Here is a 45,763-nt window from a genome sequence, read left to right on the forward strand (position 1 = left end):
ACAATACTCAATATCTATTCCTAGTTCTGTTATTTTTCTAGTAATTTTTTTGAGCATATTATTTGTTTGCTTTCTGCTCTCGTTCTTTTTGTCGTCTTTTCAAAACTTCTCTTATTGTTTCACGGTCTGAATCAGTCATAGGTTTACCGTCAAATGACCTGAATGTATCAAGTGATTTTTCTAAGTCATCATCAAGTTTCTTTTGATTTTTAATGTCTGTTTTACCTAAAAGGTAATCAGTAGAAACGTTGAAAAAGTCTGCAAGTTGTTGTACGTTTTTAGGATTTCGTTGACCATTTTCCCAATAAGAATAAGTCATTTTAGAAACACCGAGTTTTTCAGCGATTTCTTTTTGTGTCAATTTATGTTCTAAACGCAGTGATTTCAGTCTTTCAGCTAACATGATATTTTCCTCCGAAAAATAATTTTGATTTTTTTGATAAAAACGCTTGACATGCTGTAAACATTTGTGTATCATTAAGGAGTAAACAAATGTTTACCTCGTTCTTGAAACAAAAGCCTGCTACTTTTACAAAATCTAGTTTGAGGATTAGATTAGTAGAAATAACAAGCGATTGAATCAAGAATTACAATCTAGTTTCCAAAAGTCCAAAGTTCATGATTGAACACAAAAATAAGACTTAAAGAAACAAAACGGATTGAAAAACTTTGTTCATTGAAAATCAAATACAAAATATCTGATTCGTACAATGATATGATAGTAGCTTCGTAACTCTATTATATCAAATGTTGCCATTTAGTGCAATAGGGTATGAAAAAGAGACTGTGAAAACACAGTATAATTAAATAGCTACGGTGGACTGCACAGTGACAGCACAATAGTTAAGTTCAATGTTTTATCATTGGGCGAAGAGGTGGAGTAAGGCATAAGATGTGAGGCGATTCATTGCTGACTAAAAGGCGTGTGTATTCAATTACAAATTATATCACAAACAACTTTATGTTAAAAATTCCCCTCGAAACTTCACAAGAGTGCAGTAGGCGATGATATGAGCCACAATTCTTACTTTTCCTCTTGTGTCGTATATTTACGAAGTAAATGAATAAGAAAAGCTATCGGTTTGTGGATTGATGGCTTTTTTAAATATAGAATAGCTTGGTTTGCGGATTGAGCTATTATCAAATAAAAATGCAATGGACAGGATTTGTCTGTTGTAAACTGCTTATAAGATGTGGGTCTTGTAAAATCTTCCCTTAGCCCTTATAAGTGGTTTAGAGCAGATAAAATTGAATCGAGAGGTGTAAAATATGGTATAATTAGGTAAAGAAAAAAATCAGGAGGATAAGCTAATGTCAATTTTAACGATTGAAGAAATCAAAGCAAAGGTTAAACCGATTGCAGAAAAATATGGTTTGAAAGAAGTTTATCTTTTTGGTTCGTATGCTCGTGGCGAAGCTGATGAGAAATCAGATATTGATTTGGTTTACGCAACTGATAAAAATACGTTAGAGTTTTATGTTGTGTTTGATGAATTTAAGAAAAATATTGAGATTAGTTTACAGCTTCCTGTGTCCATTATCTCAATAGATAGCATGAAAAAATCAAGATTACCAAGACTTTTAGAAGTAAAACAAAATTTTGAAAAGGAAAGAGTGGCATTAGTTTGAGAAGACATAGTGAACTTGAAGAAGATATTTTATATCTAAAAACAATGATATTCTATGCTGACGAAGTGAAAAGAAAATTTACACTTATTGATTTAGAAGATGATAGTTTAGAACAAGAAATGTTTTTAGATAGCGTTGCCTTAATGGTCGGTCAATTTGGGGAACAGTTAGATAAAGATAAATTATCTTATGGTAGTTACATCAAGTATCGTGGCAAATATCCATTACATGATATGAAACAATCTAGGCACGATATTTATCATGAGTATGGCACACTTGCTTTAGAGACATTAGTGAAGCACGTGAAAGTAGATATTCCACAATGGGTGGAAGATATTTATAGAATGATTCGAGATTTGGAACGAGATTTAGATAGAGTACATGAGAGCGATTAGAGAAATCTAGTCGTTTCATCTTTTCTAAACAGCCCATAAATTAAGTCAGTGTAAACACGAGTGACTTCGTGCTGACTGCTTTTTCCTTTATAAGTGGTTTAGAGTAGATAAATAGCTAACTTAGAAATGAGTTATTTTTTTATTTACTGAAAAAAATAAAGTTAGGAAAATAGAAAATGGAAAAACGCATTAATGAAAATAATGAAAAAATACTTTATGTCTTAGGCAAGGTTTCTCAAATGCTGAATGAACTTTTGGATAAAGAAGCAGACCGATGTAATGTACGTAGGGATGGTTTTTATATAACTTCAGACCCGGAATTATCTAAACTCATAAAACGTTATTTTGATATACTATATACTTCCGACCGTAAATTAAAAAAACTTCAAAAAGATTTAATTTATTCGCTTAAAATAGATGAAATGTGAAATGTGATTTATTGTTCAATATCATCTTCTTCAAAGAGACGTTGAGCTATTAAAATAAGTTCTTTTTGCTTATTTGGAGAGAGTTGTTCATATAAATTTTGAATAATAGATTGAGAGATTCGGTCTATATAATCTGTTTGACCTGAAAGGTAATTTATACTGACATCAAAAAAATCAGCAATTTGTTGAAGGTTTTTAGGTTTCATTTTTCCTTTTTCCCAATCTGAATAAGTTGATTGAGAAACGTTTAGTTTTTTTGAAATTTCTTTTTGTGTAAGTCCGATTTTTAAACGTAGCGTTTTCAAGCGTTCAGGCAACATTCGAAATTCTCCTTTATTGATGAATAAATTATAACATAATTTGTGGTATGTCGTTATATAAAATTAATGACACAATAGACAAAATTCGTCTGTTGTAAACTGCCTGTAAAATTTTTCCTTACTCGTTTTGTTTTATGGACACTTTAGAGCAGATATTGCTCTGTAATCGGGTAGTTCCGTTATTGACTAAAATAGTGAATCGCCTGCAAGCGATTATTCAAGTAGGAAGTCCTAATTCTTACTTGTCCGAAAGACTAATCAAACAAACCGTTTGTGTCTTTTGTTTCTCGTTGGACTTGTTTAATCAAGTCCATCTTTATGTGACCGAGAGTGTCGTAAAGCAGGTGTAACTCCTGCTGGTTGCTGAAAGATGTTAAAGGTAGTATAATAAGATAAACAGGAGGTACTGAACATGATGAATCCAAAATTTATTGAGCATGATGAAGATGTTGTCATCTTGACTAAAAGTGAATATGATGAGCTACAAAAAGAAAATAAAAATCTGCAAGCACAAGTGAAATTTTTTCAGGAAATGGAAAAATCTTCATTTCGTCAACGAAATGGTGGAAAAACTCATACAGTAGCTGACTTGAAAGAAAAGTTAGGTTGGGCTTGATTTGAAAGATGTTGTTTTTACAGATGAAGCCTCAGATGATGTGGCACGACTTGAACATTTTTTAAGAGAATATCCACAAGCATTGAGAAAGTTTAGGAATGAATTGTTAAAAGCTGTAGATATTATTTCTGTAAGTCCTGAGGGTAGTCCTAGAATTGCAGGAACAAATTACAGGAAGAAAGTTCATTATAAGTACATTTACTTTTATGTCAATTATGATAAAGTAATTGAAATTGAGAGAGTTTTTTCCGAAAAAGAAGATTGGATAAACGAGATAAATTGAAAAAAATTATCTCGTTTCATCTTTTCTAAACAGCCCATAAATTAAGTCAGTGTAAACACGAGTGACTTCGTGCTGACTGCACATGGTATAAACCTTGATGGTTTTGTCAGTGAGATATTGCTGATAAGGTCAGAAAAGTCTATCGTGAGATAGAAAGCACCTAGTAAAAGCTAGGCAAGTTAAGTGTGTAGCAATGATAATTGAAAGTAAAGCAAGGGACTTTGGGGGTCGATAATAGACAGCCACGGTGTGGTATAGAAGACAGCAGTAATTGGCAAGAGGAATCAAACCAATCAAACACTGCCAACATTCAAGTAAGACCTGTGTCGTGAAACCTGAGAAATCAGGCTATAACCGAAGCAACCTGTACGAGTAGCATAAGACAGTACTTGTAGAATTTCTAATGAATAGAGATAAAATACTGAATGTCATGTGAAAGTTGAGAGCTACCATGCTCGTCCTCGTCTTAGATACGCATAAGAAAGTCAAAGCTCATTACTTTGGCTCAGTCCTTATGAGCGAGTGGCTGAATAACTTGTAAATTATCAACGTAAGAAGAAAAATCTGATTTGTGTGTTGTTTAGAGAAGATGAAATATAGAAAATGAGCGATTAGAGAAATCTAGTCGTTTTTTTGTTTGAAAAATAGGAAGAAAATAGATGAATAAGACAGACATAAGAAGATTATATTGGTCACTTTTAGTTGCTCAGTTGGGGGCAGGAATGGCATGCTTTGTTGCTGAAGCTAATATCGCATGTCTTTTTTGGTTTATAAATGGTGTTTTGACAGTAAGAAATCTTATAGATTACTACAGGAATTGAATAGTATAGTTTGATTAGAGAAATCTAGTCTTTTTAATTTGTTGAAGTGCGAGGAGAGAAGTAGATGAAACTAAAAAAAGAGTCAAAATCAAAGGGTGGTAATTGGGTCTTACAATATACTAAAGAAGAATTACAACATAAAAGTTTTTATTTAGATAATATGATTTTTAAAAGGCAAGAAAAGCTTTCGGGTCTTGAAGTTAAACGGATAAAATTGCAAGAAAAACTTATTCTTTTAAAGCGAGGAATTACCGAAGAAATTATCAAAACTGAAAAAGAAATTCGTGATTTATCTCAGTCAATACCTAAAAAATTACAAAGAGAGATAGAGGTTCTTGTTCAGTTTAAAGAAGAGTTTGAAAAAGAGGAAAAGGAGAAATCAAAAAATGAAAAAACGAATCAATGAATTATCAAAAGAAATCAATATCTCAAACAAAATCTTACTTGAAAAGGCAAAAGAATTAGGTTTTGAAACAATTAAAACGCACTCGAACAAAATTAATTTTTCTCAAGAGTTCGCCTTACGTGCTTGTTTTGGCGATACTAAGGCATTTGGTAGAGAGAGAAAACATAATGCTCTTATGATATAATGGAGGAAAAAAGAATGGTAAAGATTATGTTGGCAATTCAAATAATAACTTTGATTTTAGTAATCGTTGTCCCTATGTTGAATTATTTATTAGGTCGTAGACAAAAAATGTCTGATGTTTTAGTGGATAAACGTGCTGATGTCTTATTAGAACTTTATTCTGTTTTTTCGCTTGTTCATAGTGAATTAGGAAATGTTCAAATTCATTTAAAGAGATTAGCTAATGCAGAACCAATACCGAAAATGGATTTAGTGATGGCACATTTTGAAAAATTACGCAAGCTAAATGCTGAATTTAATGAAATTTTCTTAAAGTCATTTATCTTTTTAGATGAAGATGTATATAATAAATTTCATCATTATGGTATCTTTTTGAACAATGAATTACAACTGATTACAAATTGTTATGAAGTATATGGTAAACTTTCAGATGGTACATATGGTGTATTTGATGAAGGATGGGTTAATCTATTTGTAAATCCTGAAAAAACAGAATGTTTCTTAGAGTTCCAAAAAGAGGTTAATCAACTAAATAGTGAAAAAATTAATCGCATGATAGATGAAATTACTTATTTGAAACAAGAAATAAAAAAACATCTCTCAAGGTCTACTTTGTGAGATGAAATAGAATATTAAAGATAGAACATCAACTTAATGAAAGGTTGGTGTTTTTTTATGGCTGTCGTCTAATGGTAGGACAAAACTAAAATAATACGCAAAATGCGTTTTTGGTTCAAAAATTTAGTTTTTGTGCAGGTTCAAGTCCTGTCGGTCATATAGGAGTATATTAAACAATACCGAGGAGGTGGCGTATAGAAAGAAGATAAGAATAATGATAACAACTAAAAAAAGATCAAAACAAATAGAAGTAGAATTTGATGTGTTCCAATTGAAAGCAATGACAGTTGAGGATATAAAAGAAAAACTTTTAGATGTTTGGAAACAAAAAGAAGAAACTAACGAAGAATGGCACTTCATTGCTGATATTATTTGGCGTTGCTTGTGCAAGGAGGATAAATAGATGAGATGTATTTATAAGGGTTATGAATTATCAACACGACCTGTATTACCACTTGAAGACTTAGAAGAACATGGTACATGTAATGGTTATATTAAAATTCCTGAATTTCAAGATATAAGTTATTGGGATATTCCCCAAGGCAATATCCATGGCGGTTGGACTTATCGTAATGATGATGTTTTTGGGTTTGATACTTTGCATTTTAATTCAAAAAAATACATGGATGAAGAATGGGTTATCAATCACTTGAAAGAATATGTTGATGAGGTCTTGAGCTTGTATGCAAAATGACTGTACTTATTTAGATGAAGTTGAGCAGAATTATGCACAATTATTTTCAAATTTTTGTTACCAATGTAGTGTTCACATGATGAATGAGCGTGCCTTAATTCAATTAAGAAAACGTACTTTACATCAAATCTGGAACTATCGGGACTGTGATTTTAATACAGGTTTTTATGTCCCTTATAGAATTAAGAAACGCTATGCTGATATGGTTAAGGATTATGTGATTTAACAAAATCGTGATCCGAACAAGTCTTTAAACTGATTCAAACATCTGTTTGCGGATAAAAATTACTAAACGATAAGGAAAACATTATGGAAAAGACAACAAAAGAAAAGAAACTTTATTTACTAGATGAAACATTTTCTCGGATACGGTATTTTGAAGGTAGGATAGAAAACTCAAAAGGATTCGGAAAAGAGGATTTTGATTTTACAGATTCGGAATTAGGAAAGCTCACACAAGAATATTTTCAAATTTTTGAAGAAGCAAAACAAAAAATGAGCGTTCTTCAAGAGAAGCTCATTCAAATGCTCCAGACGAAAGATTAATAATTTGCCGATATAAATCATTAGCAACTGATTCTATCCCTACTTCAAATATTTTATCGCTATTTTTGAGGGTGTAGCGTTTAATTTCATTCGCTAACCATATTTTCCGTTCTTCATCTAGGATAATTAAATCTTGTTTGCCTAGTTGTTGAGCGATTTTTATGAGTTTTTTTTGTTTACTAAAAGTTAAGTTGTGGAAAAGAAAATCTATTTCAGATTTCGGATTCATTTCTTCTGGATAGAATAGGGGCATTTGTAAATCTCCGTCATAATGGTAGTTTTATATCACTGATTATATCATATTGACCCAAGTAAGTCATAAAACTACTTGAACAAGCTAATCTGTTTGCGGATAGATTGCTATATTGTCATGAAAATTGTCTAAGGGCGGTTTTTTTATAAGTTGTTGAAGTTGTCATAATCAAAATAGTTGTACTTCCAACAAGGGCGATACTAAATCAGCCTGTTTGATTTTTTGATTATAAGATAAACCTAGAAGGTCAATGAACATCATACTAGATGAATGTGCTTGTTATCTGTAAATATTATTTATAAGGAGTGCCGAATGGCTCAATTAGAAAGCGCACCAGTCAAATTAGATGAACTGGTAAAAAATGGTGTTGTTAAAGTATCGCCTAATTATGTGGTGGTTGCTGAAACAAGGGATATGCTTGAACATATTGTTTTTAAAGCAGATGGAGACGGTCAGTCTAATTTTATTGTCTTGACACATGATATGAATACACCTCCAAAATCTGACTTTAACAAGGCTAAAAAAGCAGGTAAAACAGAAGTCGAGCTAATCAATCCTGTCTTTGATACCTATATCTATCCTGAAAATGGCGAGGATAAGGTACAACTGGCATTACGTGTTGATAGCATTAAGATTAAAGGAGGTAAATAAACATGGCAAAATATGGTATTGAGACATTTAAAGACGGTAAACCGTCTCGCTTTTCTGTGTCACAAGATGAAGTCTATGGTAAACTGTTTTTCTCAAAAATTGATGTGCAGGAAGTTTTCGAGTACATTGATGAAGATGGTGTCGTACATTCACGTGATGAAGAGGAACGTCATAATCGCTTGGCACGGACACAAGGTTTTGTTCGTTGGACACCTCGAAACAAACATGAGGTTGAAGGTAAATCTTTGATTGCCTATTCTGAAAAACTAGATGATTTCATGGACATCAAACTTCCAATTGATTTTGATGAGACACAGTTTGGATTTGAGGAAGAATTGAAACTCATCAATCCCACTTATACTGTCAATACAGTAGGCTATCGTTTGGAGAAAAAATTTGTTTTCCATGTAGCTGTTGATGATGTTGTGAAAGTAACTGCTAACACAACAATTCAATCAGAACCTAAACCTAAAAGCGATAAAAAATAAGAGGTAGACTATGGAATTTCTAAAAAGAATTTTTAGGTTTCGTGGTTTGAAAATTGGTAATAAAGATAAAGCAACGCTTCCGCTTGAAACGTTTTTGATATCAATGCCTTACCTTATTTTTTGGTCTTTTTTCTTTTTCAAAACAAGGCTATTTCAAAGTTTAGCTGTTTGGCTATTCTTTGGTATTTCTTTGGCGATATATGCTTTAGGTGTTTATGTTGTCTTTAATGCCCTAGAGTATTTTTCATTTTTCCGTGTTTTGAAATATAGGCGTATTTTGCGTTTTTATCTGGAAGAAAATAATTTCGTCCGAGAAATACGTGGCAAAGGAAAAGATGCGGGAGTTAAGAAAAAATACACCAAAACTCATTTTTCCTACAAGGATAGATTTTACTATGTCACGTTCATTCTAAGAGGTAATAGATTCCAACAAAGGTTGTTAAAAATTGCTGGCGACTTAGAAATTTCTTTTGGCTTAGATATGGTTGAAATCATTGACGAAAGTGATTCTGTCACTTATGTTTTTACAAGTGGTTTACTTCAAAACGTTTATAAAAGTAATGAAGTGGTTGCGGATGTTAAAAACGGTTTGATGTTAATGAAAGACATTGTCTGGGATTTCATTTCCAACCCTCATCTACTAATTGCAGGTGGGACTGGCGGAGGGAAAACAGTACTCATGCGATCTATTCTTGTTGGCTTACTAAAGATTGGTATAGTCGATATTTTAGACCCTAAACAAGCTGATTTTGTTTCTTTAAATAACCTTCCTGTATTAAAAGATAGGATATATTATGAAACGATTGAAATGGGTAAACATTTAATTCGTGTTAATAAATTCATGGATAAACGCTACGCCTATATGCGAAAGAAATCTAAGGAAAAAGGCGAAAAACAACTTGAATCATTTTACACTTATGGCTTGAAACCGTATTTTATTATGATTGATGAGTTTCCCTCTTTGATGAGTGCATTGGCTGATGAATTAGGCTATAAATTTGGTGCAAAAGAACGCCCTGAAATTAGTGAAATTGATGTCTTATCTGCCTTTAAACAAATTACGTTAAAAGGTAGACAAGCAGGTATTTTCTTTATTATTGCAACGCAAAATGTTAAAAATGACGATTTGCCAACGACAATTAGGGATAATGTCATGTGCCGTATTACAGTAGGTAGACTATCTGATACGACTTACAATATTCTATTTCCTGATTCTAACAAAAAATTCAAATATATCAAGAAAGTTGACGGAAGGCGTGTTTATGGTATGGGTTATTTTGCCAATAACGGCGAAACACCTCGACAATTCTTATCGCCTCAAATGCCATCTAGTAAGTCGTTTACGTTTTGGGATTCTTATGAAAAGTTGCCTAGACTGGAGCTTGAAAACAATGATACACCAATTAAATATTATAATCAGAAAGAGTTTGCCTCTGAGTTAAAACTTAGCGCTCGGACACTTCGAACAATTTTAACGGAGTTCAAAGGTACTGATTATGAATTTGGCGAACAGTTCAAAGATAGTGATTTTGCTATATTTGAAAAAGTTATTAGTTTGAAAGAACAAGAAAGTTTATCTTATAGAGGTGCTGTATCTAAAATATTAGATGAAGTATATACCGCAGTCGAAGATTAGTCTTTGGCTGTTTTCTTATCTCATCAGACTGAAACGACAATGTGTAGCAATTTGCGTGGGAACAAGGGTGTGAGCGCTAGCGAACGCCCGCCACGCAAAGGGCGTTAAGCACAGGGGAAGTGTAGGGCTGTTGAGATAAGAAAACAGCCTTAGACTAACAAGCGCTTTAGCGCTTGGAGACTGCCCTGTACCCCTCCTACTAATAGGGGGTATAGGAAGTAAACTCGTTCTCTAAGGCTAGATTTTATAAGGGTTCGCAGAAGTAAACCAAAAATTAACGAAAGGAAATCACAATGAATCTAAAGGAATACAGGCTTGACAGAAACCTAACACAACTTGATATTGCTAAAGCCATTGGTAAAACGAAAAGTTTTGTGAGCCAAGTTGAGTTGGGCAAAAAGAAATTGACTGATGAGTACAAAGAAAAAATAAAAATTTTTTACGAAGGTATTAGTCAAGCTGAAATTGTTTCGAGTATTGACTGGTTGAGATTGCGGTTTAAAACTTTGAGATACGATAGCGTGATTGAGCAAGTTCTAAAAATAGACCTCAATAAATTTCATGAGGAAGAAAAGGGTGGTTATAACTATCCTTTAAGGCAACAATACGGACACATGAAAATATTCCATCATATTGACGATATTGATATGGGGACAATGTTTGAAATTTCAGGTCAAGGCTGTCGGGAGTTTGAATTTGTTTTATTAAAGCAAGGTCGGACATGGGAAGATTTTTTTATGGATGCGATTTTATTTTCTAAAAAACAAACAAATGGCATTGACCCGTTTGAAAACTTCTTGAAAGTCACTCGTTTTGATATAGCTTTAGATGAACTATACAGTGAAGATTATAATTATGATTTGCATACTTTGCGTGATAAGTTTGAAAAAGGCTTGATAAAGTCTGATTCAAGAAAATTTGAGATACATGAAGATTTTATCCGATTGAGGGGGATTCCTACTTCAAAGGGTTTAACAATTTATATCGCCTCACGTACTTCTCCGTGTTATCTTTGTTGTTACGAAAAAGACAAGGAACAGAGTACTAAAACAGGTTTGGACTTAGTTCAAATTCACAATGAAAATCGCTACAAAAATCGTTATGAAATCCGCTTATCTGACGATAAAGCCAATCAATTCATGTTAGCTTTCATTGAAAGAGATTCGGACATCACACGCATGGCAAAAGATGTTATTTACTCTCTTGTCATGGTACTTGATGAGGACGGTGGGTATGATTTAGAGTGGATAAGATTGTGGGGGAGTTGTAGAAAATACAAATTCTTGACAAAACCAAGAAATGTGACTGAGGAAAGTACGAAAAATTGGATAAAAAAACAGCTAGTACGTAGGCTTAGAATTCAACTAGAAACAGATAATATCAAGGGCGATAAGTGGCTTGAAAACACAATAAAAGAGTATGAACTGACTGATGAGGACTGGGAGGAAATCAAATTAAACGTTGGCATACATCAAGAACAGGAGTTTATTTCTGAGGCAATCCAAAGTAAAGACGGTCGTCAATTACTTAATGCGCTCGGTTATAATGCGACACATAGCTATGTTAAAAACACCAAAAATTCAAGTTGGGCAGAATGGCAAGCAAACCACTCAGGTTGATTGGCAAGCTATTCAAGAAAAACGTCATATTGAAAATACTTTAAAAAAACATCAAAAAGAATTGCGTTCATTTGCCATCAGGGAACGACAAAAAAATATCGCATTTTGGGCAAGTTCTACTGGCGAACTATACAGATTACAAATTGATGTTCTATCACGCCATCACTATATGAGATGGCATTGGCGCTATAAAGAATTTGAAATCAAGTATTGGTCTATTTTAAAAGATACGAATAAATGCCTTGAACAAATCAATAAGTTGCTTAAGGAGGCTGAAACTATGAGTTATAAATAAAAGATAAGGGCATGGGGTGTTTGTTTTAGATAAAAATAGAGAAATGAGGACACATTATGGATACTGAAAAAGAAGTTTTATTTGAGAAAATTAAAGAATTACAAGGTTTAGTTGGTGTTACTGCTGACTTAACAAGTGGTACAAATGGTTTTTCTGTCGCAAGCGGTCAATTAAAAGGAAAAGGTAAAGCATTGCTCGAGTTTGAGGATTCGGGTGTCTCGCCAGAACTTTTAGAAGAAACGGCTAAAAAAGTTAATGGTTTGATTGCGAACCTTGTGAAAGCAGGGTCATATTTCAATTTCGTTAAGAAAAGCACTGATGAAGCGCTAGAATTATTGGGTCTTTTAAGTGTAGATGTCAAAAAAGAAAATAATAATATCTAAACTCTAAAACAAACGTGGGTAATTGAGGAATGCAAAAATTAATATTAAAACAAAGAAAGTCGGTAGAATATGGACTATTTTAAAGTAGATGTAGTTGATAAAGTGAACGGAGTTACTCGTCTTGAAGTTATGGAATTGTTTGAAATTCCTGATAGAGCGACTTTGTGGGATGTGTTGAATGACAGATACGCTTACAGAGGTAAATTTCCTGAAACTATGTTAATTTCGGTAAAAAGAATTAGTGAGGAAGATTATTACGGTCATTCAGAATTTGAATAATTTTAGAAAGATAAAGTAGGTAATATGATGAGAGGAAAACTAAGGGTAATCATTCTATGGGGAGAAGTACCTGAGTGGGTTTTAGAAAATGCAGAAAATGGCACATATGGCATTGGGCGGGTAGAGACAGAAGATTTTAAAATTGACATAAGAATGTAGAAACAATGAAAGTCGGTAGGATTATGCGACTAAGATATGAAAGAAAACCTGTTGGAAAACTGAGGGTAATCATTCTATGGGGAGAAGTACCCGAGCATATTTTAGAAAATGCACATAATGGCAAACTTGGTATTGGACGAGTAGTCACGGATGATTATGCGCTTGAAATAAGAGCATAAATTTTAGAGAAATGCGAGTGTGAAAGCTCGTGTTTTTATTTTAGAAAAGAGAAAAAATGGCGATACACAGATTAAAGTTACATTCAGATTATTTTGAAGCTGTAAAAAATGGTATTAAAACTTTTGAAATCAGAAAAAATGATAGAGGTTTTAAAGTTGGCGATACTTTGATTTTGCATTTATGGGTAGATACAGGTGTCGTGGTAGGTTATGCAAGAGTAACCGATTTTATATCAGATGGAAAAGGTGGTGGTTTATCACTTATTGATAGAGTGCCTGAGTATTTAGCAGACCACATTGTCGCAAAAGTAATCTATATCACAGATTATGAACAAAAAGACGGTTATGTCGTCTTAGGAATTGAGGTATAGAATGTCATATAAACCAGAATTAGCCAAAATAAAATTTAGGGCTGAACGGTTGATACAATTATTAGGTTCTGGCGCTTTTGGTATTGTACAAGACGAATTAACGGATTTAAAGCGTGATGTGAGTAGTTCCGAAATTTTGACGGAACGTCAAAGAGAATTTTTAACAGAAGAAATCATCACAAAAGCTGAAAAACAAATTTATCACTATGAAAAAACTTTGACAATCACAAAGTCTGTCGCAAACAAAATGACGGAAAGTCTAGGTATTTTCAATTGGAGTGATTGGTAAGAATAGGAGAACAAAAATAAATGAAAAAAGTGTTACAATATTTGGTAGAAAAGACTGAGTTTAACTTGTCAGAGTTCATGATGTGGTATTTAAATAACCCTGACATTGAACTGATTGATACTTATGAAGATATGTTAGAGGCTTTAAAAATATTCAAAGCAGAAGTACTTGATTTGCGGAAAAAATCGAAAGAGTTTACGGAGACAATGTGTAGACTTGCGGATATAGGTGATGAACTTGGGCTTGATGTGGAAATTTCTGTGACAAAAAAAGGGGGATACAAATGACAAATAAACTCAACTTGAAAAAATTAACATTTATCGGTCTAGCTAGTTTGTCTTTATTTGCTTTAACTGGTTGCACATTCTGGGAAGATACAGCCAAAGATTGGCAATCAGATAACTCTGGCTTATCACGAACGATTACGATTTACTCCAAAAAAGGGGAAGTGTTAAAGCGTTATTACGGCACTAGCGTGCGTACTGAGGTAGATGAATCAGGTCAAATTAAAATCAATCTTGATGGCAAACGCCTACAAGTTATGAATGCGGATGTTGTGATTGAGGAAGATGGTATAGAGAAAAGTGTGATAGATTAGTGGGGATAATTCAATGAATGAAGAAAAACTGACAAAAGCTGATTTATTTATTTTATTAGGCACTTTATCGTGTATTGTTGAGATGTTTTCTCTTATCTTAATGGCTATTGGAAGTATATGGGATTTTCCGTCTATCTTTTTGAAAGTAACCGCAACTGTCGGTTTGGTTTCGCTTGTTTTAGGAGTAATTTCCATTTTTTTATGGGGCTATATTGAAAGTACCACAGAGGCTAAGCGTTAAGATAGTGCTATATAGTTTAAAACTATAACATTCCCTAAGGGAGTGGTATATAAAAGCGTTATACCAAAATGTGAAAATAACCATGCAAAACCTTATGAAATATGAGATAATAGTATTATCAAACAAGAACAAATAAATCAAAAGGAGTTATAAAAATAATGAATATTATGATAGAAAAAATCAAAGCAACAACATTGAAACAACGAGTGGTAGTTGGGGCTATTGCCTTACTTTTAATCGGTGGTGGCACTGGTCTGGCAGTTCATAAAAACAATGTCGCAAGTGCTAAAGCTGACAAAGTTGAGACTAAAAAGAAAGTACAAGATAAAGCTGATAAGGAAGCTAAAGTTATAGCTGAAAATAAGGCTAAATTAAAACTTCTAAAAGAAGAGGCTGATAAAAAGGCTAAAGCTAAGGCAGAATCAGAAGCCAAGGCAAAAGCGGAAAGTGAAGCAAAAGCTAAAGCAGAATCTGAAAAAGCGCAAGCTGAACAACAGGCACAGGCTCAAGCACAACAAGAAGTTCAAGCACAGGCACAATTTGAGCAACCAGCTCAAACTGAACCTTATGCTTACGCTCAACCTCAGCCTGAACAAAACTATGCGCCAGAAACGGCAAGCACTCCCACTGCACCACAAGCAGATGGAGGTGGCGGTATGGGCGCATATAACGGTCGAACTCAGGCAGACCGTGACCGTGACGAGTGGAACGCAAGCCAAGGCATAAATTCTGACGGTAGCCCTGAAAAACCTGCTGGTGGGTCAACGCCGTGGGATTAATAATTGAGTAAGCATATCAAGAGAGGAGTTCAATAGGACTTCTCTTTTTTGCTTTATTTCAAAAGAAAGGTAAGTCATGAAATTAATAATTCGTATAGTAAAGTCTTCAATTGCTTTGGCGCTTTGTATCATCGTTTTTTCAGTAGGGGTTATTTTATTTTGGGGTGCTGTTGTCCCTTTTCTAGCTGAATTTCCAGATTCCACTTTTTTTATTCTTCTATCTATATTTCTATTCTTTTTCATAGGGGCAATATTGCTCATGGTAGGAGGTGTAATTTGTGTGTTCTTCTGTTTCTTAGCAGAATACAATTTCAAGTCAGGAGGGGGTATTTTAGAAGAATTTGAAGAATATTGTCGGTATTTTTAAGTGAAAACTTGAAAAACTATGTTTGAGAGGTCTGTCAAGGCTTCTTTTTTTATTATCAAAATTTTATAGGAGGAATTTCTCTATGGAGAAAAACAAAATGGAAAAAACGTTGATTGAAAAGAAACAATCTCGTTTCAAGTCTTGGAAGTCAGGGAAAAAATGGCTATATGGCACAACTGCTCTGGCAGTTCTAACAGGCGTAGGTATTACAGAAAGTTGTATTTTACAACCTACGCAAGTCTCAGCTAGTATTGTGAACGGTACACAAATTGGTACAGTCAATAATAAGCCAGTCATTAAAGCTAATTCAAATGACATGGCAAGTCCAAGTTTTCAAGGTACAGTAGACGGCTTATTACAAGATGTCAATTTAGGTAATATGAAATATATTGCGGATAATATCGGCTGGCAATCTAACACCAGTCTTCATAGCGGTCAAGCACTGTCAAGTTTTGGTACAGCTGCGGCTTATACGTTACGGTCAGACGGTTTTCAAAATAGCGATTTAGCGATTCACGTAAATCTTAATGAAGTTTTTTATGTCAATAATGTCGGTACAGTCAAAGACCTCAACACAGGTCAAAATATCTCGGTCTCATTAAAAGTTAAACATAATGGCTTTGAACATGGCGCTGACGGACAAACTAACCAAGACCTTATCTTTGGTGTCCGAAATGAGGGTGGGACAATCACATTTGGCGCAGTTACACCAGTTGGCGGTACAGCTTCGGGTGGCGGTCAAACAGAAAACGGTGGAAATGCAGGTGGCGCAATAGGAGATGGCTCAATGGTGGGCTATATCAATAAAGTCTTTACAACTGTCACACTCGTTCGCTCAGATAACGGTCAAGAAATTCCAAACAATGAACTGCTTGTCGCTATGAAAGTGAGTGATGTGGATGCCAATCAGCTTGCGGAAGTTGGGGCTAATGGCGCACTAGGCTACATTGTCAGCCCTGACACGGCACTTCAAGTCTCAGGAAATGGGCTACGCTCTAATTCAAGTGGTGCAGTTATTACGGATTCGCCACTTCTGACCCCTAACTCTTATGTCGTCCTAAAAGGCTTTAACAGTTCTTTAGTGGACTTTACTTATCTTGACGGTGCTAACGACCACATGGATATTGTCTGGGCGTTGTTTGGTAAACTCCATTTTAAAGTCAATTTAACTGGCACATTCAAACTAGACAAATCCCTTGTCGGTTTTGGCGATAATCTCCCAAATAAACTTTACAACTTCGACCCAATCGTTTTTGATATTTACGATAAAGACGGTAAAGATGTTGGGGATATTGCTATCCCTGCCAATGGTAGCGCAGTAGAAAGCCTTAAATTGCCACCTGCCACTTATACACTCAAAGAACGTGCAAGCTCAGTTACCGCAAGTACAGGTCAAACTTACAACCCACAAACTTATACAGTCAAGGTTGAAGCGGGTAAAACTGGTGCGACTGCTTCAGTCGTTAAAGTGGATAATAAAGCCGTTCTAGGTGGTATTATCATCACGAAAACTGGTGTTGAATCTGGTAGTGAGATGTGGAATGAAAATTATACACTAGAGGGCAATGAGTTCAAGGTCACAAGTGTTACAGACGGCAAGGTCTATACAGGTAAGACAGATAAAAAAGGGAAACTCAGTTTTAAAGATTTGCCTTTAGGTAGCTATGATATCTTAGAAACTAAGGCAAGTAATGGCTTTGTGAATACCTTTAAACCTGTTCGGGTAACCTTGACTTGGCAAGACAACAAAACTGAGTTTGTCTTTGATGAAGCGAAAGGGACTAATCAAGAAATCAAAGGCGAAAATGAACTTTTTAAAGCTGACAAAGAAACTGGCGCACAAGCTCAAGGTAAAGCTGAATTGAAAACGGCTGAATATGGTCTATTCTATGCGGAAGATTTAACTGGTTCTAGTTCACATAAAAAAGGCGACTCAGTGAAATGGTCTGATGTCCCAAATGCTAAACTCATTTCAGGCGAAAAAGTCACGCAATCCGTTATCAACGGTAAAGTGGTTAAACATGGCGAGAATGTCGTGGTAGGTGTTGATGATAAGAAATTGAATGTCTATGTTGGTAATCTTCCAATCGCTAAATACGTTTGGAAAGAACTAAATGCGCCAGTAGGTTATGCACCAGATAGCTCAGAAATACCATTTGAAATCAAGAAAAAAGATGATAGCACACAAACCATCATCACACCTCAAACGAAATCGCTTGAACAGGTTATCAAGGCTAAAATCTCAATTCAAAAATTAGTTGAAATTGTCGGCGAATCGGCTGAAAGTGGTTTTAATGATATTCAATTCTTGATTAAACCGCTTAAAGGCACAATCGCAGACCCTCAAACGATGACAACAGGAATTAAGGGAGATGAGGACGGTCACGCTAGTGCGGTACTTATCTATGGCGATTATGTTATCACTGAAATTAATACACCTGCTGGCTATAAACCAATCAAGCCAATCTATATCCATATGACAACTGACCCTAAAACAGATGTCATCACGATTACCGCAAGCTACCATGAAGATGGCTCTGAACCGTTCTCTAAGCGTACGTTCAGTCAAGGGGATAATCAGATTGACAAAAACACCAACGTGACTGGCAGTCTTGCAGGTGTCATCTCAGATAGTTCGCCATTCCTTAGTTTGTCTAAAATCACTTTGACGGACAAAGCTAAAGCACCTGTGCCATCCATTGACATTGAGAAAACCAACGGCGAGATAACTAAAAATGGTATTGGGAACTATGAAGATAGTGTCAATAATCTAGGCGAACACGACCATGACACCAAAGCTACGGCTTTTGAAGTCACTGGGGATAGCACTCAAATTTTCTTCAAAGTTACCAACAACGGCGAAGATGATTTAACCAATCTCAAAGTGATTGACAAAACAACGATAGGCACTAAACAAGTGAAAGACATCAAATTCACGTACAAAGGTAAGGCACTCACGGCTGATAAGTTCGGGGTGCTTTTTCTTGACGGTCAAGCCCTTGTTTTAGATGTTGGCGAAACGATTGAGGGAACTGGTACGCTTGAAAAATTAGTCGGTGGGGAAGACCATGCGGATAGTGTGGAGGTTGTGGCGCTTGGTCTGGAATCAAGGCGTGAAGTTGGAGATGAGGACGAGTGGCACGGACACAAGCCTAAGCCGTCCATTGACATTGAGAAAACGAATGTTGAGATTACCAAAGGTGGTAACGGAAACGGTAAAGACAAGCCTAACAATATCAGTCTAGGCGACCACGACACTAAAGCCACAGCCTTTGAAATTAGTGGCGACAGCACTAAAATCTTCTTTAAAGCCACCAATAATGGCGAGGATGATTTAACGAACTTGAAAGCTCTTGATAAAACAATCACTGGTACAAAACAAGTGAAAGCTATTCAATGGACTTACAAAGGCAAGGCGCTTACGGTTGATAAGTCTGGCATTTTCTTACTTGACGGTAAGGTCTTTGTCCTGAAAGTTGGCGAAACGATTGAAGCAACTGGCACGCTTGAAAAATTAATCGGTGGGGAAACGCACGCTGATAAGGTTGAGATTGTGGGTGTCGGTATTAAATCTCAAGAAACAGTAGGAGATAATGACGAGTGGCACGGACACAAGCCTAAGCCATCCATTGATATTGAGAAAACCAATAGTGAAATTGTTAAAGGTGGCGCAGGTAATCACAAAGACAAGGCTAATAACCTTGGTAAAGACGACCATGACACTAAAGAAACAGCGCTTGCGGTACTTAACGACAGTCCTAAAATTTTCTTCAAGTTGACAAATAATGGCGAAGACGATTTGACGAATTTGACGGCAGTTGATAAAACGCTTGATGGCACTAAACAAGTGAAAGATATTCAATGGACTTACAAAGGCAAAGCGCTCACGGTTGATAAGTCTGGTATTTTTTATCTTGATGGTAAGGTCTTTGTCCTGAAAGTCGGCGAAACGCTTGAAGCAACTGGTATGCTTGAAAAACTAGATGAGGGCGAAACGCACGCTGATAAGATTACCGTGGCAGGTGTTGGTGTCAAATCAAATGAAAAGGTTGGAGATGATGATGAGTGGCATGGCTTTAAGCCTAAACCATCAGTTGATGTCGAGAAATCAAGTGAAGCTATCTCTAAGGGTGGCTTAGGCAATCATCTTGATAAGCCTGATAACTTAGGCAAGGGCGATTCTGATACTGAGCAGACAGCGGTTGAATTAGGCGACAAAGCCCAAACTATCAATTTCCGTGTGACAAATAACGGCACTGAAAGTCTAACTCATATCAAGCTGACGGATAAAACGCTTGACGGTCATCATGATGTCAAAGGTATCAAGTGGACTTACAAGGGCAAGGCACTTACAACTAACAAAGATGGCGAACTTGAACTTGACGATAAACTACTTGAATTGCCAGTCGGTGGCTATATTGATGGTACTGGTAGGCTTGAAACTATCACGGCAGGCGAATTGCATAGTGATGAAATGACAGTATCAGCCAAAGGTACAATTAGTGGTAAGACTGTCGGGGATAAAGATAAATGGTATGGCAAGAAACCTAAGCCAGTCAATCCAGTTGTTAAACTCTTCCTACCAAAAACTGGGGAGGGGAAAGCACTTCTCGCAACTGTTATTGGTGGTTTGATTGTGGCAATCGTTGCAATCATCAAACACAAGGTTATCTTTAAAGCCCTAAGAGGCGGTAAAGATAAAAGCAAGAAATAGTTAATCAACTAAACCACGACTAGCTGAACGTGCAAATGGGGTGTGAAGCCCAATAGAATGATATAATGGAGGCAAATAGTGAGTATTATAGATTTAGGAGTGATGATAATTTTGTTAAATTTAGTATATCAGGCTGGCAGTAAGTTCTGGGACAAGGCGCTTGGCAGAATTGTCTTGAAAGTGTTCTTGATTCAAACTGTGACCGTCACATTTCTTTTTTATCTAAGTTATGTAGTGTCTTATCTCAATTCAGGTCATTTCATTTTTACAGATATTGTGTGTGTTTTCTTAGGTAAACAAACACTCACGCCATTTGAAAATGTGATGATTGAATTTCTTTGTTATACTCTAGTTGTTTATTTACCTATTTTTATTAAGAGACATACGATTTGGGTAAGCAGAAACGACAAAGATAAAATCATAGAAGATTTACCTGATTGTTTAAAATTCAAAGATAAGGACAATCTGACTTTAACACTTGATAAGAAAATGTTGACGACAAGTGTTGTGTTTAGCTATCTTTTAACCATGTTAAATTTAGGATTGCTTTTCAAGTTTGTTGCTTTCAAAGAAAGTTATCCAAGTGAATTAGATGGGGTATTGATGATATTATTTTTACTTCTGATTATTTCATGGACATTTTTTATTGATAGTTTAACCAATACAATGAAAGGTCTTTTAATTGAGAAAGTGGCAAGAGATGATAAGAAAAGAGAAATTCAAGAAATCTTTTCTTATTGTAAAGAAAATGGCTACTATGTCGCCAAAACGCATGAATTAAGTCCAACGTTATTAAAAATGATAGATATGTCTATTTTTCAAGTTTTAAACAAAAAGAAAATTCGTGATTTGAAATTTGGAGAAGCATTTCGGATTGATATTTCTCAAGCAGATATGACCCGATATGATAAATTTATGGCAGATAATGAAAAAGAGGTCAAGCGCTAGTCGCTTGGCTTTTTATAATAGTCAAAAAAAGAAAGTGAGGTGTACCGTGAATAAATTTTTAAAAATCTTATTTGCGATTTTAGCTGTCGTTGCGGTAAGTATCATTGGGTTTGGTGCTTATTTTTTAATTGGTGGCGATCGTTCAGAAGAAACAATCAAAAAAGAAAATGCTAACTCATTTGAGTTTAAGTCAGTTTCGGAATCTTCTAAAGCAGTTATAAGTGAAAAGAGTTCTAGTGAAAAACAGGTAGTTGCTGAAAGTAAAGCACCACCTGTTTCAGCGCCACAAGCTCCCTCAACGACAATGCCCCCACCTGTTGAAACAGCACCTGAGGGTACTTATGATGTTGTACCAGAAATATCTGAGCCAGTCGTAGAAACACCAGATTTGACATCTGATATTGAAGCACTAAAAGCGCAGTATGCAGGATATGACATTATTATTGTCAATCCAGATGGTACAGAAAGTCAAGTACAGTAAGACATGGAAAGGAAAATAATGTCTACATTTTTAGTAATGGATAAAAATACACGTGAAGTAATCGAGCAATGCGACTATTTATCTGTTGCTCATGCGGTTGTGGATAGTTTAGAAGATAAGTCACTCGTTGTTGAAAAAAAGCGGAATGATTTTTTTTTAGATGATTGGTGGTTTTTTTATGAGATTTTATGAGAAATGAGGAAGAAAATGACAAAAACAAGAATTTATGAAATCGCAAGAAATCTTGATATGACATCTAAAGAGACTTTAGCTATTTCTAAAGAGTTGGGGTTTGAAGCGAAAACGGCAAGTTCGTCACTTGATGAAGGGCAAATTGAAGCGATTGAAGATTATCTCAATCCTCCAAAACCTAAAAAGAAAAAATCGGCTGAAAAGACAGCTAAAAAAACAAAGAAGAAAGCTGTGAAACAAGTTGATGAAGATGAATTTGAAGATGATGACATTATCGTTGACGAATCTGATTTAGACAATATGGCTCGTGGCACACCTGAAAACTATAAAGGTATGAGTAAAAAGGAAATTAAGCGCTATCGGAAAGCGCAGAAAAGATTAGTGAAACAAGCTAAAACAAGACAAAAAGTTGATAAAAAGGCTGTTAAATTGCCAAAACAACATAGTCAGCGTAAGGCGAATGTGATTGTTTATAGTGCTGTGATTGGTTTAGTCGCTTTATCAGCTTTTTCTTTATTCTCAAATGGTATGCGAAACTTTAAGCAGTCTAGCCCTCAAACTGTCGCAGTTCAAAAAGCTGAATCGGGTTATACGAACAATAAAATCAATTTGTTCTTATCAAGCTATGTCGGAACGTACTTTAATAAGGGGCTAGATAAATCTAATCAAGATATTCTAGCGCCGTTTTATGGTGGCGACTTACTTGACATCAAAAATACGCAAACAAATGCGGGGGCGTATGAATTGATTAACTCAACTTTGCTTGAAATCAAAGATAATGTTGGCTCGTATACTGTGAATTATCGTGTGAAATCAAATGAAGCTGACAGTTGGCATGATGTTTCAACGATTTTCAACGTTCCTTTTGGCGAAAAATCCGGTAAGTATTATGTGAGCGGTCTGCCTTTTGTCACGAAAACAGAGAGTTTACAGGCAAACAAGGTTAAGCAAAATAAGCTAGATGACATCACAAGTATTTATGATGAAGCGTGGCGGACGAAAGCTAATCATTTTGTGGCAGCCTTTTTTAATGCTTATACAAGTGATGATAATACCTTAACAACCATGAGTAAGGGTATTAAGGCAATCACGGGCTACAAATTCAAATCACTTGATTATTCTTATTATGAACTCAATCAAGATGAAACAAAATTGACAGCTAAAGTTCAGGTCACTTTTGAAGATAATTTTAATATGGTTCATAGCGAGAATTTCACGCTTGAATTAACTAAAAAAGAAGATATGCTTTTTGTGAGTGAACTCATTCATGGCATTAAAGCAGATACTTCAAAGAAAGATAAAGGTAATGAGATATGAATGGTGTTTTTAAAGATTTAGCAGAAAAAGGACTTGTACCAGTTGCGGTTATTTTCTCTGGGTGGTATATCGTGACTAAGGGCATTGGAAAACAGGACTGGGGGAAAATTGTAGGGATTGTCGGAGGGAATATCCTTTTGATTGGTTTCATTTATTTTCCAGATGTTTTTAAAACGATTGCCAAGATAGTCATGGGCTTTTTACAAAAGGCTTTCGAGACTGTTTTAGGCGGTTGATAAGAGGTTAAATGATGGCAGAAAATACAAACGATAAATACCTCTACGCCTATAAGCGTGCCTTAGAAGAACAAAATACGTTTCACACGATATTTGGTTATCCCTTATTAAGTCCGATAAAGTATAGTTTTGTAGGCTATGCTTTTTTAATTCTACTCGTTGAGGCGCTAATTTGGTACAGACTATTAAAGTTCATTCCGACTGGGTGGGCTTTTGCGGTCGCTTTACTGGTTGCTTATAGGTTGGGGCAGAAATTGGCGGACAAGAAAATTGACGGCAAACATTTCCCGATTTTTATCAGAGATTGGCTTGTTTTTTATTTTGTTTATGGCAGAAAAAGAAAAAAATGCTTTTTGAATAAGGGGATTTTATATGAATATGAAAGAGAAAAGAGGGGAAATGAGTTTAAAAACGAATTTTAAAAGCGGTATATCAGCTATTCATGATAATCTGCTTTTGAAAGATAACGGTGATGTTTTTGCGATGTTTGAAGTGCCAAAAGCAATCATCAATAGTATTGATAGAGCTGAAAAAGATGATTTTAAAGCATTAACTGCTAGTGCGTTAGCAGGTATAGAGGCGTATAAAAATTTCGACATGGCTATGATTCCGATTGATGTTGAATTAGATGAGATGTTCTTAACCTTATCTCAGGATTTCGCAGAAGATACGGAAGACTTAGCTTGGTACATTTTAGATGAAACTTACGCACGACTGCAACAATCTGTGGATAGAATTTTTGAGTATCATTGGTATGTGAGCGTACCTTTGAAGTCAAGTCATATTTCTTTTGATAAGAAAGCTATGATTAAAACGAGTTTAAACTACCTTTCAAAGAAAATTGTTGAACCTTTGCTCGGTAAAGTTACGTATCAAGAAGATTGGTATTTAGACTATGAAGATTATGCTAAAGATTTGGAAAAACGGCTTAGTCTTTTAAATGCTAAACCTTTAAACTCACAAGAAACTATCTTCATCAATGGCTTGCAATATTTACAAGGGCTTGATTTTGATAGGGCGTTTGAAATGAGTGCGACAACTAATACGCTTGAAAATTTAGATGATACAACGATAACGTGGGAAAATATGAATATTCTAACCCTACACAATGGCTTAGAAAAATCGTACTTGGCAATGTTACCAGTTGCTTATACGCCTGAAAATATCAGCTATCTACATTTGATGGAAGATATTCAGGGTTTTAATTTCCCGATTCCAGTATTGAATAAAGGCATCTTCTCATCAAAGAAAGGCACTTTCTCAGTACCTGCTAAAGCAAACCGTGCAAGGTTACGCCATAATAAAGCAATCGAGGACGGCGATATGGCAGGTGGTGTTGACCAAAATAAAAAGGAACGCTCCAAAGCCTTAGTTGAAGATTTGCTTGTCAAATCAAATGATGATGAGATATTGCTAGGTTACTTACAAACACTTGCTTTTGCGGATAATAACTATGAGGCTTTAGTTGAAAAAATGCGGATTGTCATGGATTCATGTGCTAAAAATGGTGTTGAGCTTGTCAAGGCTCGTGCAGACCAACTTTATCTATTTTACAAAAATAGATTTACGGAAACTTTGGATGAATCCGACAAGAATTTTATCCAGATTACAACGCTTGATGGCTTTGTGGAAAATCTCTTTTTTGCAGGTCAAAAAGTCGGTCAAGATGTCGGCTTTTATATTGGACGGATTGATTCCAATAAAGGGTCATGGTATGGAGATTTTGAAAAGGCGATTGAATCGAGTGTCAACTTTGCCTATGTGAATCCATTTCAGGCAAACAAACTTGGTGTTGAGGGGAAAGTAACAAGTAGTCCGCACACTGCAATCATTGGCGATACTGGTAATGGAAAATCTTTTCTAACCAAGTATCTCTTTTTATACTCTAGTCTTTTGAAAGCTAAAACGCTCTATATTGACCCTAAAGCAGAAATGCGCCATCAATGTTTTAGAGTGTTAAAGGAATATGAAGCAAAGGGTATCTATCCTGAAATTCAAGACTATATTAGGTCAATCAACTTTGTCACACTAGATAAAAGCAAAAAATCTAACTGGGGCGCACTTGACCCACTCGTTTTCCTTAAAGGTGCAGAAGCTAAAGATTTGGCAATTTCAATGACAAATGAAATTTACAAGTTGAAAAATAAGGAAGAATTTCATAGCGCTTTTCTCGACTCACTTGACAAACACCTTGCCTTGCGTGAAAAAGGAGAAAAAGTGGGTATGCTTACGGTCTTTAGAGACCTAGAAAAGCATAAAACAAAAGCAGTCAGAATTTCTGCTAATCTGCTTGTCAAAATGGTGCAAAATTCAATTCTCTCGCTTTGTTTCTCAGACGGACAAAATCAGGCGGTTGATACTGATAGGCGCATTACTGTACTTGAAGTGACAGGGCTTGATTTGCCTACTGATGAAAAAGATGATTTGAGTGATAGTCAGATTAAATCTTTGGTTGTCATGTACGCTTTGGGACATTACTGTCATAAATTTGGCAGTGAAAACAGAAAGCAAGAAACGATTATTTTCATGGATGAGGCTTGGTTTTTCAATGCAACGGCAGTTGGTCGGGGCATTATTAAACGCATTAAACGTGTTGGTCGGTCGGAAAATAATTTCCTCGTTCTGATTACACAATCCGTTGATGATACGGCAGATGAAGATGACGGCACTGGTTTTGGTACAATTTTTGCTTTTAATTCTGATACCGAAGCTGAGAAAGTTCTAACTCGCTTGAAGATACCAGTTACTGCGGAGACTATTTCGTGGTTTGAGAGTATGACAATGGGTCAATGTATCTTCCGTGATACCTTTGGCAGAAGTGAGCGCATTACAGTTGACGGACTATTTCCAGAAATCAATGTCTTATTTGACACGGTTGAAACAGATATGAAAGCAGTGGCTTAGAAAGGGTAGGTAAGTATGAAAAAACTAATCGCAAAGATTGTTATTGTCTTAGCTGTCTCTTTTTCATTTTCAATGAGGGCTTTGGCACAGGACTATCCCTCAACGATTGATACAGGTTTGAATCGGTGGGAATTGATTGATAAGGAAAAAGGCTACTATTCCTATAAATACAATATCTCAGGCGACCATTATGATACCAAAACAGGTACTTATGAGGAAGTCATGAAAGAGCTGTCTGCTCATCAGAAAGAGTTTGACATGGCAGAAACTCAAATGACTGTCTTAGGCAATATTTTCAAGCAAGTGGGGACTGATAACAATCCGAGCGAAGAACAATTGAAAAATCAAGTTGAAATCGTACAAGATGAAATCAATAAGTTACCTAAAGGCACAAAAAGAGACAGGCTACAAGGTCAGCTAGATAGCTATAAACGACAATTAGCTGATACGATTGACAATGCCAAAGCCTATGCGGAAGCACAAGTCATGTACGCTAAAGCAATCAAGGCAGATGATATTAGTGATTTGTCCGTTTATACAAGCTATATGTACACGGAAGATGGTTTTTTCGGTACGAAAGATATATTTCCTAAAATTATCAATTCTATCGTACAAGCTATCTTTTTTATCCCTAAACTCCTGTATTTTATTGTGGCAAAAACACTCACAATCATTAGCAGTCAGTCGGCTATGGGGCAAATCAACGATGTTGTGACAACTTCTAAAGAGGTTTATGACAAAGTAGTTGAGATTGCCTATCCCTACCTTATCTTTTTCACTATTTTTGTTTTCTTTGAAAAGTTCATCAAGACAGCAAGTCTTGGTCGTGCGCTCATGAGTGCGGGTAAGTATCTCATGCCTTTCTTTGCAGGAGCGGTGCTTTATTCTAATATCACAATAGATAAACAACCAACAACGGTCATGGCAGGTGGTATCACAACGGTTAAGAAAGTGACAGATGAATTTACAGCAAGGGTCATCAATAGCTTATCTGTTAATGGCTCGCAAATTACAGTAGATTCAGGCAATAAATTAACCGCAAATTCAGTAGAAACTCTGAAAGCTAATATGTTTGACACGGTTGTCAAGAAACCATTTGAAGAAATGAATTTCAAGATAGGAAGTGTCAACGGCAATCAAGATGTGTTGAATACAGAGCTACTCGCAACCAAAGGTAAAACGAGTAAGGTTGAAGAATTTAAAAAGAAACATGAAGCTGAAAGTAATCTGAGTTTTGGCTCAGTCGGAGGTAAGTTTCTTGTGGCGATTGCCTCAGCTTTCAAGTCGATTGTTTTGACCGTTTTGATTGAGGGTGTCTTAATCATAAGTCATGCCATGAATTACTTTGTGATTCTTCTGCTTGCATTCTTAGTGATTGTTTTAATACTTGTCTTGATTCCTAAATTTTCACACGTTCTAGTTAATTTCCTTAAAACTGTAGGTGTCTTTACAACGTTAGGGTCAGGTGGTTTATTAGGCACTCAGTTATTACTTTATGTGAATAGTCGGATTGAATTAAGCACGAATAATATGAAATTGGGCTATTTCCTAACCGTTCTTGTTCAGGTTGTTATCTGGACGATTATTTACAAGACACGCCATCACATTTTTGGCTTTCTTAAAAAAGGTCAAGCAAGCGTTCGAGGTGTCGCAAGAAGTCTTAAACCGACATCTAAAAGTCATGGTTTTAAAGGCAAGTCGGGCGCTAAACGTGAACAAGCAAGTAAGATGTTTAAGCGAACAGGTGCAGGTGCTAAGAGGGGCTATCAAGTCGCTAAAAAAGCAGGTCAAAAAACAAAAGATGGCTTTTACAAAGTCAAAGACTTTGCGAAAACTGGCGGTAATCAAGATGAGATGGACTTTAATGCCAAAGAGCGGAAAAATAAACATAGCTTGTCAAATAAAGATAAGCGCAAACAAGCACTTAAAGAAGCCTACACTAATCATCGTGATGAGTTGTTGAAAAATCCTGACAAAAAAGAAGAAATCTTGAAAAATCAGAGAAAAACTGATTTCATGATGAAACGGCAAAAGGAACGTCAAGAGCAAGCACGTCAGGAAAAAATAGCTAAAGGCATTATCCGTGAGAAAGGCACAACCAAAACGCAACCTCGCGAACCTTACAGAAAAGTTCAGGAGAACTACAAAAAAAATCAGGAGAATGACAAGCAAAAATCTCAAAATAATAAATTGAGAGATAGGGCGCAAAAATCTAAGCAAAAGAAACCACTTTCGGAAAGCTACCAACCTAGAAAAAATGTAAAAAAGGTCGATAGCAAAATAGCTGACAAGAAAAATCCTAAGTCAACTCAGGATAAATTCCCAAGTGGTATTGAGATTCCACGAAAGGAAAAGATAAAACAAAGGACTGGTAAATGAGTATGAAAAAAGTCAAAAGAATTTCAGCTTGTCTTGTGGCTGTTCCGTTGGTTATTATTCTTTTTCTAGTGATGGTTGTAGGTGGTGGCGCAAGTGGCGATACGGAAAGTTTTGAAAGTAGCGCAGGCGGTCTCAATCTCACGGCAAAGGAACTCGCCACAAAAGCGAGTATCTCAGAAGAAAAAGCTCAGAATGTCATAGACATAGCTAGTCATTTGTTGTCTAAGGAGCGTTTCACACTTCAAGGTACATCAGGTGCATTAGCTGTCGCAGAACGTGAATCAGGATTTGACCCTGAAGCTGTCAATGATAGCGGTGGTGTTGCGGGTATCTTCCAATGGTCGGGGTGGTCTAATCATATCAACGGCAATCGTTGGGCGCAAGCTGAATCCAGAACTTTATCAATGGAAGTCGAACTGAAACTTGTATCTACTGAATTAAACGGCGCATACAAGAAAACTAAAGACCTTGTGAGTGTGTCAGAAGACCCGAGACAAGCCAGTTTAGACTGGTCGCTCTATTATGAGGGTGTTGCTTTAAGTGACGGTCAGACAAAGGCAGACGAACTCCAGAATAATGCGCAAAAATGGTATGACCTACTCAAAGACTATGTTGGCTTTGAGGGTGGTGGCGAGACTGTTAATGGTGTCATGTCAACAAGCGTGCCTGATGGTTGGGAAGTGGAGACACCCTATAGCGGACAGGCTTATAATGGCTCAGGTTCTTATCTAGAGGGTCAATGTACTTGGTACGTCTATAATCGTGCTTATCAGCTAGGCATTAAATTTGATAGTTACATGGGCAACGGTGGCGATTGGGCAAGTAAAGCAGGTTACTCAGTTTCTCATGAACCTAAAAAGCACACGGCTGTGAGTTTTGTTCATGGGCAGGCTGGCTCTAGTCCAGAATACGGTCACGTGGCTTTTTGTGAGCAAGTCAAAGATGATGGTAGCGTATTGATTTCAGAAATGAATGTGACAGGTCTACCACCGCTTACAGTTTCTTATCGTACATTTTCGGCTGATGAAGCTAAACAATTTTGGTATGTAGAGGGGAAGTGAAATTAAATGACAAAAATAGTAATAAGTGATAGACGTTGGGAAATATCATTTAAAGACGGTACTTATCGTAGATTCTGCGGTTACTGGTTTTTAGGTACACAACCCTTGTATTTTATACAAGAATTTTGTGATAGAAGAGTAGAAGAATTTCCGCCTAAATTTCAATTCGATTCAGAACGATATTGGCTTATATATCTAAGTAAACATCAAAATTTATTTTGTGAGTTTTTAAATGAATATGATTTGATTTCAGATTTCAGATTGTTCTGTACACAATGGCTTGAAGAGAATAATTATCAGGAGGGTGACTATGGGTATCGTAGAATTTAGAAAGCGTACCTCAAACGGTAGCATGCAGTTGTTAAGTGGGAAGTGAAATGTATGAAAAAAATAATAAAAGAATGGAGCTACATTAGTTTGCTCAGCTATGGGAGTGTCTTAAATTTGCAAATCGCTTTGTTACTTGCAAATTTAGTACGATACGAAGTCAGGGTATGTGTTTTGATACTTCTTATGTTGACAGAGTTTATAGTTATTTTCAAGATAAAAAGGAAGAAAAAATGATAAATGCGTTGGGCTTTTTAGCCAATATAACCAGTCTTATTTTGTGGTTTCCGCAAGCAACTAAGACGTGGCAACACCGACATGACAAAGAGGTGTTAAAAGGTGTCAGTTTAGGCACTCAAATATTTGTGATAATCAATACACTGTCATGGTGCATTTATGGATTGCTCATCGGTAATTTTTGGTTGCCATTAGGAACAATCGTAATTCTACCCTTGGCAGTTTTTACGATTATGATTAAGTTGAAATCAAGTCGAGGAGACTAACTATGGATAGATACGAATTACAACTGCGTGCTATGAACGGTAGCATACAAATGATAGATGATTTTGATGCCTTTGAGCAGAAGGTCTTAACTTTTAAAAAAGACTTGTACTTATCGCCATATGCCAAGATAAATGAAGTTTTGGCATGGTGCGAACTTTTGATTAAGTATGAAACACAAATTGACTTTTTATGTCAAGAAGCTGAACAGGCAATACAAGAAAAAATGAATAAAATCAAGCCAGAGATTATCCAAGAACATGCGGATACTGATATTAAAACCATTCATATTTGGTGTGATTTTGTTCTTGGGATAATTGAATTAGAAAAACGATACCAAGAAGTCGTCTATGACTTCTGTGTCTCTATTGATAACTGTGTCAGATACATCATTTCATACTCAAATGAATTAGCTGAGTACGGCTTTAATTTACCCCAAATTATGCTTAAAGTTCGAGAACTTGGTACAATGCACTGGCTCGGTAAGCGGTCAAATGCCCAATTATTAGATAGTCCACTTGGAAATGGAGAATGAATGAAAACAATTAGGAAAAGAACGATTAGCATAGTTGAAAAAATTAAAGCTACAACACTTACTCAACGATTATTTATGGGTGGTGTTGTATTTTTGTTTGGCACAGGTCTTGTGATAACACAGGCTAATAATGCAGAAAGTGTTAAGCAACCACAAGTTAAAAGTGATGAAAAAGCATTTTTTAAATTGCAGGCAAAAGCAGAGAAAAAACAAGCTGTCAAATCTGAAAATAAGGAAGTGGTTGAAAGCAGTGAAAAACCTAAAGCAGAGGTTGAGGGAGTAACTCAACCAGAGCCAGAACCTGTCAATGTCAGTACAGACACAACGGCTGAAAATGTCGTGACAGAAAATGAGTCAAGTATAAACGAAATGCCTAGTCATGGCGATATATCATCTGTAGGAGCTTATGCGGTAACTCAGTATAGCCATACTGAAAACGGTCACTATGAGGGACAATACTATGATATTTACTCATCACAACCGACTGTTACAAAAAGCGCAAGTGGTACAACGGTAAGTGGCACGGTTTCACGTTCAAACATTGGACTTGAAAAAGGTTCTATTGTCCTTGATTACACTTTAAACTTTGATGTGAATGGTTGTTATGTGAATGGTGCTGTCACGAGTTCAGGCTATGTTGAGGCAAGTATCGCTTTGACAAAGGGTCAAAATTATACAGGTCAAACTGTTAATTTCATTTCAACAACAGGCGGTCAGGCAGGGTCAGGTTCATATGTCTATCCAATTTCAGCGTTTATTACAGTAGGTTGAATTTCAAAATAGAAAGTGAGTTTTAGTATGAATTTAAGAAGAATGGTCACAAAACTAAAGATAACTACCAAGTTAGATGATGTGCGCATTAGAGGTTATTTGCGCTCAGCAGGTGTCATCTACAATCCAAGTGTTTATCTCATCAAACCCGACATTTACGGCGATGATTGCATAGAAATATCATGTGATATTTTCGGTAGTTTCTCCCCTGTTCCAGATGGTCAAGCTACGTTAGGCAAATTAAACTTATCAGCGCACTTGCCAGAGGAATATATGAAGGAGTTCAAGGAGTTGTACCAAGCGCAGGTATTAGAAATTTTCAATGATGACATCACAAGGTATATGGAAAATGAGTTTTCAGGAACTAGCTTAATTTTCAAAGGATTTAAATAGAAAGCGAGAAAATATATGAAACCAAATTTTGAAATTAAAAGTCTAGGTCATAATATGTATCAAATTTATGGTGCTATCAATGGTATGGCAGAAAGTTTTATGTTTGAGGGATTGTTACGATTTAAGTATGAGTTTAGTTTTTTTACTCCCAAAGGAATTTATCACAAAATCACTTGGAATGGTAATATGACCATTGGAAATTTAGATAGACTAGAAACGCATATTATTGAAGCATATGAGCGTGCTGTTGAGGAAGAAAGGTAAAAACAATGGATAAAGAAATCAAAATTTATGTTGCTAATCTTGGTAAATATAACGAGGGTATCTTACAAGGTGCGTGGTTTACATTGCCTGTGGAGCTATCGGAAATTAAGCGAAAAATAGGCATTGATGAAGAATATGAAGAATGGGCGATTCATGATTACGAATCGCCTTTTAAAATTGGCGAGTATGACGATATTGAAAACTTGAACGAAATTGCCGAAGAAATCGATTACATGCCTGACATAGTTCTAGAAAATATAGATATACTCATTGGCTGGTTTGATAATTCTATACAAGAACTAATAGATAATTACGCTAATGACTTATTTATTTTAGAAGATATAAGCAATGAATCTGAATTGGGAGAAAATTATATTGAGAACCTTGATTTAAAATTACCTGAAATTTTAGGGGGCGTTCCTTTAGAAAGTTATCTTGACTATGAAGCGATTGGTCGAGACATCAATATCAACACTCCCTATGGTATTTTGATAGATGGTTACTGGATAGAGTGCAAGAAGTAAATGAAGAAATACTACAAAATTAGCTATAAATTGACAGATACTAGAGGCGAGTTTTTCATGATGTCAGGTAAATCATACTCACACGTTTATGAACGTGCATACGAAAGCGCTCTTGCGGGTTTGAGACGGCATGGTACAAAAATGATATATGGTACTTTGGAAATGGAAGAAATTTCAGAAGCTGAGTATTTTGAAAATAGATTGTTTTGGAGACATTAAAAAAAGAAAACTGAGAATAGTTCGGCGTGCCTTTCGTCTAATGGCAAGACACTTGAAAGAGGGAAGTGGGTTCGATTCCTACAAGGCATATAGATTATGAAAAGAGAGGAGACAAACTAGATGGCTATTAATAATTTTCCAGATATTTTAGTGGATAAAAAAACGTTGATTGAGCAATATTTTCCGTCATTCAAGAAAAAAACACTAGAAAAATATTTGACAGAAATTCGCAAAACTGAACAATTTAAACATATCACGATAAGCCCAAGTAGTAGGTTGACTTTAATCAATCCTAAGGGCTTTTTTGAATATTTGAAGTATCGAGAATCACAAAAATTTAGTTAAAGCATGGTATAATTAGTTATTCAACTAATGATATACCAAGAAAGGTGGGTATATTGTTTTACAAAAAAACAAGTAACGGCAAGTACCGTTACTACGAAAAATATTATGACGAAAGTGAGGGTAAATGGAAACAAGCGACGATTACGTTAAATTCCAAGACCAGACAGGCACAAGGGGAAGCGAGACGAAAACTTGAAGCAAAGATTGAAAAGAAATTGCTTGAAGATGATGTCAGCAAAAGACTAGGACAAAAAGCTAACAAGATAACCGTTAAAGAGGTTTACGAGGAATTTCGTACTTTTCGCAAGCAAGAGCTTAAAGACAGTACGTTTTCCACACAAGAGAATGCTTTAAACAAAGTTTTGGTAAATGTCCTAGATAAACGGATAAAAAGCGTTTCAAGTGGTTATTTTCAAAATTTTTTAATATCAAGTGACAATTCAAATGCCTATAAAAAATTACAAAAAGCACTTGTCAAGGTATTTTTCAATTATGCGGTAAAAATAGGCTATATTGATTTTAACCCTATTGACAAAGTTGAATTACCAAAGTACAAACGAACTTTTGAAGAATTGGAGAGAAAAAGGGTTAAATTTTTTTCCAGAGATGAAATGAAGTTACTTATCAAACATTTTGAATATACGATTTCCGCAACACGATTGAATTATTTAATTGAGTTGATGTACCTGACAGGTTTAAGAATCTGTGAAGCGCTTGCGTTGATGTGGGAGAATGTAGACCTAGAAAATAGAACACTTAAGGTCAAGTATAATATAGACAATCACAGTGCGAGTTTAAAGGCGTTTAAATTAACAACACCTAAGACAGAAGATTCTTATAGAGAGGTCTCTATTCAACAGCAGGTGTGTTGAAATTTTGATTGAAATGATGAAGTTGAACTCAGAGATAAAACCTTTAGATAATCGTTTTATTTTTGTATGTAAGACGGGTAACCTGATAAACCCTGAATATTTAAACAGCTATCTTAAAAGAATTGGTAGAAAGGCTCAGATAAAAAACAAAAACCCAGAAGACTTTTCTAGCCATATGTTAAGACATTCTCATATTAGTTTATTAACTGAATTAGGTGTGCCACTCAAGGTTATCATGGAGCGTGTCGGGCATAAAGACGAGAAAACGACCTTACAAATTTATACTCATGTGACCCAAAGTATGAAGTTTGATTTAAGTAATAAATTGGAAAATATTTGAGAACCAAAAACTAACCAAGAACTAACCAAAAGTTGTGGTTAGTGTGAAGAATACCGAAGAATGTGAGAGTATCAATAAGTTGTTCATCCCTTATAAATAAAGGGATAGGAGCATGATAGAGAATGTTATAGGAAGGATATGTGGTATAATTGAGGTATGATAAAATTTGGTAGAATATTAAAATCATTGAGTGGCTTTTATTATATTAAAGACGAGGAGGACGGTCTGGTCTACCAAACACGGGCGAGAGGCAATTTTCGTCAGAAAGGGACCAAGCCGATTGTTGGCGACTTTGCAGAGTTTTCTGCCGAGGCTAATTCAGAGGGCTATGTTCTAGCTTTAAAAGCACGTGAAAATATGCTGGTCAGACCACCGATTGCCAATATCCATCAGGCTGTGGTCGTGATTTCTGCGCTTGAACCAACTTTTTCCTTGAATTTATTAGATCGATTTTTAGTCCTACTGACCAATAAAGGCATTGCCCCCTTGATTTATCTGTCTAAACTAGACTTAGTGCCAGATTTAGAACCGTTTGAAAAAACGCAAGCAGACTATGAAAAAATAGGCTACAAATTTTTCATGAATGACTGGCAAGAAATTCTACCAGAATTTTCAGTTAAAGTCACTGTTTTCATGGGACAAACAGGTGTCGGTAAATCAACCTTGCTCAATAAAATCGCCCCAGAGATGTTACTGGCAACTCAAGAAATTTCTGATAAACTCGGTCGTGGTCGACATACGACGCGTCATGTGGAATTGTTTGAGATATATGACGGTCTCATTGCAGATACGCCGGGCTTTTCATCCTTGGACTATGAGATTAGCAACCAGCCAGATTTAAATGCGGCATTTCCAGAAATTTTACGTCAATCCTTTGGCTGTAAATTCCGTGAGTGTACCCACACCCATGAACCTAACTGTCAGGTCAAACCTGCAGTTGCAGCGGGCGACATTTTACAATCCAGATATGATAATTACTTGTTATTTTTAGCAGAAATACAAGGCAAACGAGAAACCTATAAGAAAGTGGTGAAAAAATGAAACTTGCACCTTCAATTTTAGCAGCAGATTTTGGTCATTTTGCGCGTGATGCTAAGCGGCTTGAGGTGGCTGGCGCTGATTATCTCCATATTGATGTTATGGATGGTCATTTTGTAGAAAACATTACTTTTGGCGCAGACGTTGTCAAGGCGATTCGACCTGAGACCAAGTGTCTGTTGGATTGTCATCTCATGGTTGAAAATCCTGAAAAATATGTGAACAGTTTTGCTCAAGCAGGCGCTGACAGTATGACGATTCATGTCGAAGCGACCCATCATAGTCATGGCGCACTTCAAAAAATCAAGGCCGCTGGTATGCGACCTGCCATTGCCATCAATCCCGGGACAGATATTTCAGCCATTAAACACGTGCTGAGCCTCGTTGATATGGTCTTAGTCATGACTGTTAATCCCGGTTTTGGCGGTCAAAAATTCCTGCCAGAATGTCTCGAAAAAGTCAGAGAATTAGCAGAAATTCGCGATTTTCAAGGACTTGACTTCGAGATTGAAGTCGACGGTGGTGTCGATGAACAGACGATTGTCGCCTGTCGTGAAGCCGGGGCAGATGTATTTGTCGCAGGTTCTTTCGTTTTCAATGGCAATATTGAAGAAAATATCGACAAATTGCGAGCAAAATTGATTTAAAAACGTATAATCATTTAAGGATAAAATCGATAAATCATATTTTGTGCTTGAGGATATACTAGCTTACCGAGGAAATAGAAAGTCAGTTATGAAATTTATACATACAGCAGATTTACATTTGGATCGGGAATTTGAAGGCTTAGTACAGGAAACGCCTTTTCAGCCCTATCGGATTTTAGAAAAAATTATTGATTTAGCCATTTCTGAAGCCGTTGAGGTGGTGCTTTTTGCTGGGGATAATTTTCACCAATCACAGCCCAGTATTAAAATTCAAAATTACTTTATTGAGCAGTTAGCACGTCTGCAATCCTACGGTATTCAGGCTGTGATTATTTTTGGTAACCATGATTATTATCGAGAGTCTATTTATTGGATTGACTTTCCTGACCATGTGACGGTCTTTAAGTCTGAGTCTGTCGCTACACAAAAGCTGACTTTGAAAACAGGGGAGACACTTGCAGTATCAGGTTTTTCCTATCAGCATCCCCATTTATCTATCAACAAAATCGTGGATTATCCAGAAAAAGATGACACCTGTGACTATCATATTGGGCTTTTCCACGGTGAATTTTCAGGTCAGTCTTTTGCCCCAGCCAATCTGACAGATATGCTCGAAAAAGACTATAATTATTGGGCTTTAGGGCATATTCATCTGGCCAATCAAGTGGCAGATACTGTCATCTATCCGGGAACGCCACAAGGTCGAAATAAAAAAGAAACGACGAATTTAGTCGTTCTTGGCGAAATGACACCCACAGGAAATTTAATTTATTTCCATGATTTGGCAGAAGTCCATTTTGAAAGCTTGTCCATTGATTTATCAGCCTGCCAGTCCTTAGTTCAAGCCCTGACCTTTATCAAGTCGAAACTGATTGATAAAGCGACTTTTTACAGTTTGGCACTCGAAAACTACGAGGCGATTGCAGATAATCTGCAAGAAGCAGTTGACAATGATGAATTGCTAGAAGAATTACGTCAAGGTCATGTCGTGGTCAAACTGAAATTAGTGCCGCTCTCGTCTGAAACAGGTGAGCTAACAAAAATTGTCGTGCCTGATTTGACCTTGCCAGCCGTTGATTTGGAACATGTCTATAGCCTCTTACCCCATAAACAAGAAATTCGTGCTGTTTTTGAAGATACTGATTTTCAACAAGAGGTGCAAGAAAATTTGGCTTTATTTGCCAGTCAATACTTTGAGTTTGGAGGCACTTTAGATGAAAATTAAGCAACTCAGAATCGAAGGTTTCGGTAAACTTGTTAATCAGACCTATGATTTGGCAGACTTTACGACTTTTTTAGGTGAAAATGAAGCAGGAAAATCCACAGTCTTAGCCTTTATCAAATACATGCTGTTTGGCTTTGAAAATGCCACCATTTCAAACCAAGAATTCAATCCTCTGAATTTCAAAACCTATGGCGGGCAGATTTTTCTGACCCACGCCGATAAAACAATTAGAATTGAACGCCTGAAAATCTTACGGAGTGGGCGACCAAGTTTCGTTTGTGAAATTGTTGAAGGCGATCGAGTGACGATGCTAGATGAATCATCATGGCGTGACTTTATCAGACCCATCACAGTCAAGACGTTTTCTGAAATCTATTCTGTCACCCAAGAAAATCTACAGATTTCAACGGTCAGAGATTATAATGCTGAGCGCCTAGATGAAGAATGGCGGATGTCTGCAACGACAGGCTCTGTGGCATTATTTGATCAAGTTCAACTCCTTTCTAAAGCAAGGGATGACATCTTTACGACGACACGGGCGGCTAAAAAACCATTGAATCAAGTTTTAGCTGACATCGCAGCGGTCCAAGTTGAGGTGCAAGAAAAAACGTCAGAGGAGCAAGCCTTGCTTCCCTTGATGACTGAAAATGAGCGTCTCTATGCTGAAATAGTCGCTCAGCGAGAGGCGCAAGAAAACTTGGATGCTGAGATTAACCAAATCAGGCATCGCCTTAGCTTTTTAGCTGAATATCAAGAATATGCCGAGTTGAAAAAGCAAGATTTGACGCATATTTTATCTGCTGATGAGGCCGAAAATCTGCGGCGTAAGCATGTGCTACATGAAAAATATAGTCAGGAAATTAGTGCCCTAAGTCAAAAAATCGCTGAAGATACGATTGCTTTAGAAAAATTGGCCACGCCGAAAAATCAATTTTTGCAGGAACTTCAAACGATTGATTTATTGAAACGGTTAAAAGCCGACTATCCACAAGCGATAGGTGCAGAACAACGCATTAATGAGCTGAAATTTACAAAAATCTATCTCATTTTAGCGATTATCAGTCTCATTTTGGCGGGTCTCAGCTTTATTTTCAGTCCAATCCTCGCCCTTGTCTTTTTTGTCGTCAGTGCTGGCTTGGCTTTCTGGCAAGTTAAAACGAACCGTCAAGATAAGGAAAAATTAGCTGAAAATGAAGCTATTCTGTCACATTTTGAGGATAAACTGGCTTATTTTAAAGACTGGCTCTCTTCTGAAAGTCAAGATGTTGTTGGAAAAGTTGCTGATTTGACCCAACTTGATGAGGAAGCTCAGACTTTACATTTGACATTGAGTCGCTATGATCAAGTAGCAGACAGAGTGAAAATGCAAGACCTAGAAGCATTGGATGAGGCAATTTTTGCAGAATTACCCGATATTGATACGGCACCCAAATTGTTAGAACAGTGGATGCAACAGTCACGTGATTTGGTACGTCTGACACGTTTGAAAGAACAGTTATCTGGTATTATTGATCTGACCCAACCTTTTAATGGCATTGCAGAGCAACAGTTGCTCAATCAAAAAACGTCTGAAAAAATTCAAAAAACAGCCGAATTAAATCGCTTAATTGATATGTATTCCAAAAATACAGCCGTGATTGACCAACAGAAAACAGATACGACCCTTTCGACCTTGGCTGCTAAAATGGCTCGGAAAAAAGAAATACTTCGTGATTACTTGGTTGATTTTGCAACGAAAACATCTGAAATCGCATTGACCGAGCAAGTCATGGCAGAGCTATCATCGGAAACACTACCAGATATTTTAAACCGAGCAAGTAAGATGTTGGCGATTTTGACTGATAAGAATTGGCAAGAAATTTATCTGGATAAAGAAATTCTCTGGGTGAGAAATACTCAGGGGCAAAGTTTGCGGTTGATTGATTTGTCAACTGGAACCCGAGACCAACTCCAATTAGCGTTGAGACTCGCCTTTATCCAGTCTAAAAATCTAGACTTTCCGATTTTCTTGGATGATAATTTTTTAAGGTTTGATAAAAAACGGCGCCGTAATTTTTCAAATATGCTCGCAGAAGTTGCTAAAGAACGACAAGTGATTCTGTTGACGAGTGATCAAACTTTGGTACCTGAAACGAAAGGAACGATTAAACTATGACACAGCTAAAAGATTTACAGGTTGGCGATGCCTTTGAAGGCTTGTATCTGATTAAACAAGCAGACTTGCGTCAAACACGAGCGGGTAAGCCCTTTTTGGCTATGATTTTCCAAGATAGAACAGGACAGATTGGTGGCAACTTGTGGGATGCTGATGATCATATGGCTGAAACCTTTACCAAAGGTAAAGTTGTCTATATGCGAGCGGTAAAAGAACTCTACCAAGGGTCGCCGCAAGTCAATAAAATCTTTTTACGCTTGCCTGAAAATACAGAACCCAGTAATCCCAAAGATTTTAAGCCTAAATCACCTGTAAATGAACAGGAACTACGAGACTACATTTCTAAAACCATTTTTAAGATTGAAAATGCGACTTGGAATCGTATTGTTCGGCATATTTTCAAAAAATATGATAAGGCATTTTTCGAGTATCCAGCTGCTAAAACCAATCATCATGCCTTTGAGGGAGGTCTGAGTTTTCATACGGCTACTATGGCACAGCTGGCTGAAAAGATTTGTGAAGTCTATCCTACTCTCAATGAAAGTTTGATGTTGGCAGGGATTTTACTGCATGATATGGCGAAAGTCATTGAGTTTTCGGGTGCTGAAAACACGACTTATACGTTAAAAGGAAATTTGATTGGGCATATTGTCTTGATTGATGAGGAAGTCTCAGAAGCCATACGTGAACTTGATATTGATAATGCTAAAGAAGATGTGACCATTTTACGACATGTGCTGTTAGCGCATCACGGCTTCCAAGAGTATGGTAGTCCGGTTAGACCGCAAATTATGGAAGCGGAAGTCATTCATCAAATCGACATGATGGATGCCAGTATTATGATGATGCAGACAGCGCTTAATCAAATTGTGTCGGGTGAGATGACACCACGTATTTTCCCATTGGACAATCGTAATTTCTATAAACCTGACTGGCAATCAAATTAAAAATGATATTAAAAAAAACTCCAAATGTCACATTTGAAGTTTTTTTGATTGTCGCTTAAAATTTAGCAATTTCCATTTTGAGCACATCATTGATCGCATCTTTTAGGAATGAAATAATTTCAAATTGACTGGGATGAATCGTATCACTCGCAATGAGATTGGCAAAACCAGTTGAGATAACCCATATGCCTGTCAAGAGAGCGCCAACTTGATATTCTGTTAATTGAGAATAGATTGGGTCATCTTGGATAAGTGTCCAAAAAATATTATAAGAAAACTCATTGATGGAATGATTATTATCACCATGTTTTTCCAAATAAATGGTTCTAAATAATTTGGGATTTTGACAAGCAAAATTAATGTAATTCAGACAAAAGTTAATAACTGTGTCATCATGCGTTTTTTTACTAAAAACGTCATTTTGAAGCTTATAATATAGTTGCGAGAAAAGCTCACGCTTAAGTGCCGCCATATTTTCAAATTCCGCATAAAGCGGTTGTGTTGAGATGTTCATATATTTAGACAATGCACGAGCGGTTAGTTTATTGGGGTTTCTGTCAATGATGAACTGCTCTGCTGCACGCAATATATCTTCTTTAAAAATTGTCTTATGTCTAGCCATGTTAGTTTACCTTTCTTAGTTATTTATTATATAATATAAAAGCAAAATTTACAAGCTATATGTTAAATATAATCATGGTATAATAGATGTGAAGACGAGTTTAATCGCTCAAAAGGCCATTTGTTACTGAGAAAGTGACCATCTTAGAACGGTTGAAGCGCATCAACGACTCACTAGATTGATCCCAAAAAGCGAAAAGAGGAGCAAGGATGACAACGACAAAACTTTCAAATGATGCCCTAAGCATCGAAATTCAGGATTTTGGTGCAGAACTGAACTCAATCAAAAAAGATGATGTGGAGTACCTCTGGCAAGGCGACCCCGAATTTTGGGCGCGCCAAGCACCCGTCCTCTTTCCGATTGTCGGCAAACTGAAAAATGGCAGCTATACCTATGATGGTGAAACTTTTAAACTCGGTGGGCATGGTTTTGCTCGCGATCAAGTCTTTCAGTTATTGGAAAGTGAAGCAGATGAAGCCGTTTTTGAACTGAAAGCCAACAGAGAAACACGTGCGGTCTATCCTTTTGATTTTCGGCTTCGCATCACCTACAAGCTCATCAAGAACCAGTTGACGGTGAAATGGGAAGTCAAAAATCTTGATGATCAGGACATATACTTTGGCATTGGTGCCCACCCTGCTTTTAATGTTCCCTTGGAAAATGGGACATTTGAAGACTATCGTTTAACCATCAGTCCAGCAAAGTCTCACCAGTATATTCCGCTCAATCCAACAACGGGTGTTCTCGATTTATCTCAAAAACACGAAGTTGAACAAACTGAATTTGCCCTGACCCGGGAACTGTTCAAAGCGGATGCCTTAATATTTGAAACACCAGAAGCAACGGAAGTATGTTTGTCGAATACTGTCGATAATCGGTCAGTTAAAATTTCTTGGGAGCAGATGCCATTTGTCGGTCTATGGTGTCCCTATCCTGCTGAAGCACCATTTGTTTGTATCGAGCCATGGTGTGGTATCGCGGATGACCAAAACACAGACGGCGATTTAACGACCAAGTTTGGCATCAACACCCTAGCCCACGGTAAAAAATTCAAGGCAAGTTATACGATTACGATTAACTAGAGTTAACGATAGCCTTTCATAGCAGAACAGCTGTGAGATATAGATAAGGGAGTAACTATGCAGATAACAGACTTACAAAATGGTTCAGACATTCGAGGCATTGCGATTGCGACAGCTGAATATCCTATTACCTTAACACCAGAAGTTGCCCAAGCAGTTGGGCGTGGTCTCGTGAATTGGTTGGTTGCTGAAAAGCAGTTAGGGTCTCAACTCGAACAAGAAAAACTGACAGTTGCCGTGGGTCAAGATAGTCGCCTGTCAGGTGATGAATTAAAAGCTGGCTTGATAGCAGGTATCACCTCACAAGGTGTCCATGTCATTGATACAGCGCTATCGACGACACCCGCTATGTTCAAGGCAACGCAATTTCCTGACTTTGACTGTGATGCAGCGGTCATGCTGACAGCCAGCCACTTGCCTTATTACTTCAATGGCATCAAAATTTTCAGTCGTGATGGCGGTGCTGAGCATGAAGATATTCACGATATTTTGACACATACGGCGAAAAACACGCAGACAAATCAGGGCGAAGTGTCAAAAAAAGACTTACTAACGCCCTATGCGCAAGACCTCGTTAATCAGATTATCGCAGGGACAGGTCTTGCAGATGCCAAACCACTCACAGGTTATCACATCATTGTAGATGCGGGCAATGGTGCTGGGGGTTATTTTGCTGAGAAAGTTTTGGCAGTGCTGGGGGCAAATACCTCAGGCAGTCAATTCCTAGAGCCTGACGGTCATTTTCCTAACCACATTCCAAATCCTGACAATCCTGAGGCTATGGCCAGTATCCGTCAAGCGGTTCTAAATCATCAGGCGGATCTCGGTGTGATTTTTGACACGGACGTTGACCGCAGTGCGGTCGTAGATCAATTCGGCAACACCCTAAATCGCAATAATCTGATTGCCGTCTTAGCAAAAATTGTTTTGGAGCAGACACCAGACGCGACCATTGTGACCAATTCGCCGACTTCAACGCATCTGAAAAATTTCATCACACAACTCGGTGGCAAGCAAGTCCGCTATCTCTGTGGCTACCGCAATGTCATCAATAAAGCCATTAAACTCAACCAAGCAGGCATCGACACACCGCTTGCCATCGAAACAAGTGGGCACGCTGCCTTTCGGGAAAATGATTTTCTAGACGATGGTGCCTATGTCATTGCTAAAATCTTGATGCTCTTACCACAATTAAAAGCAGACAATCGGAAGCTGAGCGACCTGATTTCAGACTTGCAGCAGCCTGTTGAAACTCAGGAAATTCGTTTTAAAATCAATCTGGCCGATTATCGGCCCTATGGCGAACAGGTGATTGCCGACCTCGGTGCATTTGTGGCAGCAACAGCAGATTTTGACACTGACACGGATAACGAAGAGGGCATTCGGGTAAATCTGACAGGTGAGTATGGTCAGGGCTGGTTCTTGCTGCGCATGAGCCTTCATGAGCCCCTGCTTGTTTTACAGGTTGAAAATGATGTGCTGGGTAAAAATCAGCTCGTCTTAAAAAAAATAGCAACGTTTTTCAGTCAGTTCCAACCATTGGACAAATCAGCTTTGGAGAAGTTGTTGAGATAGCCATTTAAAATTTGGATGTTGGTCATAAAAATTTTTTATGACTAAGGTTCATTTTTTACATCTTAAACATGTTAAAATAATAACAACGATAAACAGGAGTGAGGAAAATGATGAGCAAGCAAGCGGAACAGCAGACACCAAAACTGGATACGATTTTATCTCATATCGGTATCAACCAAGACGAAGCGACAGGCTCTTTGATTTCGCCCATTCATTTTTCGACGACCTATCAACATCCTGAGTTCGGCAAGTCGACTGGTTTTGACTATACCCGCACGAAAAATCCAACGCGGGCGAATTTAGAAGAAGCTTTGGCCGCGATTGAAGCGGGACAGTTCGCGATTGCGACCAGTTCAGGCATGGCAGCGATTGTGCTTGCGCTAGATATCTTTCCAGTCGGCTCGAAGATTGTGGCCTCTCGTGATTTATACGGTGGTTCTTTTCGTTGGTTTAACGATCAGCAAAAACGTGGCATTTTCGACTTCACTTATGTGGTGACCGAAGCCGATATGCTGGCTGCCATCACGCCAGAGACAGACATCGTCTACATCGAAACGCCGACTAACCCGCTCATGATCGAAGTCGACATCGCCAAGGTCGCGCAAAAAGCACATGAAAATGGTGCGAAAGTGATTGTCGACAATACCTTTTATACGCCGATCTATCAGCAACCATTAGTGCTGGGCGCGGACATCGTTATTCATTCAGCAACGAAATACTTGGCAGGTCATAATGATGTCTTGGCGGGTGCTGTGATTGTCAAGGATCAGGACTTGTATGAGCAGTTGAACTACAACCTCAACACGACTGGCCCGGTGTTGTCCCCTTTTGATAGTTTCTTAGTCATGCGCGGACTGAAAACACTCGCCCTTCGGATGCGTCAAGCGACGGCCAATGCCAATCAAGTGGCTGATTTTCTAAGACAGCACGAGGCGGTCAAAGAAGTCCTTTACACAGGACTTGGTGGCATGATTGCCTTTAAAGTCTATGACCAAGCTAAAATCCCAGTCCTGATTAATGCACTCAAAGTCATCACTTTTGCTGAGAGTCTTGGTGGCGTGGAGTCTTTGATTACTTATCCGACGACACAAACTCACGCAGATATACCAGCAGCAGTCAGAGCGAGCTACGGCTTGACAGATGACTTACTACGCTTATCGATTGGCATCGAAGATGCGACTGATTTGATTGATGATTTGGCGAATGCCTTGACACGGTCGTTTCATAAATTAGTCTTGAAAAATTAACCAAAAGTGCTACACTGCCATTAGGAGAACAATATGACACTACAAGAAAAATTTATGATTATAGAAGATTCACGAGATGAAAGATACGTTAAATATCCTTTAAGCGATGTCCTAATCATCGTCATGTGCGCCGTTTTATGCGGTTTAGACCAACTCTGTGATATCGTGACTTATGCTGAAAATAAAGCTGAGTTTTTCAAGCGAACTTTCAATATTGAAAAAATCCCTTCAAAACCAACTTTTTCTCGTGTTTTGAGCATGATGGATGGGCAAAAAGTTAGTGAAGTTATTTTTGAGATAATGCGTGAGAATTTTGAAGTCGTTGGCGAGATTATTGCAGTTGATGGGAAAGCAATTCGTAGCACATCGCAAAAGA

Annotated in this window: 63 protein-coding genes and 1 tRNA gene; 59 read left to right on the forward strand and 5 right to left on the reverse strand. The window is 37.0% G+C overall.

The features are described from left to right. Window positions 1–58 precede the first annotated feature (58 nt). On the reverse strand, window positions 59–403 hold the full coding sequence (locus ACYQ21_RS03770) for a helix-turn-helix domain-containing protein (RefSeq protein ID WP_460055324.1): 345 nt from the start codon (window positions 401–403) through the stop codon (window positions 59–61). A gap of 908 nt (window positions 404–1,311) precedes the next feature. Between ACYQ21_RS03770 and ACYQ21_RS03775 the strand changes: the two genes are divergently transcribed. From ACYQ21_RS03775 to ACYQ21_RS03785, 3 genes are all read left to right on the forward strand, one after another. Continuing rightward, window positions 1,312–1,629, forward strand: a complete 318-nt coding sequence (locus tag ACYQ21_RS03775) for a nucleotidyltransferase family protein (RefSeq protein WP_460055327.1) — start codon at window positions 1,312–1,314, stop codon at window positions 1,627–1,629. Next, on the forward strand, window positions 1,626–2,024 hold the full coding sequence (locus tag ACYQ21_RS03780; protein ID WP_460055330.1) for a ribonuclease HepT family protein: 399 nt from the start codon (window positions 1,626–1,628) through the stop codon (window positions 2,022–2,024). The genes ACYQ21_RS03775 and ACYQ21_RS03780 overlap by 4 nt, the downstream gene beginning before the upstream one ends. A 176-nt stretch (window positions 2,025–2,200) precedes the next feature. Beyond that, complete coding sequence (locus ACYQ21_RS03785; protein ID WP_460055333.1) at window positions 2,201–2,452, forward strand: hypothetical protein; 252 nt, start codon at window positions 2,201–2,203, stop codon at window positions 2,450–2,452. A gap of 8 nt (window positions 2,453–2,460) precedes the next feature. Here ACYQ21_RS03785 and ACYQ21_RS03790 read toward each other — a convergent pair whose 3' ends face one another. After that, the gene (locus tag ACYQ21_RS03790) at window positions 2,461–2,772 is read right to left on the reverse strand and encodes a helix-turn-helix domain-containing protein (protein WP_460055335.1); all 312 of its coding nucleotides are present in this window, start codon (window positions 2,770–2,772) and stop codon (window positions 2,461–2,463) included. A 412-nt stretch (window positions 2,773–3,184) separates the two neighbouring features. Here ACYQ21_RS03790 and ACYQ21_RS03795 point away from each other — a divergent pair, with 412 nt between their 5' ends. From ACYQ21_RS03795 to ACYQ21_RS03840, 10 genes are all read left to right on the forward strand, one after another. After that, complete coding sequence (locus tag ACYQ21_RS03795; protein ID WP_460055338.1) at window positions 3,185–3,388, forward strand: hypothetical protein; 204 nt, start codon at window positions 3,185–3,187, stop codon at window positions 3,386–3,388. Window position 3,389: 1 nt separating this feature from the next. After that, entirely contained in the window at window positions 3,390–3,671 is a 282-nt protein-coding gene (locus tag ACYQ21_RS03800) for a type II toxin-antitoxin system RelE/ParE family toxin (RefSeq protein WP_460055340.1), read from the forward strand. A 659-nt stretch (window positions 3,672–4,330) separates the two neighbouring features. Continuing rightward, complete coding sequence (locus ACYQ21_RS03805) at window positions 4,331–4,492, forward strand: hypothetical protein (protein ID WP_460055342.1); 162 nt, start codon at window positions 4,331–4,333, stop codon at window positions 4,490–4,492. 64 nt (window positions 4,493–4,556) lie between these two features. Then, complete coding sequence (locus ACYQ21_RS03810) at window positions 4,557–4,898, forward strand: hypothetical protein (protein WP_460055345.1); 342 nt, start codon at window positions 4,557–4,559, stop codon at window positions 4,896–4,898. Further along, window positions 4,879–5,082: a translation initiation factor IF-2 N-terminal domain-containing protein gene (locus ACYQ21_RS03815; RefSeq protein WP_460055347.1), complete on the forward strand. Its 204-nt coding sequence runs from the start codon at window positions 4,879–4,881 to the stop codon at window positions 5,080–5,082. Before ACYQ21_RS03810 ends, ACYQ21_RS03815 begins: the two co-directional genes overlap by 20 nt. Before the next feature lie 14 nt (window positions 5,083–5,096). Then, on the forward strand, window positions 5,097–5,699 hold the full coding sequence (locus ACYQ21_RS03820) for a hypothetical protein (RefSeq protein WP_460055349.1): 603 nt from the start codon (window positions 5,097–5,099) through the stop codon (window positions 5,697–5,699). A 214-nt stretch (window positions 5,700–5,913) separates the two neighbouring features. Beyond that, window positions 5,914–6,102 carry a hypothetical protein gene (locus ACYQ21_RS03825; RefSeq protein WP_460055352.1) on the forward strand — a complete coding sequence of 63 codons (189 nt, stop codon included), beginning with the start codon at window positions 5,914–5,916 and terminating at the stop codon, window positions 6,100–6,102. Beyond that, the gene (locus ACYQ21_RS03830; protein ID WP_460055353.1) at window positions 6,103–6,393 is read left to right on the forward strand and encodes a hypothetical protein; all 291 of its coding nucleotides are present in this window, start codon (window positions 6,103–6,105) and stop codon (window positions 6,391–6,393) included. Then, the gene (locus ACYQ21_RS03835) at window positions 6,383–6,619 is read left to right on the forward strand and encodes a hypothetical protein (RefSeq protein ID WP_460055355.1); all 237 of its coding nucleotides are present in this window, start codon (window positions 6,383–6,385) and stop codon (window positions 6,617–6,619) included. Before ACYQ21_RS03830 ends, ACYQ21_RS03835 begins: the two co-directional genes overlap by 11 nt. A gap of 83 nt (window positions 6,620–6,702) precedes the next feature. Beyond that, window positions 6,703–6,939: a hypothetical protein gene (locus ACYQ21_RS03840; protein ID WP_460055357.1), complete on the forward strand. Its 237-nt coding sequence runs from the start codon at window positions 6,703–6,705 to the stop codon at window positions 6,937–6,939. Here ACYQ21_RS03840 and ACYQ21_RS03845 read toward each other — a convergent pair. Then, entirely contained in the window at window positions 6,911–7,192 is a 282-nt protein-coding gene (locus tag ACYQ21_RS03845) for a hypothetical protein (RefSeq protein WP_460055360.1), read from the reverse strand. The genes ACYQ21_RS03840 and ACYQ21_RS03845 overlap by 29 nt on opposite strands. 312 nt (window positions 7,193–7,504) lie before the next feature. On the opposite strand from ACYQ21_RS03845, the gene ACYQ21_RS03850 reads away from it, so the two are divergent. The 15 genes from ACYQ21_RS03850 to ACYQ21_RS03920 all read left to right on the forward strand — a co-directional run bounded on the left by ACYQ21_RS03850 (window position 7,505) and on the right by ACYQ21_RS03920 (window position 15,159). Beyond that, window positions 7,505–7,843, forward strand: coding sequence for a hypothetical protein (locus ACYQ21_RS03850; RefSeq protein ID WP_460055362.1), 339 nt, complete (start codon window positions 7,505–7,507; stop codon window positions 7,841–7,843). 2 nt (window positions 7,844–7,845) lie between these two features. Next, window positions 7,846–8,331 (forward strand): hypothetical protein, encoded by a 486-nt coding sequence (locus ACYQ21_RS03855; protein ID WP_460055364.1) that lies wholly within the window; start codon window positions 7,846–7,848, stop codon window positions 8,329–8,331. A 10-nt stretch (window positions 8,332–8,341) separates the two neighbouring features. Beyond that, window positions 8,342–9,967 (forward strand): FtsK/SpoIIIE domain-containing protein, encoded by a 1,626-nt coding sequence (locus tag ACYQ21_RS03860; RefSeq protein ID WP_460055366.1) that lies wholly within the window; start codon window positions 8,342–8,344, stop codon window positions 9,965–9,967. Window positions 9,968–10,260: 293 nt separating this feature from the next. Next, entirely contained in the window at window positions 10,261–11,586 is a 1,326-nt protein-coding gene (locus ACYQ21_RS03865) for a replication initiation factor domain-containing protein (RefSeq protein ID WP_460055369.1), read from the forward strand. Then, entirely contained in the window at window positions 11,528–11,881 is a 354-nt protein-coding gene (locus tag ACYQ21_RS03870) for a hypothetical protein (RefSeq protein ID WP_460055372.1), read from the forward strand. The genes ACYQ21_RS03865 and ACYQ21_RS03870 overlap by 59 nt, the downstream gene beginning before the upstream one ends. A 56-nt stretch (window positions 11,882–11,937) precedes the next feature. Next, a complete protein-coding gene (locus ACYQ21_RS03875) occupies window positions 11,938–12,264 on the forward strand; it encodes a hypothetical protein (protein ID WP_460055374.1) in 327 nt (108 codons plus the stop codon). Window positions 12,265–12,333: 69 nt separating this feature from the next. Beyond that, window positions 12,334–12,543 carry a hypothetical protein gene (locus ACYQ21_RS03880; protein ID WP_460055376.1) on the forward strand — a complete coding sequence of 70 codons (210 nt, stop codon included), beginning with the start codon at window positions 12,334–12,336 and terminating at the stop codon, window positions 12,541–12,543. 24 nt (window positions 12,544–12,567) lie between these two features. Next, window positions 12,568–12,702, forward strand: a complete 135-nt coding sequence (locus tag ACYQ21_RS03885; RefSeq protein ID WP_460055377.1) for a hypothetical protein — start codon at window positions 12,568–12,570, stop codon at window positions 12,700–12,702. A 23-nt stretch (window positions 12,703–12,725) separates the two neighbouring features. Beyond that, window positions 12,726–12,881: a hypothetical protein gene (locus ACYQ21_RS03890; protein WP_460055379.1), complete on the forward strand. Its 156-nt coding sequence runs from the start codon at window positions 12,726–12,728 to the stop codon at window positions 12,879–12,881. 56 nt (window positions 12,882–12,937) lie between these two features. Beyond that, window positions 12,938–13,252 (forward strand): DUF3850 domain-containing protein, encoded by a 315-nt coding sequence (locus tag ACYQ21_RS03895; protein ID WP_460055381.1) that lies wholly within the window; start codon window positions 12,938–12,940, stop codon window positions 13,250–13,252. Between the two features lies 1 nt (window position 13,253). After that, window positions 13,254–13,541: a hypothetical protein gene (locus ACYQ21_RS03900; RefSeq protein WP_460055382.1), complete on the forward strand. Its 288-nt coding sequence runs from the start codon at window positions 13,254–13,256 to the stop codon at window positions 13,539–13,541. A 20-nt stretch (window positions 13,542–13,561) separates the two neighbouring features. After that, window positions 13,562–13,828 carry a hypothetical protein gene (locus ACYQ21_RS03905; RefSeq protein WP_460055384.1) on the forward strand — a complete coding sequence of 89 codons (267 nt, stop codon included), beginning with the start codon at window positions 13,562–13,564 and terminating at the stop codon, window positions 13,826–13,828. Then, window positions 13,825–14,139, forward strand: coding sequence for a hypothetical protein (locus ACYQ21_RS03910; protein ID WP_460055385.1), 315 nt, complete (start codon window positions 13,825–13,827; stop codon window positions 14,137–14,139). The genes ACYQ21_RS03905 and ACYQ21_RS03910 overlap by 4 nt, the downstream gene beginning before the upstream one ends. Window positions 14,140–14,152: 13 nt before the next feature. Further along, a complete protein-coding gene (locus tag ACYQ21_RS03915; RefSeq protein WP_460055388.1) occupies window positions 14,153–14,380 on the forward strand; it encodes a hypothetical protein in 228 nt (75 codons plus the stop codon). Window positions 14,381–14,538: 158 nt separating this feature from the next. Beyond that, window positions 14,539–15,159 (forward strand): hypothetical protein, encoded by a 621-nt coding sequence (locus tag ACYQ21_RS03920; protein WP_460055391.1) that lies wholly within the window; start codon window positions 14,539–14,541, stop codon window positions 15,157–15,159. On the opposite strand, the gene ACYQ21_RS03925 is transcribed toward ACYQ21_RS03920, so the two are convergent. Further along, window positions 15,142–15,402 (reverse strand): hypothetical protein, encoded by a 261-nt coding sequence (locus ACYQ21_RS03925; RefSeq protein WP_460055393.1) that lies wholly within the window; start codon window positions 15,400–15,402, stop codon window positions 15,142–15,144. The genes ACYQ21_RS03920 and ACYQ21_RS03925 overlap by 18 nt on opposite strands. A 206-nt stretch (window positions 15,403–15,608) precedes the next feature. Here ACYQ21_RS03925 and ACYQ21_RS03930 point away from each other — a divergent pair, with 206 nt between their 5' ends. The 27 genes from ACYQ21_RS03930 to ACYQ21_RS04060 all read left to right on the forward strand — a co-directional run bounded on the left by ACYQ21_RS03930 (window position 15,609) and on the right by ACYQ21_RS04060 (window position 40,861). Next, window positions 15,609–20,240 carry an MSCRAMM family protein gene (locus ACYQ21_RS03930; RefSeq protein ID WP_460055396.1) on the forward strand — a complete coding sequence of 1,544 codons (4,632 nt, stop codon included), beginning with the start codon at window positions 15,609–15,611 and terminating at the stop codon, window positions 20,238–20,240. Between the two features lie 111 nt (window positions 20,241–20,351). After that, window positions 20,352–21,188, forward strand: coding sequence for a hypothetical protein (locus ACYQ21_RS03935; RefSeq protein WP_460055398.1), 837 nt, complete (start codon window positions 20,352–20,354; stop codon window positions 21,186–21,188). Window positions 21,189–21,234: 46 nt separating this feature from the next. Further along, window positions 21,235–21,669 (forward strand): hypothetical protein, encoded by a 435-nt coding sequence (locus ACYQ21_RS03940; RefSeq protein WP_460055400.1) that lies wholly within the window; start codon window positions 21,235–21,237, stop codon window positions 21,667–21,669. Between the two features lie 18 nt (window positions 21,670–21,687). Further along, on the forward strand, window positions 21,688–21,861 hold the full coding sequence (locus ACYQ21_RS03945) for a hypothetical protein (RefSeq protein WP_460055403.1): 174 nt from the start codon (window positions 21,688–21,690) through the stop codon (window positions 21,859–21,861). 15 nt (window positions 21,862–21,876) lie between these two features. Then, a complete protein-coding gene (locus tag ACYQ21_RS03950; RefSeq protein WP_460055405.1) occupies window positions 21,877–23,178 on the forward strand; it encodes a translation initiation factor IF-2 N-terminal domain-containing protein in 1,302 nt (433 codons plus the stop codon). Next, window positions 23,175–23,414 carry a TcpD family membrane protein gene (locus ACYQ21_RS03955; RefSeq protein WP_460055407.1) on the forward strand — a complete coding sequence of 80 codons (240 nt, stop codon included), beginning with the start codon at window positions 23,175–23,177 and terminating at the stop codon, window positions 23,412–23,414. The genes ACYQ21_RS03950 and ACYQ21_RS03955 overlap by 4 nt, the downstream gene beginning before the upstream one ends. Before the next feature lie 14 nt (window positions 23,415–23,428). Beyond that, a complete protein-coding gene (locus ACYQ21_RS03960; RefSeq protein ID WP_460055409.1) occupies window positions 23,429–23,836 on the forward strand; it encodes a TcpE family conjugal transfer membrane protein in 408 nt (135 codons plus the stop codon). Beyond that, window positions 23,814–26,318 carry an ATP-binding protein gene (locus ACYQ21_RS03965; RefSeq protein ID WP_460055412.1) on the forward strand — a complete coding sequence of 835 codons (2,505 nt, stop codon included), beginning with the start codon at window positions 23,814–23,816 and terminating at the stop codon, window positions 26,316–26,318. The genes ACYQ21_RS03960 and ACYQ21_RS03965 overlap by 23 nt, the downstream gene beginning before the upstream one ends. Window positions 26,319–26,333: 15 nt before the next feature. After that, complete coding sequence (locus ACYQ21_RS03970; RefSeq protein ID WP_460055415.1) at window positions 26,334–28,697, forward strand: hypothetical protein; 2,364 nt, start codon at window positions 26,334–26,336, stop codon at window positions 28,695–28,697. Between the two features lie 2 nt (window positions 28,698–28,699). Beyond that, window positions 28,700–29,758 carry a phage tail tip lysozyme gene (locus ACYQ21_RS03975; RefSeq protein WP_460055417.1) on the forward strand — a complete coding sequence of 353 codons (1,059 nt, stop codon included), beginning with the start codon at window positions 28,700–28,702 and terminating at the stop codon, window positions 29,756–29,758. A gap of 6 nt (window positions 29,759–29,764) precedes the next feature. Continuing rightward, window positions 29,765–30,088 carry a hypothetical protein gene (locus ACYQ21_RS03980; protein ID WP_460055419.1) on the forward strand — a complete coding sequence of 108 codons (324 nt, stop codon included), beginning with the start codon at window positions 29,765–29,767 and terminating at the stop codon, window positions 30,086–30,088. A gap of 230 nt (window positions 30,089–30,318) precedes the next feature. After that, complete coding sequence (locus ACYQ21_RS03985; RefSeq protein WP_460055422.1) at window positions 30,319–30,588, forward strand: hypothetical protein; 270 nt, start codon at window positions 30,319–30,321, stop codon at window positions 30,586–30,588. Between the two features lie 2 nt (window positions 30,589–30,590). Next, window positions 30,591–31,121, forward strand: a complete 531-nt coding sequence (locus ACYQ21_RS03990; protein WP_460055423.1) for a hypothetical protein — start codon at window positions 30,591–30,593, stop codon at window positions 31,119–31,121. Beyond that, window positions 31,122–31,892, forward strand: coding sequence for a hypothetical protein (locus ACYQ21_RS03995; RefSeq protein ID WP_460055425.1), 771 nt, complete (start codon window positions 31,122–31,124; stop codon window positions 31,890–31,892). 27 nt (window positions 31,893–31,919) lie between these two features. Continuing rightward, window positions 31,920–32,285, forward strand: coding sequence for a hypothetical protein (locus ACYQ21_RS04000; protein ID WP_460055426.1), 366 nt, complete (start codon window positions 31,920–31,922; stop codon window positions 32,283–32,285). Between the two features lie 15 nt (window positions 32,286–32,300). Beyond that, complete coding sequence (locus ACYQ21_RS04005) at window positions 32,301–32,549, forward strand: hypothetical protein (protein ID WP_460055429.1); 249 nt, start codon at window positions 32,301–32,303, stop codon at window positions 32,547–32,549. Window positions 32,550–32,554: 5 nt separating this feature from the next. After that, window positions 32,555–33,073, forward strand: a complete 519-nt coding sequence (locus ACYQ21_RS04010) for an antirestriction protein ArdA (RefSeq protein WP_460055432.1) — start codon at window positions 32,555–32,557, stop codon at window positions 33,071–33,073. Next, complete coding sequence (locus tag ACYQ21_RS04015; protein WP_460055434.1) at window positions 33,074–33,292, forward strand: hypothetical protein; 219 nt, start codon at window positions 33,074–33,076, stop codon at window positions 33,290–33,292. A gap of 26 nt (window positions 33,293–33,318) precedes the next feature. Then, window positions 33,319–33,382: transfer RNA gene (locus ACYQ21_RS04020), tRNA-OTHER, on the forward strand. 30 nt (window positions 33,383–33,412) lie between these two features. Further along, window positions 33,413–33,637, forward strand: coding sequence for an excisionase (locus ACYQ21_RS04025; protein WP_460055437.1), 225 nt, complete (start codon window positions 33,413–33,415; stop codon window positions 33,635–33,637). 53 nt (window positions 33,638–33,690) lie between these two features. Beyond that, complete coding sequence (locus ACYQ21_RS04030; RefSeq protein WP_460055440.1) at window positions 33,691–34,509, forward strand: tyrosine-type recombinase/integrase; 819 nt, start codon at window positions 33,691–33,693, stop codon at window positions 34,507–34,509. Between the two features lie 13 nt (window positions 34,510–34,522). Beyond that, window positions 34,523–34,849, forward strand: a complete 327-nt coding sequence (locus tag ACYQ21_RS04035) for a tyrosine-type recombinase/integrase (RefSeq protein ID WP_460055469.1) — start codon at window positions 34,523–34,525, stop codon at window positions 34,847–34,849. 156 nt (window positions 34,850–35,005) lie between these two features. Further along, a complete protein-coding gene (rsgA, locus tag ACYQ21_RS04040) occupies window positions 35,006–35,890 on the forward strand; it encodes a ribosome small subunit-dependent GTPase A (RefSeq protein ID WP_460055443.1) in 885 nt (294 codons plus the stop codon). Then, complete coding sequence (gene rpe / locus ACYQ21_RS04045; RefSeq protein ID WP_460055446.1) at window positions 35,887–36,534, forward strand: ribulose-phosphate 3-epimerase; 648 nt, start codon at window positions 35,887–35,889, stop codon at window positions 36,532–36,534. Before rsgA ends, rpe begins: the two co-directional genes overlap by 4 nt. An 88-nt stretch (window positions 36,535–36,622) precedes the next feature. Continuing rightward, window positions 36,623–37,759: a metallophosphoesterase family protein gene (locus ACYQ21_RS04050; RefSeq protein ID WP_460055449.1), complete on the forward strand. Its 1,137-nt coding sequence runs from the start codon at window positions 36,623–36,625 to the stop codon at window positions 37,757–37,759. Continuing rightward, a complete protein-coding gene (locus ACYQ21_RS04055; RefSeq protein ID WP_460055452.1) occupies window positions 37,749–39,914 on the forward strand; it encodes an ATP-binding protein in 2,166 nt (721 codons plus the stop codon). The genes ACYQ21_RS04050 and ACYQ21_RS04055 overlap by 11 nt, the downstream gene beginning before the upstream one ends. Continuing rightward, window positions 39,911–40,861: a 3'-5' exoribonuclease YhaM family protein gene (locus tag ACYQ21_RS04060; RefSeq protein WP_460055455.1), complete on the forward strand. Its 951-nt coding sequence runs from the start codon at window positions 39,911–39,913 to the stop codon at window positions 40,859–40,861. The genes ACYQ21_RS04055 and ACYQ21_RS04060 overlap by 4 nt, the downstream gene beginning before the upstream one ends. A gap of 55 nt (window positions 40,862–40,916) precedes the next feature. Here ACYQ21_RS04060 and ACYQ21_RS04065 read toward each other — a convergent pair whose 3' ends face one another. Then, a complete protein-coding gene (locus ACYQ21_RS04065) occupies window positions 40,917–41,483 on the reverse strand; it encodes a TetR/AcrR family transcriptional regulator (RefSeq protein WP_460055457.1) in 567 nt (188 codons plus the stop codon). 209 nt (window positions 41,484–41,692) lie between these two features. Here ACYQ21_RS04065 and ACYQ21_RS04070 point away from each other — a divergent pair, with 209 nt between their 5' ends. The 4 genes from ACYQ21_RS04070 to ACYQ21_RS04085 form a co-directional block, all read left to right on the forward strand. Further along, window positions 41,693–42,565, forward strand: coding sequence for an aldose 1-epimerase family protein (locus ACYQ21_RS04070; RefSeq protein ID WP_460055460.1), 873 nt, complete (start codon window positions 41,693–41,695; stop codon window positions 42,563–42,565). Window positions 42,566–42,622: 57 nt separating this feature from the next. After that, a complete protein-coding gene (locus tag ACYQ21_RS04075) occupies window positions 42,623–44,140 on the forward strand; it encodes a phosphohexomutase domain-containing protein (RefSeq protein ID WP_460055463.1) in 1,518 nt (505 codons plus the stop codon). Window positions 44,141–44,250: 110 nt separating this feature from the next. Continuing rightward, window positions 44,251–45,387, forward strand: coding sequence for a cystathionine gamma-synthase (locus tag ACYQ21_RS04080; RefSeq protein WP_460055472.1), 1,137 nt, complete (start codon window positions 44,251–44,253; stop codon window positions 45,385–45,387). 33 nt (window positions 45,388–45,420) lie between these two features. Next, on the forward strand, window positions 45,421–45,763 hold a 343-nt coding region (locus ACYQ21_RS04085), incomplete at its 3' end, for a transposase family protein (protein WP_460055466.1).

Source organism: Pseudolactococcus yaeyamensis, from assembly GCF_054658615.1.

What these genes read in the sequence shown, in the direction of transcription:
- ACYQ21_RS03985 (WP_460055422.1), top strand. Translation starts at nt 30,319, where the DNA reads ATGATAAATGCGTTGGGCTTTTTAGCCAATATAACCAGTCTTATTTTG.
- ACYQ21_RS04075 (WP_460055463.1), top strand. Translation starts at nt 42,623, where the DNA reads ATGCAGATAACAGACTTACAAAATGGTTCAGACATTCGAGGCATTGCG.
- ACYQ21_RS03965 (WP_460055412.1), top strand. Translation starts at nt 23,814, where the DNA reads ATGAGTTTAAAAACGAATTTTAAAAGCGGTATATCAGCTATTCATGAT.
- ACYQ21_RS03930 (WP_460055396.1), top strand. Translation starts at nt 15,609, where the DNA reads ATGGAGAAAAACAAAATGGAAAAAACGTTGATTGAAAAGAAACAATCT.
- ACYQ21_RS03825 (WP_460055352.1), top strand. Translation starts at nt 5,914, where the DNA reads ATGATAACAACTAAAAAAAGATCAAAACAAATAGAAGTAGAATTTGAT.
- ACYQ21_RS03900 (WP_460055382.1), top strand. Translation starts at nt 13,254, where the DNA reads ATGTCATATAAACCAGAATTAGCCAAAATAAAATTTAGGGCTGAACGG.
- ACYQ21_RS03820 (WP_460055349.1), top strand. Translation starts at nt 5,097, where the DNA reads ATGGTAAAGATTATGTTGGCAATTCAAATAATAACTTTGATTTTAGTA.
- ACYQ21_RS03865 (WP_460055369.1), top strand. Translation starts at nt 10,261, where the DNA reads ATGAATCTAAAGGAATACAGGCTTGACAGAAACCTAACACAACTTGAT.
- ACYQ21_RS03785 (WP_460055333.1), top strand. Translation starts at nt 2,201, where the DNA reads ATGGAAAAACGCATTAATGAAAATAATGAAAAAATACTTTATGTCTTA.
- ACYQ21_RS03955 (WP_460055407.1), top strand. Translation starts at nt 23,175, where the DNA reads ATGAATGGTGTTTTTAAAGATTTAGCAGAAAAAGGACTTGTACCAGTT.
- ACYQ21_RS03945 (WP_460055403.1), top strand. Translation starts at nt 21,688, where the DNA reads ATGTCTACATTTTTAGTAATGGATAAAAATACACGTGAAGTAATCGAG.
- ACYQ21_RS03860 (WP_460055366.1), top strand. Translation starts at nt 8,342, where the DNA reads ATGGAATTTCTAAAAAGAATTTTTAGGTTTCGTGGTTTGAAAATTGGT.
- ACYQ21_RS03830 (WP_460055353.1), top strand. Translation starts at nt 6,103, where the DNA reads ATGAGATGTATTTATAAGGGTTATGAATTATCAACACGACCTGTATTA.
- ACYQ21_RS03975 (WP_460055417.1), top strand. Translation starts at nt 28,700, where the DNA reads ATGAAAAAAGTCAAAAGAATTTCAGCTTGTCTTGTGGCTGTTCCGTTG.
- ACYQ21_RS04065 (WP_460055457.1), bottom strand. Translation starts at nt 41,483, where the DNA reads ATGGCTAGACATAAGACAATTTTTAAAGAAGATATATTGCGTGCAGCA.
- ACYQ21_RS03850 (WP_460055362.1), top strand. Translation starts at nt 7,505, where the DNA reads ATGGCTCAATTAGAAAGCGCACCAGTCAAATTAGATGAACTGGTAAAA.
- ACYQ21_RS03960 (WP_460055409.1), top strand. Translation starts at nt 23,429, where the DNA reads ATGGCAGAAAATACAAACGATAAATACCTCTACGCCTATAAGCGTGCC.
- ACYQ21_RS03895 (WP_460055381.1), top strand. Translation starts at nt 12,938, where the DNA reads ATGGCGATACACAGATTAAAGTTACATTCAGATTATTTTGAAGCTGTA.
- ACYQ21_RS03805 (WP_460055342.1), top strand. Translation starts at nt 4,331, where the DNA reads ATGAATAAGACAGACATAAGAAGATTATATTGGTCACTTTTAGTTGCT.
- ACYQ21_RS03810 (WP_460055345.1), top strand. Translation starts at nt 4,557, where the DNA reads ATGAAACTAAAAAAAGAGTCAAAATCAAAGGGTGGTAATTGGGTCTTA.
- ACYQ21_RS03840 (WP_460055357.1), top strand. Translation starts at nt 6,703, where the DNA reads ATGGAAAAGACAACAAAAGAAAAGAAACTTTATTTACTAGATGAAACA.
- ACYQ21_RS03890 (WP_460055379.1), top strand. Translation starts at nt 12,726, where the DNA reads ATGCGACTAAGATATGAAAGAAAACCTGTTGGAAAACTGAGGGTAATC.
- ACYQ21_RS03970 (WP_460055415.1), top strand. Translation starts at nt 26,334, where the DNA reads ATGAAAAAACTAATCGCAAAGATTGTTATTGTCTTAGCTGTCTCTTTT.
- ACYQ21_RS03845 (WP_460055360.1), bottom strand. Translation starts at nt 7,192, where the DNA reads ATGCCCCTATTCTATCCAGAAGAAATGAATCCGAAATCTGAAATAGAT.
- ACYQ21_RS03795 (WP_460055338.1), top strand. Translation starts at nt 3,185, where the DNA reads ATGATGAATCCAAAATTTATTGAGCATGATGAAGATGTTGTCATCTTG.
- ACYQ21_RS03885 (WP_460055377.1), top strand. Translation starts at nt 12,568, where the DNA reads ATGATGAGAGGAAAACTAAGGGTAATCATTCTATGGGGAGAAGTACCT.
- ACYQ21_RS03995 (WP_460055425.1), top strand. Translation starts at nt 31,122, where the DNA reads ATGAAAACAATTAGGAAAAGAACGATTAGCATAGTTGAAAAAATTAAA.
- ACYQ21_RS03835 (WP_460055355.1), top strand. Translation starts at nt 6,383, where the DNA reads ATGCAAAATGACTGTACTTATTTAGATGAAGTTGAGCAGAATTATGCA.
- ACYQ21_RS03790 (WP_460055335.1), bottom strand. Translation starts at nt 2,772, where the DNA reads ATGTTGCCTGAACGCTTGAAAACGCTACGTTTAAAAATCGGACTTACA.
- ACYQ21_RS04060 (WP_460055455.1), top strand. Translation starts at nt 39,911, where the DNA reads ATGACACAGCTAAAAGATTTACAGGTTGGCGATGCCTTTGAAGGCTTG.
- ACYQ21_RS03980 (WP_460055419.1), top strand. Translation starts at nt 29,765, where the DNA reads ATGACAAAAATAGTAATAAGTGATAGACGTTGGGAAATATCATTTAAA.
- ACYQ21_RS04010 (WP_460055432.1), top strand. Translation starts at nt 32,555, where the DNA reads ATGGATAAAGAAATCAAAATTTATGTTGCTAATCTTGGTAAATATAAC.
- ACYQ21_RS04035 (WP_460055469.1), top strand. Translation starts at nt 34,523, where the DNA reads ATGATGAAGTTGAACTCAGAGATAAAACCTTTAGATAATCGTTTTATT.
- ACYQ21_RS03950 (WP_460055405.1), top strand. Translation starts at nt 21,877, where the DNA reads ATGACAAAAACAAGAATTTATGAAATCGCAAGAAATCTTGATATGACA.
- ACYQ21_RS03915 (WP_460055388.1), top strand. Translation starts at nt 14,153, where the DNA reads ATGAATGAAGAAAAACTGACAAAAGCTGATTTATTTATTTTATTAGGC.
- ACYQ21_RS03905 (WP_460055384.1), top strand. Translation starts at nt 13,562, where the DNA reads ATGAAAAAAGTGTTACAATATTTGGTAGAAAAGACTGAGTTTAACTTG.
- ACYQ21_RS03990 (WP_460055423.1), top strand. Translation starts at nt 30,591, where the DNA reads ATGGATAGATACGAATTACAACTGCGTGCTATGAACGGTAGCATACAA.
- ACYQ21_RS03815 (WP_460055347.1), top strand. Translation starts at nt 4,879, where the DNA reads ATGAAAAAACGAATCAATGAATTATCAAAAGAAATCAATATCTCAAAC.
- ACYQ21_RS03855 (WP_460055364.1), top strand. Translation starts at nt 7,846, where the DNA reads ATGGCAAAATATGGTATTGAGACATTTAAAGACGGTAAACCGTCTCGC.
- ACYQ21_RS04055 (WP_460055452.1), top strand. Translation starts at nt 37,749, where the DNA reads ATGAAAATTAAGCAACTCAGAATCGAAGGTTTCGGTAAACTTGTTAAT.
- ACYQ21_RS04025 (WP_460055437.1), top strand. Translation starts at nt 33,413, where the DNA reads ATGGCTATTAATAATTTTCCAGATATTTTAGTGGATAAAAAAACGTTG.
- ACYQ21_RS03875 (WP_460055374.1), top strand. Translation starts at nt 11,938, where the DNA reads ATGGATACTGAAAAAGAAGTTTTATTTGAGAAAATTAAAGAATTACAA.
- ACYQ21_RS04000 (WP_460055426.1), top strand. Translation starts at nt 31,920, where the DNA reads ATGAATTTAAGAAGAATGGTCACAAAACTAAAGATAACTACCAAGTTA.
- ACYQ21_RS04070 (WP_460055460.1), top strand. Translation starts at nt 41,693, where the DNA reads ATGACAACGACAAAACTTTCAAATGATGCCCTAAGCATCGAAATTCAG.
- rsgA (WP_460055443.1), top strand. Translation starts at nt 35,006, where the DNA reads ATGATAAAATTTGGTAGAATATTAAAATCATTGAGTGGCTTTTATTAT.
- ACYQ21_RS03920 (WP_460055391.1), top strand. Translation starts at nt 14,539, where the DNA reads ATGAATATTATGATAGAAAAAATCAAAGCAACAACATTGAAACAACGA.
- ACYQ21_RS03870 (WP_460055372.1), top strand. Translation starts at nt 11,528, where the DNA reads ATGTTAAAAACACCAAAAATTCAAGTTGGGCAGAATGGCAAGCAAACC.
- ACYQ21_RS04080 (WP_460055472.1), top strand. Translation starts at nt 44,251, where the DNA reads ATGAGCAAGCAAGCGGAACAGCAGACACCAAAACTGGATACGATTTTA.
- ACYQ21_RS04015 (WP_460055434.1), top strand. Translation starts at nt 33,074, where the DNA reads ATGAAGAAATACTACAAAATTAGCTATAAATTGACAGATACTAGAGGC.
- ACYQ21_RS03910 (WP_460055385.1), top strand. Translation starts at nt 13,825, where the DNA reads ATGACAAATAAACTCAACTTGAAAAAATTAACATTTATCGGTCTAGCT.
- ACYQ21_RS03880 (WP_460055376.1), top strand. Translation starts at nt 12,334, where the DNA reads ATGGACTATTTTAAAGTAGATGTAGTTGATAAAGTGAACGGAGTTACT.
- ACYQ21_RS03925 (WP_460055393.1), bottom strand. Translation starts at nt 15,402, where the DNA reads ATGAAAAAGAATAGAAATATAGATAGAAGAATAAAAAAAGTGGAATCT.
- ACYQ21_RS03775 (WP_460055327.1), top strand. Translation starts at nt 1,312, where the DNA reads ATGTCAATTTTAACGATTGAAGAAATCAAAGCAAAGGTTAAACCGATT.
- ACYQ21_RS04005 (WP_460055429.1), top strand. Translation starts at nt 32,301, where the DNA reads ATGAAACCAAATTTTGAAATTAAAAGTCTAGGTCATAATATGTATCAA.
- rpe (WP_460055446.1), top strand. Translation starts at nt 35,887, where the DNA reads ATGAAACTTGCACCTTCAATTTTAGCAGCAGATTTTGGTCATTTTGCG.
- ACYQ21_RS04050 (WP_460055449.1), top strand. Translation starts at nt 36,623, where the DNA reads ATGAAATTTATACATACAGCAGATTTACATTTGGATCGGGAATTTGAA.
- ACYQ21_RS03770 (WP_460055324.1), bottom strand. Translation starts at nt 403, where the DNA reads ATGTTAGCTGAAAGACTGAAATCACTGCGTTTAGAACATAAATTGACA.